Source organism: Streptomyces sp. NPDC002055, from assembly GCF_040296705.1.
Lineage (GTDB): Bacteria > Actinomycetota > Actinomycetes > Streptomycetales > Streptomycetaceae > Streptomyces.
The window spans coordinates 1-57,671 of record NZ_JBEOXS010000017.1; the positions used below are offsets into that span (position 1 = coordinate 1).

Here is a 57,671-nt window from a genome sequence, read left to right on the forward strand (position 1 = left end):
CCTCGGACCGTGATGGCCCGGAGACGGGGTTATCAACATATCTGGCGTTGACTTTTGGCACGCTGTTGAGTTCTCAAGGAACGGACGCTTCCTTTGTTCCCTTTCGGGCCCTCCGGGCGCTTCCCTTCGTTGTCTCCAACCTTACCAGACTCTTTTTCGTTCCGTTTCCGGTCCGAATTCGATTCCGGCCCCCTGTTGGAGCGGGGTTTTTCGCGCCTTCCGGCGTGTCCACTACTTTAGCGGATTTCCCGGGCGGCTCATAATCGAGCCATTCGGATCTGATTCCGGCATGCCGAAATCGTCCCCGCTGGGAGATCGTGCTGAGTGGTTTGCCGCCGGTGCGGCTCGAGTGGCTACTCCGAAACCGTTACGGCTCCGTGGCAACCCGAGGAACACTACACGACACCCCTGGGCCTCACAAACCTGTGGCAGAGCCCCGTTGACCGCCGTACAGTCGGGCGCATGACGCGTGCGCACACCCAACAGTGGTGGGCCGCCTGACGGCGGCCGACCTGCGCATGCACCGACACACGGCCGCCGCTCCCGGCGGCCGTTCGCGTTTTCCGCACTCTGCGTCACGCACCGGCCCCGGCGGGCGGCGGTCCCAGGACAACGGGAGACGACAGAGATGACACGCACACGGGTCTTCAGCGGGGTCAAGCCCACCGGGCATCTGACACTGGGCAACTATCTGGGGGCCATCCGGCGTTGGGTCGAGGTGGACCAGCACCGGACCGACGCCCTCTTCTGTGTGGTCGACCTGCACGCGCTGACCGTGCACCACGACCCGGCCCGGGTCCGGCGGCTGAGCCGGCAGGCCGCGACGCTCTTCCTCGCCTCGGGGCTGGATCCCGAGCTGTGCACCCTGTTCGTCCAGAGCCATGTCGACGAACACACCCGGCTCGCCTATCTCCTGGAGTGCACCGCCACCGAGGGGGAGCTGCGACGGATGATCCAGTACAAGGAGAAGGCCGCCCGCGAGCGGGCCGGGGAGAGCGGGGTCAGGCTGTCGCTGCTGACCTACCCCGCGCTGATGGCGGCGGACATCCTGGCCCATGGGGCCGAGGAGGTCCCGGTGGGGGACGACCAGGTGCAGCACGTCGAGCTGACGCGGGTGCTGGCCCGGCGGTTCAACGACCGGTACGGGCGGGTGTTCACCGTGCCCCGGGCCACCCGCCCGGCGGTCGCCGCCCGGGTCATGGATCTGCGCGACCCCACCACCAAGATGGGCAAGTCGCACGCCGAGGCGGCGGGCATCGTGTATCTGCTCGACGAGCCCGACACGGTGCGCCGGAAGGTGATGCGCGCGGTGACGGACTCCGGCAGCGAGGTCGTGTACGACCGGGAGACCCGCCCCGGCCTGGCCAATCTGCTGGAGGTGCTGGCCGCCTGCACGGGCGGCCGGCCGGAGGAGCTGGCCGGGGAGTTCGCCTCGTACGGCACGTTGAAGGAGGCCGTCGCGGAGGCTGTGGTGGAGGTGCTGCGTCCCATGCAGGAACGGCACGCGGAGCTCAGCGCCGACCCCGGGTACGTGGACGGGGTGCTGAAGGACGGAGCCGAGCGGGCGCGGGGCCGGTCCCGCACGATCGTGGACGCGGCCTACCGGGCGATGGGGCTGCTGCCCGCGGCCTGAGGATCCCCCTTCCCGCGGGCACCCGGGCTCGGTGACCGGGGGAGGCGGGCGCCCTGCCGTACGGGCACGCGTTCCGGGGCCGCCACGGGCAGTCGCCGGCCCGGTGCCTCCGGTCGGGGGCTGTGTGTCCGGCCGGGGGCACCGTTGTTGCCCTGCCGCTGCCGCCCGTGCCCGTCCGCTCCATGGCCACTGCCCCGTACCCGGCCGGTCGGGTACGGGGCAGTGGTGGGGGCCGGCGGCTGGTTCAGCCGTTGCCGGAGGCGAGTTCGCGGCTCCGGTCGCGGGCCGCCTCCAGGGCGGAGAGCAGCGCGGCGCGGACGCCGTGCCGTTCGAGCTCGCGGATGGCGTTGATGGTGGTGCCCGCCGGCGAGGTCACCGCCTCGCGCAGCTTGACCGGGTGCTCCCCGCTGTCCCGGAGCATCACGGCGGCGCCGATCGCCGCCTGGACGATCAGGTCGTGGGCCTTGTCTCGGGGCAGGCCGAGCAGGATGCCCGCGTCCGTCATGGCCTCGACCAGGAAGTAGAAGTACGCGGGCCCCGATCCGGAGAGGGCGGTGGCCGCGTCCTGCTGGGCCTCGGGGACGCGCAGGGTCTTGCCGACGCCGCCGAAGATCTCCTCGGCGTGGGCGAGGTGTTCGGCGGTGGCGTGGCTGCCCGCCGAGATGACGGACATGGCCTCGTCGACCAGGGCGGGGGTGTTGGTCATGACGCGGACCACGGGTGTGCCGGGGGCGAGCCGCTCCTCGAAGAAGCCGGTGGGGATGCCCGCGGCGCCGCTGATGACCAGCCGGTCGGACGGGACGTGCGGCACGAGCTCGGCGAGCAGCACCCCCATGTCCTGGGGCTTCACGGTGAGGATGAGGGTGTCGGCCTGCTTCGCCGCCTCGGGGTTCGAGACGGACTCCACGCCGTAGCGGCTGCGGAGCTCTTCGGCGCGTTCCGGACGGCGTGCGGTCACCAGCAGGTCGGAGGGGGACCAGCCGCCGCGGATCATTCCGCTGAGCAGGGCCTCGCCGATCTTTCCGGTGCCGAGGACGGCGACCTTCTGCGTCATGGGGGCGTTCACCTCATCGGGGATACGGGTTGCCGCGCGCCCTCGGGCACGGTGCGGACGCGCGGGTGGTGCGGGCTCCATCCTGGCACCGGTCGTGGGCCGGTGCCGGGTCGTACCAGCTTGTGGGAAGGGCGGGGTGGGCTGTGGGCGGGCACGGCCGGTGGGGCTGCTGAGCCGGGGCCGTCCGCATGGGGCGGAGCAGACGGATCGGGTGGGGCAGACGGATCGGGGCGACGGGAGGATCAGACCGTGCGCCGGCGGAGCGTGGCCGCGCCCAGGGCGAGCACCAGCAGAGCGCTGCCGGCCACGACCGCCGCATCGCGGACGAAGTCACCGGTCACCGAGGAGTGGCGGAGCACCTCGTTCATCCCGTCCACGGCGTAGGACATGGGCAGCACGTCGGAGACCGCCTCCAGCGCCGGCTGCATGGTGTCCCGGGGTGCGAAGAGTCCGCACAGCAGGAGCTGCGGGAAGATCACCGCGGGCATGAACTGCACCGCCTGGAACTCACTGGCCGCGAAGGCGCTGACGAACAGCCCCAGTGCGGTGCCGAGCAGGGCGTCCAGCAGGGCGACGAGGAGCAGGAGCCAGGGCGAGCCCGCGATGTCGAGGTCGAGGGCCCAGACGGCGAGGGCCGTGGCGAGGGACGCCTGCACCACGGCCAGCAGTCCGAAGGCGAGCGCGTAGCCGACGATGAGATCGCCCTTGCCCAGCGGCATGGAGAGCAGGCGCTCCAGGGTGCCGGAGGTGCGTTCGCGCAGGGTGGCGATCGAGGTGACCAGGAACATCGTCACCAGCGGGAAGATCCCGAGCAGCGAGGCGCCGATGCCGTCGAAGGACCGCGGGTCGGCGTCGAACACGTAGCGCAGGAGCCCCAGCAGCAGGCAGGGGACGAGCAGCAGCAGGGCGATGGTGCGCCGGTCGTGGCCGAGTTGCCGCAGGACGCGGCGGGCGGTGGCGAGTGTGCGGGCGAGGTTCACCGCTGTTCCCTTCCGGTGGTCGTGGGGCCGGCTCCGGTGGTCGTGGGGCCGGCTCCGGTGGTCGTGGGGCCGGCGGACGAAGCGCTGCCGGCGGCTGCCGTGGCGGCGAGGGCCGGGCCGGTGTCCGTGGCCGCAGACTCGTCGCGCTGCCGCGCGGCGTCGACCAGGCGCAGGAAGGCGTCCTCGACGGTCGCGGTGCCCGTCCGGGCGCGCAGCGCCTCCGGGGTGTCGTCGGCGAGGATCCGGCCGGCCCGCATCAGCAGGAGCCGGCCGCAGCGCTCGGCCTCGTCCATGACGTGGGAGGAGATCAACAGGCTCGTGCCGCGCTCCTCGGCGAGCCGGTGGAAGAGGTTCCAGAGGTCGCGGCGGAGGACGGGGTCCAGGCCGACGGTCGGCTCGTCGAGCACCAGGAGTTCGGGACGGCCGAGCAGCGCCACGGCGAGGGAGACGCGGGAGCGCTGTCCGCCGGAGAGGGTGCCGGCCAGTGCGTCGGCGTGGTCGCCGAGATCGACCTCGGCGAGCGCCCGGTCGACCTCGGCGCGCCGCTCGGTACGGCCCTGGCGGGGGTCGAGAACGGCCGCGTAGTAGTCGAGGTTCTGACGGGCGGTGAGGTCGGCGTAGACGGACGGGGCCTGCGTGACGTAGCCGACGCGGGAGCGCAGCGGGGCGGCGCCGGCCGGGTGGCCGAGGACGTCGAGGACGCCGGTGACCTTGGCCTGGGTGCCGGCGACGGCGCGCATCAGGGTCGACTTTCCGCAGCCGCTGGGGCCGAGCAGGCCGGTGACCCCGCCGCGGGGGATGTCGAAGTCGAGGGTGTCGAGGACGGTGCGGCCGCCGCGGACGACGCTGAGGCCGCGGGCCCGGATGGCGGGCTCCCCGGATTTATTCATCATGCGATGAATAATGCTGCCGGGGGTGGCGCGCGTCAAGGGGCCGGGACGGCGCGGAACCGTTTGCTCCGGAGCTGCTTCGTGGGGCTGTCGGCCTCGGCCGGCCCGCTGGTCCCGGTGTGACCGGCCCGCACGTCCCGCCGCAAGCGGTGGGGTGCGGCGCGGAACGGCACGGCGCGGAACGGTGCCGTGCGGCACGGCACGGAACGGCGCCGTGCGGCACGGCACGGCACGGTGCGGTGCGGTGCGGAAACGGCAGGGCACGGAACGGCAGGGCTCAGTCAGACCCGGTCCACCCGGGGCGACGGCCGTCACCCGTCCGGTGCCGTTCCGTCTTCCCGTGCCGTTCGGATCGCGCCTTCCCGTGCTGCCCGGCACCGGGGCCGTAGGGTCGGCACCGGCGCATCCCGCGCATCCGCGTCCCCGGGGATCGAGAGATCCGGTGACGAGAGACGGTGATCCGTGGAAGGTCCCTCGCCGGCCCGTTCGCCGGCCGCCGCCCGCCGGGGCGCGGCCCCGCTCGGCGCGCTCCTGGCGCTGCTCTCCTGCCTGGCACTGTCCGCATGCGCCTCCGGATCGGGGCGGACCACCGCCACCGGCGCGGACGGCGTCGGGGATCCGATCTTCCCCCGGCTGGGGAACCGCGGTTACGACGTCGGGCACTACGCGCTCCGGCTGGACTACGACGTGGAGCGCCGCAGGCTCGACGGGACGGCCGGCATCACCGCCACGGCCACGGCCGAGCTGCGCAGCTTCAGCCTGGACCTGGCCGGACTGACCGTCCGCGAGGTGACCGTCGACGGCCGGCGGGCCACGGCGCGGCGCACCACGGACAAGCTGGTCGTCCGGCCGCAGAGCCCGGTGCGCAAGGGCGCGGTCTTCCGCACGACGGTCGACTACGACGGCACGCCGCGGGCGCTCGTCGACCCCGACGGCTCGACCGAGGGCTGGGTGCCGACCGACGACGGGGCCCTGGTGGTGGGCGAGCCCACCGGCTCCATGACCTGGTTCCCGGGCAACAACCACCCCAGCGACAAGGCCGCCTACGACTTCGCGATCACCGTCCCCGAGGGCTGGACCGCCCTGGCCAACGGAGAGCTCCGGGACAGCCGGACCCGCGCCGGCCGCACCACGTTCCGCTGGCACAGCGGCGAGCCGATGGCCGGCTACCTCGCCACCGCAACCATCGGAAAGTTCGAGGTCACCCGGTCGACGACGAGGAGCGGGCTGCCGCTGCTGGTCGCCGTGGACCCGCGGGTGGCGAAGCGGAGCGCCGGGCCGCTGAGCGGGATGGCGGAGATGCTGGAGTGGGAGAGCGGGCTGTTCGGCCCGTACCCCTTCTCCTCCGCGGGCGCGATCGTGGACCACGAGCCAGGGGACGTGGACTACGCGCTGGAGGTCCAGACCAAGCCCGTCTATCCGGACGCCCCGGACCGCCTGACGGTCCTCCACGAGCTGGCGCACCAGTGGTTCGGCAATTCGGTGACCCCGAAGACCTGGCGCGACATGTGGCTCAACGAGGGCTTCGCCACCTACGCGGAGTGGCTGTGGACCGAGCAGCACGGCGGGGACTCTGCGCAGCGGACCTTCGACAGGACGTACGCCAAGGGGGAGGACGACCCGGTGTGGGAGTTCCCTCCCGGCGATCCGGGCACCGCGGAGAACATCTCGGACGACCCGGTCTACGAGCGCGGCGCGATGGTGCTCCACGAGCTGCGGAGGACGGTCGGCGACCGGACGTTCTTCCGCATCCTGAAGGGCTGGGCGACGACGTACCGGCACCGGAACGCCGACTCCCGCGACTTCATCGCGTACTGCGAGAAGGAGGCGGGCAGGGATCTGGGCGGGCTGTTCGCGGCCTGGCTGTACGGGGAGGGTCGGCCGGCGCGGGCCTCGTCACCCTGAGGGAAAGCCCTCCTCGCCTGGGGCCGTCCTCGGGGAGTCCTGAGGGACCCCGCCCTGAGGGACCGGGCGCGCGCAGGCGCCGGCCCGCGGGCGGAACGGCGCTCCCGGGCCGCCCGCCAGGTCAGCCGCGCTTGCGCCGCTTCGCCGAGCCGCGGGCGGCCGGGTTTCCCGCCCGGGACGCGCGTCGGCGCTCGTACAGCTCGCACTCCCGCTCGTACTCGGCGCGGTGCAGCTTCTCCCCCGGGGCCTCGACGAAGGCGCGGCAGAACCAGGCGAGCAGCACGCCGATGAAGCCGATCATGCGGACGCTCTGCAGGGAGCGTTCCACGGAGGCGTCGGTGGCCGGGTCCGGGCGGCGGGTGAAGCCCTCCCAGGCACGGCGGAAGGCGAGCGCGTTGCACGCCGCGAACATCACGACCACCAGCATGCTGACGAAGCCGCCGACCGCGGCGATGCTCAGCCCCTCGTAGCCGAGGCGCAGCACGAAGGCACCGGCCGCGGCCGCCACCAGCGCGCCGACGGCGACGCCGACGCGCCGCAGCCCGTAGGCCCCGTCGTGGTGCACCCAGGTCGTGCCGAAGAACCGGATCGGCTCGGGCCGGGGAACGGCGGGCTGCTGCGTCTCACTCATGCCGTCGATTATGGCCCGGCCCGGCCGGAGCCCGGCGGTACGGGGCCCGGCGCTACGGGCCCCGAAGCCCGGCGGTACGGCCCCCGGAGCCCGGCGCTACGGGCCCGGTGCCCGGGAGCCCCGGGCGACCCGCCCGTCAGCCGAGCTTGCTCACGTCCCGCACCGCGCCCTTGTCCGCGCTGGTCGCCATCGCCGCGTAGGCGCGCAGGGCCTGGGAGACCTTGCGCTCACGGTTGACCGGGCGGTAGCCGCCGACCTTCTCCAGCAGGGCGGCGCGGCGGGCGGCCAGCTCCTCCTCGGAGACCTCGAGCTCGATGGCGCGGCCCGGGATGTCGATCCGGATCAGGTCGCCGTCCTCGACGAGCGCGATCGTGCCGCCGGACGCCGCCTCGGGGGAGGCGTGGCCGATCGACAGGCCGGATGTGCCGCCGGAGAACCGGCCGTCGGTGATGAGTGCGCACTTCTTGCCCAGGCCGCGGCCCTTGAGGAAGGAGGTGGGGTAGAGCATCTCCTGCATGCCCGGCCCGCCCTGCGGTCCCTCGTAGCGGATGACGACGACGTCGCCCTCCTTCACCCGCTTGTTCAGGATCGCGTCGACGGCCTCGTCCTGGGACTCGCACACCACGGCCGGGCCCTCGAAGGTCCAGATGGACTCGTCGACGCCGGCGGTCTTCACGACGCAGCCGTCCTCGGCGAGGTTGCCGTGCAGGATGGCGAGGCCGCCCTCGGTGGAGTAGGCGTGCTCGATGTCGCGGATGCAGCCATTGGCGGCGTCGGTATCCAGCGTGTCCCACCGCTCGGACTGCGAGAAGGCGGTGGCGGAACGGACGCATCCGGGCGCCGCGTGGAACATCTCGACGGCCTCGGCGGACGGCGAACCGCCGCGGATGTCCCAGGTCTTCAGCCAGGCGTCGAGGGAGCTGCTGTGCACGGTGTGCACGGCGTCGTTGAGCAGGCCCGCCCGGTAGAGCTCGCCGAGGATCGCGGGGATGCCGCCGGCCCGGTGGACGTCCTCCATGTAGTAGGCGCCGTTCGGCGCCACCTTGGACAGGCACGGCATGCGGCGCGACAGGCCGTCGATGTCGGGCATGGTGAAGTCCAGCCCGGCTTCCTGGGCGGCCGCGAGCAGGTGGAGGATCGTGTTGGTGGAGCCGCCCATGGCGATGTCCAGCGCCATGGCGTTCTCGAACGCGGCGCGGGAGCCGACGGTGCGCGGCAGCACCGTCTCGTCGTCCTGCTCGTAGTAGCGCCGGGTGATGTCGACGACCGTGCGGCCCGCGGCCTGGTACAGCGCCTTGCGGGCGGTGTGGGTGGCCAGCACGGAGCCGTTGCCGGGGAGCGACAGGCCGATCGCCTCGGTGAGGCAGTTCATCGAGTTCGCGGTGAACATGCCGGAGCACGAACCGCAGGTGGGGCAGGCGTTCTCCTCGATGAGGGCCATGTCCTCGTCCGAGACCGCGTCGTTCGCCGAGTCGGCGATGGCGGAGATCAGGTCCAGCTTGCGCACGGTGCCGTCGACCAGCGTCGCCGTGCCGGACTCCATCGGGCCGCCGGAGACGAAGACCGTCGGGATGTTGAGGCGCATGGCGGCCATCAGCATGCCCGGAGTGATCTTGTCGCAGTTGGAGATGCAGATCAGCGCGTCGGCGCAGTGCGCCTCCGTCATGTACTCGACGGAGTCCGCGATCAGGTCCCGGGAGGGCAGGGAGTAGAGCATCCCGGCGTGGCCCATGGCGATGCCGTCGTCCACCGCGATGGTGTTGAACTCCCGCGGCACCCCGCCGGCCTCCTGGATCGCCTCGGAGACGATCCGGCCGACCGGCTGGAGGTGGGTGTGGCCCGGCACGAACTCGGTGAAGCTGTTGGCCACCGCGATGATGGGCTTGCCGAAGTCCTCGCGCGCTACGCCGGCGGCGCGAAGAAGGGCACGGGCGCCCGCCATGTTGCGTCCGTGGGTGACGGTGCGGGACCTCAGCTCTGGCACGGGTGGTCACTCCCTCTGGGGGTTCTCCGGTCTGCGGCGCTCACGCGCTACGGCGTCCGGCCGCCCGGCTACGCCGCCGGGACCCTACGAGCCTACGCCCCGGGGCCAGGATCCGGACAGCTTGTCCGCAATGCGGGACGCCTGTCTCACCCTCCCGGGGACTTCCGGCCACGGGATCCGGCGCCCGACGGCCACGGACGGCACGCCAACCGCTACGGCATCCGGCGCGCGCCCGAGGGCCGTGCGCCCGGGACCGGGGTCCGCCGCCCCGGCCGGTCCGCCGCCCGGCGGGTCAGTCCTCGGTGAGGTAGCGCTGGAGCGTCGGGGCGACCTTGGCGATGATCTCCTCGATGTCCGCGGAGGCGAGCGGTTCGACCCGGAGCACGTACCGCAGGATCGCGATCCCGACCATCTGCGACGCCGCCAGCTCGGCGCGGAACTCCGGGTCCGGAACGGCGAGCTCCCCCGCGACCCGCCCCAGCAGCCGGCGCAGCACGAACCCGCGCAGCACGCTCGCCGCCGCGTCGTGGGTGAGCGCGGAGCGGATGACCGCCAGCAGCGGGGCCCGGGTCGCCGGGTTCTCCCAGATCCCGAAGAAGTAGCGGGCGAGCCGCTCGCCGATGTCCTCGGTCCCCTCGGCCAGCACGTCGGGCACGCTCAGCGCGGGCTCGAAGGACAGCTCGATGGCGGCGGCGAAGATCTGCTGCTTGGTGCCGAAGTAGTGGTGGACGAGGGCCGAGTCGACCCCGGCGGCCTTGGCGATGCTCCGGACGGAGGTCTTGTCGTACCCGCTCGCCGCGAACTCGGTCCGGGCCGCGGTCAGGATCCGGTCCCTGGTTCCGGGGCCGTCGCCGGTGTCCGTCCGGCTCGGCCTGCCGCGCCTGCGGGGCTTCGGCGCGTCCGCCGCGCCCTCGGCCGGCGGACCGCCCGGCCCGGCGCCGTTCCCGTTCCCCGCGCCCTTCCCGTCGCCGGTCACCGCACTCCCCCGCCGGTCCGTGCCCCCGTGCCGCCGTTCACGTCCTGCCGTTCACTTCCGGCCGGCCCGCGCCGACGAGGCCAGGTGCAGCCGGGTGAAGGCCAGCGCCTCCGCCAGGTCCGCCTCCCGCTCGGCGGCCGACATCGCCCGCCGGGTGTTGACCTCGACGACGACATGGCCGGTGAATCCGCTCCCGGCCAATCGTTCCAGCAGCGCGGCACAGGGCTGGCTGCCGCGCCCCGGCACCAGGTGCTCGTCCTTGTTGGAGCCGTTGCCGTCCGCGAGATGGATGTGGGCGAGCCGGTCGCCCATCCGGTCGACCATGTCCAGCGCGTCGTTGCGTGCCGTCGCCGTGTGCGACAGGTCGACCGTGAAGTGCCGGTAGTCGTCCTTGGTGACGTCCCAGTCCGGGGCGTAGGCGAGCATTTCGCGGTCCCGGTAGCGCCAGGGATACATGTTCTCGACCGCGAACCGGACGTCCGTCTCGTCCGCCATCCGCCAGATTCCGTTCACGAAGTCCCGGGCGTAGTTGCGCTGCCACCGGAACGGCGGGTGCACCACGACCGTGGACGCGCCCAGCTGCTCCGCGGCCGACCTGGCCCGCTGGAGCTTCACCCACGGGTCGGTGGACCACACCCGCTGGGTGATCAGCAGACACGGCGCGTGGACGGCCAGAATCGGCACCCCGTGGTAGTCGGAGAGCCGGCGCAGCGCGCCGATGTCCTGACTGACCGGATCGGTCCAGACCATGATCTCGACACCGTCGTAGCCCAGGCGCCCGGCGATCTCGAAAGCGGTCGCCGTGGACTCCGGGTACACGGACGCGGTCGACAGGGCGACCTTCGCTTCCGGGATGCGCACCGCTGGTTGAGCCACGGGAGACAGCGTACGGCGTGTGCGGGACGGATTACCGGGCCACCCCGCGATCGGCGGGGAGACCCGGGTCACCCCGGGGGCAGGTGGTCCAGCCGCCGGAGGATGACTCCCTCGCGCAGCGCCCAGGGGCAGATCTCCAGCTCCTCCACGCCGAACAGGTCCATCGCGGCCTCCGCCACGAGCGCTCCGGCGAGCAGCTGGGAGGCCCGGCCCTCGGACACCCCGGGCAGCTCGGAGCGCTCCTCCACGGTCATGGCCGAGAGCCGCGGAACCCACTCCTCCAGCGCCTTCCGGGGCAGCACCCGCTCGACGTAGAGCCCCTCGGCGGAGCGGGCCGCGCCGGCGATCCGCGCCAGCTGCTTGAAGGTCTTGGAGGTGGCGACGACGTGGTCCGGCGGGCCGAACCGGGTGAACTCGTGCACGATCCTGGCGATCTCGGCCCGGATGTGCCGCCGGAGCGCCTTGACGTCGGCCGGCTCCGGCGGGTCGCCCGGCAGCCAGGAGCCGGTGAGCCGGCCGGCGCCCAGTGGCAGCGACACCTCGCGGTCCGGCTCCTCGTCCAGCCCGTAGGCGATCTCCAGCGAGCCGCCGCCGATGTCCAGGACCAGCAGCCGCCCGGCCGACCAGCCGAACCAGCGCCGCGCGGCCAGGAAGGTGAGCCGGGCCTCCTCGTCCCCTGTCAGCACGGCCAGGTCGACCCCGGTCTCCTCGGTGACCCGGGCGATGACGGCCTCGGCGTTGGTCGCCTCACGGACGGCGGAGGTGGCGAACGGCAGCACCGCTTCGACGCCCTTGTCCTCGGCCGCCTGGAGCGCGTCGGAGATCGTGGCGATCAGCCGGTCGACGCCCTGCTCGCCGATCGCGCCGTCCTCGTCGAGGAGTTCGGCGAGCCGCAGCTCCGCCTTGTGGGAGTGGGCGGGGAGCGGGCGGGCGCCCGGGTGCGCGTCCACCACGAGCAGATGAACCGTATTCGAACCCACGTCGAGGACACCGAGTCTCATACGGTGCACGCTACTGCGGCGCGTGACGGGTCATGAACGCGCCTCCGCACGCTTACGCTGGTGACGTGGGTAAGACGAAAAAGGCCAAGCCGGACGAAATGGCCGATGCCACCGGCTCCACCCCTCCGGACGACGAGGTGGGGCTGGACTTCACGCGCGCCTGGGTCGAGTTCCCGGACCCGGACGACGACGAGCAGCTCTTCCGCTGCGATCTGACCTGGCTGACCTCCCGCTGGAACTGCATCTTCGGCCAGGGCTGCCAGGGCATCCAGGCGGGGCGGGCGTCCGACGGCTGCTGCACGCTGGGCGCGCACTTCTCCGACGAGGAGGACGAGCAGCGGGTGGCCGGGCACGCGGCCCGCCTGACGCCGGACATCTGGCAGTTCCATGACATCGGCACGGCCTCCGGCTGGGTCGAGGAGGACGAGGACGGGGAGCGCCAGACCCGCCGCTGGAAGGGCTCCTGCATCTTCCAGAACCGGCCGGGTTTCCCGGGCGGCGCGGGCTGCTCGCTGCACATCCTGGCGCTGCGCGAGGGCCGCGAACCGCTGGAGACCAAGCCGGACGTCTGCTGGCAGCTGCCGGTCCGGCGGACGTACGAGTGGGTCGACCGGCCCGACGACACCCAGGTGCTGGTGATCTCGATCGGCGAGTACGACCGGCGCGGCTGGGGCAGCGGTGGCCACGATCTGCACTGGTGGTGCACGTCGGCCACCTCGGCGCACGGCGCGGGCGACCCGGTGTACGTCTCCTACCGGCCGGAACTCACCGAGCTGATGGGCGAGGGCGCCTACGACCGGCTGGTCGAGCTCTGCGAGCAGCGGCTCGCCGCCCAGCTCCCGATGGCCCCGCACCCGGCGGACCCGGCCTGACACCGTACGGCTCCCGGTCGGGCCGGGCGGCTCGGGCGGCTCGGGCGGCTCGGGCGGCTCGGGCGGCTCGGGCGGAGTGACGGTAACGGGTCCTGGCCGGGGCAGACGGTGGGGAGCCGCACTCGGGTCCCGGAGATGTGACGACGGGAGTCCGCGCCGGTCCGGACGACGTGACGACCGGAGTCCGCGCCGGTCCGGACGACGTGACGACCGGAGTCCGCGCCCGCCCCGGCGACGCGACGGCGGGGGTCCGCAGCGGTCCGGACGACCGTCACTCCGACGGGACCGCGGTGGCGCTGCCGCTCGGTGACGGGGTGCCGCTACTCCCCGACGGCTCCTCGGGCGCCGACGGCCCCGGTGGGGTCGGTGTCGGGGACGGCTCGGACGGCGTCGGGGTGCTCGTCGGCCCGGGAGTCGCCCCGCGGCCCTCGATGGCCACCACCGCTCCGGCGGGAGCCACCGACACCCGCGCGGTCCACGGCCCGGCCGGCTCCCGGTCGTGGTCCACCACCGCGGTGATCGTCACCGACTCCCCGGGGTGCAGCAGGCCCGCCGTCAGGCTCAGGCGCAGCCAGAGGGCGTCCGTCGAGGCGGACCAGCGCACCGGCGAGCCGCCCGACGCGGTCAGCGTGATCAGCGTCGTACCGCCGCTCGGCTGCGCGGCGACCGTCAGCCGGCCCGGCCCCTTCGCCGCCGGCCCGCCCGGGGGCGCCAGGGCCCCGCTGCCCGTCCGGGTGGTCCCGGACGGCAGGGACGACCAGGAGGAACGGGCCGTCGGCGTGCCCCGGCGGCGGTGCCCGGCGGAGTGCCGTTCGCCGTTCTTGTCCACCACCTCCACCGACACGTCCGGGGACCGGCCGCCCGTACGGAACCCGGACTCCGGCCCCGCCTCGGCGTTGCCCGCCTCCTCGTACGGGTGGCCGGAGAGCCCGCCGGGGCCCGCGTCGGCCGCGGTCACCGAGCCCGTCTCCCGGCCCTCGCCGGTGACCGGCGCCTGCTGGTAGGCCGCCCACAGCGCGAGCACCGGCGCGGCGACCACGGTCGCGACCACGGCCGTCGTCACGGCCCGGCTGCGCATCCGGCGCCGCCGGGCGACCCGGTCCTTGGGGTCCATCGGGAACCCGCTGCGGTGGTAGCGCGGCCCGGTCCGCCCGATGGCCCGGCCGCCGCGACGGGTGCGCGCCATCGCGGCGTAGGCGGCGGCCCGCGGCGCCTCGAGCACCGGCAGGGTTCCGGGCTCGGCGGTGCTGCCGGGCCAGGGGCCGCGCGCGGTCGCGCGCTCGGCGGTGCGCCGGCAGTCGGGGCAGTCGTCGACGTGCCGTACGAGCTCCCGGCGGAGCGCGGCCCCGAGCAGCACCTGGCTGTCCCCGGTGAGGCGGGCCACGACGGGACAGCTTCCGCGCTCCACGACGACGAGCGCGGCACGGGTCCGCTCCACTTCGCAGGCGGCGCTCGACAGCAGCGCGCGGGCGGCGTCGGGCTCCAGCCCGAGGACGGCGGCGACCTCGTCCGGCGGCAGCTGGTGCCGGACCGCGAGTTCGAGCGCCTCCCGCTGCTCGGGCGTGGTGCCCGCGGCCTCCGGCCAGGCGAGAGCGGCGAGTTCCCGGCGGTGCCGGGAGACGGCGGCCTCGGACGGCTCGACGGCACCGGACGGCTCGGGAGCACCGAGTGGTTCGGGACCACCGGACGGCTCGGGAGCACCGGACGGCTCGGGCGAACCGGATGGCTCGGGCGAACCGGATGGATCAGGGGTGCCGGATAGTTCAGGAGTGCCGGGCGGCGCCTGGGCCCCGGGCCCGGAGGGCGCGGGCCTCCGCGCAGGCGGTGCGGGGGACTTCGGCGCGGCCCCTTTCGAGGCGGGCACTTTCGGGGCCTGCTCTTTCGAGGCCTGCTCTTTCGAGGCCGGCGCTGTCGAGGCCGACGCTTTCGGGGCCGACTGCCGCGAACCGGATGCCTTCGGTGCGGAGGGACCTGGGGCGGAGGGTCCCGGCGCCGAGGGGTTCGCGGCGGGCGGCTTCGCGACAGCGGGAGCAGAGGGCTTCGGGGCAGCGGGCTTCGGGGCAGCGGGCTTCGCAGCGGACTGCGGGGCGGAGGCACCCCGCCCTGAGCCACCGGACCGCGGAGCGCCCGGCCGCGCGCCGCCCGGCTGCCGGGGGCCCGATTGCGGGGTGCCCGATGGCCGGGCGCCCGGCCGCGGGGCTTCCGGGAGGGGCGCCGGGGCCGGTGTGCCGCCCGTCCGGCGCTGCTCGGCGAGGCGTTGCAGACAGGCCCAGCGGGCGAGGGCGTAGAGCCAGGGCCGGTACTGCGTGCCGTCGGCCGGCCGGCGCCCGTCCTGCACCTGGGCGAGCGCCATGACGTCGCCGAGTACGGTCGTCGCCGCCTCGTGTTCGCAGAGCACGGACAGGCAGTAGGTGAACAGGCCGTCCAGATGGGGCTCGTAGCGGGCGGTGAGCCGCCGCGGGTGCCGCTCGGGCGCGGCCCCCGGGGCGGGGTGCTCCGCCTCCGGAGCGGAGACGGACCCCGAACTGCCCGTGGATCCACCACCCGAGGCGCCACCACCCGAGGCGCCGCCGCCCGGGGTGCCACCACCCGAGGCGCCGCCGCCGGTGGAGCCGCCCGAGGAGCCGCCCGAGCTGCCCTGCGCGGAGCTCTGCGCACGGCGTTGCGCCCGGTGTGCGCCGGTGGTGTGCGTGGGCCTTCCGCGCCTGCTGCTCATCATCCGGCGACGGTAGGCGGATGATGGCGGGCCGCTCGGACCACTTGGGCAGATTTAACCCCATCGGGTGACCATGTCACTCAAAGGGGGACACGCACTCCTCTTGCACGGCCGCGACTCTGCTATAAGCCATCGCGCACGGAGGATTCCGTGCACGCGACCGCCCGGCCCGGCCCGTTCGCCCGCCCCGCTCCGGCCTCCCCGCTCCGGCCTCCCCGCCGGCCTCACGCGGGACGCCACCGCTCCCTGCGCCCGGGCACAGAGCCACCCCGCGCGCCGTACTCCGCCGCCCCGCACCCCCGTGTCGTACCCCACCGCTACGGTGAACCGCATGGCTGCCCGCACCTCCCGTTCGTCCGCCAAGGACCGTCCCTCCTACCGCTGCACCGAATGCGGCTGGACCACCGCCAAATGGCTCGGCCGCTGCCCGGAGTGCCAGGCGTGGGGCACGGTCGAGGAGTTCGGCGGCGCGCCCGCGGTCCGCACCACCGCGCCCGGCCGCGTCACCTCGGCCGCGCTGCCGATCGGCCAGGTCGACGGCCGCCAGGCCACCGCCCGCAGCACCGGGGTGGCCGAACTGGACCGGGTGCTGGGCGGCGGGCTCGTCCCCGGCGCCGTCGTGCTGCTCGCGGGAGAGCCGGGCGTCGGCAAGTCCACGCTGCTCCTGGACGTCGCCGCGAAGGCCGCCTCCGACGAGCGGCGCACCCTCTACGTGACCGGTGAGGAGTCGGCGAGCCAGGTCCGGCTGCGCGCCGACCGGATCGGGGCGCTCAACGACCACCTCTACCTCGCCGCCGAGACCGACCTCTCCGCCGTCCTCGGCCATCTCGACACCGTCAAGCCGTCCCTGCTCGTCCTGGACTCGGTGCAGACCGTCGCCTCCCCCGAGATCGACGGGGCGCCCGGCGGCATGGCCCAGGTCCGGGAGGTCGCCGGTGCGCTGATCCGCGCCTCCAAGGAGCGCGGCATGTCCACCCTCCTGGTCGGCCATGTGACCAAGGACGGCGCCATCGCCGGCCCGCGGCTGCTGGAGCATCTGGTGGATGTGGTGCTGCACTTCGAGGGCGACCGGCACGCCCGGCTGCGCCTGGTCCGGGGCGTGAAGAACCGCTACGGCGCGACCGACGAGGTCGGCTGCTTCGAGCTGCACGACGAGGGCATCACCGGCCTCGCCGACCCGTCGGGCCTCTTCTTGACCCGCCGGGCCGAGCCGGTGCCCGGGACCTGTCTCACCGTCACCCTGGAGGGCCGCCGCCCGCTCGTCGCCGAGGTGCAGGCGCTCACCGTCGACTCGCAGATCCCCTCGCCGCGCCGGACCACCTCGGGTCTGGAGACCTCCCGGGTCTCGATGATGCTGGCCGTCCTGGAGCAGCGGGGCAAGATCTCCCAGCTCGGCAAGCGGGACATCTACAGCGCCACGGTCGGCGGGGTGAAGCTCTCCGAACCGGCCGCCGACCTCGCCGTGGCGCTCGCCCTGGCCAGCGCCGCGAGCGACACACCGCTGCCGAAGAACCTCGTCGCGATCGGCGAGGTCGGCCTGGCGGGAGAGGTACGCCGGGTCACCGGGGTGCAGCGGCGGCTGGCCGAGGCGGCCCGGCTCGGCTTCACCCACGCGCTGGTCCCCGCCGACCCGGGAAAGGTCCCGGCCGGGATGCGGGTGACGGAGGTGGCGGACATGGGTGACGCGCTGCGCGTTCTGCCCCGGCGCACGCGCCGGGAAGCCCCGAAGGAGGAGGCACCACATAAGTAGTCCGGCCGCCGGTAGACTTTGCCCTGGTCTCGCCCGTACGTACGCACCCGGGCCCCCCAATCCTGCGACCGGAGGAGTGCAGTGGCAGCCAGCGACCGGACGGCAGCTCCCGGGAAGTCCGGCGGGAGCTCCGGCGCCGATGGCCTGATGCGAGCCTCGCTGAGCGCGGTCGCGCCCGGCACGGCGCTGCGTGACGGGCTCGAACGCGTCCTGCGGGGCAACACCGGCGGCCTCATCGTCCTCGGCATGGACAAGTCGGTCGAGTCGATGTGCACCGGCGGCTTCGTGCTCGACGTCGAATTCAGCGCGACCCGGCTGCGCGAGCTGTGCAAGCTGGACGGCGCACTGATCCTCGACAAGGACATCACCAAGATCGTCCGAGCGGGTGTTCAGCTGGTCCCGGACGCCTCGATCGCCACCGAGGAGACGGGCACCCGGCACCGCACCGCGCAGCGCGTCTCCATCCAGGCGGGCTTCCCGGTGGTCTCCGTCAGCCAGTCGATGCGGCTGATCGCGCTGTACGTCGGCGGGCAGCGCCGCGTCCTGGAGGACTCCGCGGCGATCCTCTCCCGCGCCAACCAGGCCCTGGCCACCCTGGAGCGCTACAAGCTCCGGCTCGACGAGGTGGCGGGCACGCTCTCGGCGCTGGAGATCGAGGACCTGGTGACGGTCCGGGACGTCTCGGCGGTGGCCCAGCGCCTGGAGATGGTGCGGCGCATCGCCACGGAGATCGCCGAGTACGTCGTGGAGCTGGGCACCGACGGCCGGCTCCTCTCCCTCCAGCTGGACGAGTTGATCGCGGGGGTGGAGCCGGAGCGCGAGCTGGTGGCCCGCGACTACGTGCCCGAGCCGACGGCCCGGCGCTCCCGCACGGTGCCCGAGGCGATGACCGAGCTGGACTCGCTCAGCCACGCGGAGCTGCTGGAGCTGCCCACGGTGGCGCGGGCGCTGGGGTACAGCGGTTCCCCGGAGGCCCTGGACTCCGCGGTCTCCCCGCGGGGCTACCGGCTGCTGGCCAAGGTGCCCCGGCTGCCGAACACCGTCATCGAGCGGCTGGTCGAGTACTTCGGCGGCCTGCAGAAGCTGTTGGCGGCCAGCGTCGACGACCTGCAGACGGTGGAGGGCGTGGGCGAGGCCCGGGCCCGCTCCGTCCGCGAGGGCCTGTCCCGGCTGGCCGAGTCCTCGATCCTCGAGCGGTACGTCTAGCGCCTGTCCACCGGCCGGCCCGTCCACCGGCCCCCGTCGTCCCTGGGACGGCGGGGCCGCGGCGCGGGAGCTGCGGTCAGTCCTTGGCGAGGGAGAAGGAGACCTGGGCGGCCGGCAGCCCGGCGCCCTTCACCTCCACCAGGTAGGTGCCCGGCTTCGCCGAACCCGCCGACGGCGTGGCGCACTTGGGCTCACTGGGCCGGCGGTCCCACTCGACGTCGCGCGTGGCCTCCCCCTCGGCCGGGACCGCCAGCTGCATCCGGCGGCTCTTCTTCGCGCAGTCGTCCGAGGCCCAGAGCGGATCGTCGTCGTCCGCGTAGGTGATGGTCATGACCGCGTCCTTCTCACCGAACGTCACCTTGCAGGACTGTTCGGAGGAGTTCTTCGCGACGATCTCGAACTCGGGCTTCTCGTCCGGGGCGTAGGAGTTCCTGACGCTGCGCACGCTCAACTTCACCGCGTCGCGCGTGCAGTCGGGGAGGCCCGTACCGGCCGGGACGCCGGCTGCGCCGCTTCCGCCCGCACCCGTCGCCGCGCCGCCCTGCCCCTGGCCGTCGTCGCCGGGGCCCGCCGTCGCGGAACCGCCGGCTCCGCCGCCCGGCCCGCCGCTGGTGCCCGCGGAGCCGCCGCTGCCGCCGCCCGTCGACTCGTCGCGGCCGCCCGGCCGTTCGGTGACGGCCGGACCGGACGAGGAGGGGCCGGGACCGATGGACGACGCGGGACCGCCGCCGTCGCGGCCCTGCCCCCGGTCGTCCTGGCCTCCCGAGCCGCCGGAGCCGACGGCCCACAGCACCAGAAGGCCGAGCAGCGCGACCACGCACGCCGCAACTGCCCTCCGTCGCCAGTAGATGGAGGAGGGAAGCGGCCCGACCGGATTGCGCAGAGATCCCACGCGCAAACTGTACGAGAGATCGCCCCGTTGACCGGCCAGTACCCGCCGCCATTCCGTCGTCTTTTCCGGATCATCATCACGGATTCCGGCCGCGGGTCCCGGACCGCCGTGCGGCCGGCGCGACGGTCGTCACCCACCGCGACCGAACGGGCGGCCCGGGCACCGTCCGTGACCATCCGGGAAGGAGAACGCCGTCGGCGTGCGCACCGGCTCCCCACCACCACCGGCCCGCCACGACCGGGCCGCCGGGATTGGGCCGGCTGCCCGCCGGGCGGACAACACGCCGACGGGGCGGGACCGGCCCCGCGGCCTCCGCAGCGCGCTGACGCGCGGCGCCACCCTCCCGAGGCGGCCGCCGCCCGGCGCGGAACGTCCCGCGCCGGGCGGAGCCATGTCAGGATCGGAACTGCCATGACTACGACCACGCCCCGCACCGATGCTCCCGCCGCCTTGCACACCCCGGTCATCGACTGGTTCGAGACGCACGCCCGCGACCTCCCCTGGCGCCGTCCCGAAGCCGGCCCCTGGGGCGTCATGGTCAGCGAGTTCATGCTCCAGCAGACCCCCGTCAGCCGGGTCCTCCCCGTGTACGAGCAGTGGCTCGCCCGCTGGCCGCGGCCCGCGGACCTGGCCGCCGAGCCGCCGGGCGAGGCCGTCCGCGCCTGGGGCCGGCTCGGCTACCCGCGCCGTGCCCTGCGGCTGCACGCGGCGGCCGCCGCGATAACGGAACGGCACGGCGGCGACGTACCGCGCGACCACGCGAAGCTCCTCGCGCTGCCCGGTGTCGGCGAGTACACCGCGGCGGCGGTGGCCTCCTTCGCGTACGGGCAGCGGCACGCCGTCCTGGACACCAATGTCCGCCGGGTGTTCGCCCGCGCCGTGAGCGGCGCCCAGTACCCGCCGACCGCCACCACGGCCGCCGAGCGCCATCTCGCCCGTGCCCTGCTCCCCGACGACGAGCCGACCGCCGCCGCGTGGGCCGCCGCCACCATGGAGCTCGGCGCGCTGGTCTGCACCGCCCGCACCCCCGACTGCCACCGCTGCCCGATCGCCGCGCACTGCGCCTGGCGGCTCGCCGGCTCGCCCGCGCACGACGGACCGCCGCGCCGGGGCCAGACCTACGCGGGCACCGACCGCCAGGTGCGGGGCAAGCTCCTGGCCGTGCTGCGGGAAGCCGTCGGCCCGGTGCCGCAGTCGGCGCTCGACGCCGTCTGGGACGAGCCGGTGCAGCGCGCCCGCGCCCTGGACGGGCTGGTCGCCGACGGGCTCGTGGAGCCGCTCGACGGCGGGGAGTACCGCCTCCCGCACGCCTGACCCGGCTCCTCTCGCCCATACTCAGCGTCCCTTTCCTCCCCGCCGTTACACAACCGACGGGTAGCCGTGCGTATCCCGAGGGCCGGAGCGCACGGCTCCGTTACAGCGCCTCCGTAATTTTCTGGCTGTGCCGGGAAGTCCGGCGCGACGGGGGCGGGAAACCGGGGAACGGAGGCGGTCGGAGATGGCAAGCAGTGAGGTCGGCGAGGTCCTGGGATTCGAGGAGTACGTCAGGACCCGGCAGGAGGCACTGCTGCGGAGCGCCCGGCGTCTCGTACCGGACCCGGTCGACGCCCAGGACCTGCTCCAGACCGCCCTGGCCCGCACCTTCGGCCGCTGGGACGGCATAGCCGACAAGTCCCTGGCCGACGCCTACCTCCGGCGCGTCATGATCAACACCCGGACCGAGTGGTGGCGGGCGCGGAAGCTGGACGAGGTGCCCACCGAGCAGCTCCCCGAGCCGAGCGTCGACGACGGCACCGAGCAGCGCGCCGACCGCGCTCTGCTGATGGACGTGCTGAAGGTGCTCGCCCCGAAGCAGCGCAGCGTCGTGGTGCTGCGACACTGGGAGCAGATGAGCACGGAGGAGACGGCGGCGGCCCTGGGCATGTCGACCGGAACCGTGAAGAGCACGCTGCACCGGGCGCTGGCCCGGCTGCGCCAGGAGCTGGAGAGCCGGGAGCTGGACGCACAGGAGCTGGAACGCACCGAGCGGGGGCGCGAGCGGTGCGCCGCTTGACCAGGGCTGACAACACCCACAGCACGACGGCCTGTTTCCTCAGGACCGGTGCGGCGGTCGCGGGCGCGGCCGCCGCCGGCCTGTTGCTGGCCGGCTGTGGCACGGGCGGCGAGGGCGTCCGTACCGAGGGCCCGGCACAGGCGGGCTCGACCAAGGTGGTCCCGGCCACCCCCTCCCCGTCCCCCAGCGCGCCGTCGCGGGTCGACGCCGTGAAGATGCTCAAGAACGACCCGAAGGTCAGCGACCAGATCCGCAAGGGCCTCAAGCCGTGCGCCGGGGAGTACCCGGTGGACGTGAGCTACGGGGACATCACCCGCAACAGCGCACCCGATGTGGTCATCAACGTCCTGACCTGCGGCGACGCGATCGGCATCGGGTCGTATGTGTACCGCGAGAACGTGGCGCGCAAGAAGTACGAGAACGTTTTCGCCAACGAGCAGCCGCCGGTCTACGCGGTGATCTCCCAGGGGAATCTGGAGGTCACCCAGCAGACGTACGCGCCCGGTGACTCGGTGTCGGAGCCGTCGGGCGAGAACATCACCACCTACCGCTGGGACGACGGCAGGTTCACCCAGATCCGGGGGACCCGCAGCGAGTTCAGCAAGTCCGTGAAGGGCTCCGACCCGACCAAGGATCCGGAGGGCTGAGAGCAGACGATGGCCGATACCCATGTGCTCTTCGTCGAGGACGACGACGTCATCCGTGAGGCGACCCAGCTCGCGCTGGAGCGCGACGGGTTCCACGTCACCGCCGTACCGGACGGACTGACGGGGCTGGAGAAGTTCCGTGCCGACCGGCCGGACATCGCGCTGCTGGACGTGATGGTGCCCGGCCTGGACGGGGTGAGCCTGTGCCGCCGGATCCGGGACGAGTCGGCCGTCCCCGTGATCATGCTGTCGGCGCGGGCGGACTCGATCGATGTGGTCCTCGGCCTGGAGGCCGGCGCCGACGACTACGTGACCAAGCCGTTCGACGGGGCGGTGCTGGTGGCCCGGATCCGGGCGGTCATGCGCCGCTTCGGCCATGCGGGCGGGCCCGGCGCGGGCGACGACGGGCAGCCCGAGGGCGGTCTGCGGACCTTCGGCGACCTGGAGGTCGACACCGAGGGCATGGCGGTGTTCAAGCGGGGCGAGCCGGTCGGCCTGACCCCGACGGAGATGCGGCTGCTGCTGGAGTTCTCCGGCGCGCCGGGGACCGTCCTCTCCCGCGACAAGCTGCTGGAACGGGTCTGGGACTACGGGTGGGGCGGCGACACCCGGGTGGTGGACGTCCATGTGCAGCGGCTGCGGGCCAAGATCGGCCAGGACCGGATCGAGACGGTCCGCGGCTTCGGCTACAAGCTCAAGGGCTGACCGCGCGTGCGACGTTTCGCCCTGCGGACCGGTCTCCGCTGGAAACTCATCATCGCCATCGCCGCCGTCAGCTCGCTGGGGGCCATCGCGCTCAGCCTGGTGGTGCACAACGCGGCCCGTGTCTCGATGCTCGACAGCAGCCGCGACATGCAGGACGAGCGCATCAAGTGGGTGCAGAGCGTCTACAAGACGAAGGGGCTCCCGCCGTTCGCGAAGATCGACGACCCGGCGCTGCCCCCGGCGCTGCGGGCCGTCGTGCTCACCGGCAAGCGGGCCACCTATCTCGACGACGACCAGGGCGACGCCCCCGAGGTCTGGGCGGCGGTGCCGCTGGCAGGCGGCCGGGTGCTGTCCATCCACACCCGCTTCGAGGACCGGTACGCCGTCCTCACCGACCTCGACCAGGCGCTGGTCGTCGGCTCGGCCTCGGTGGTGCTCGGCGGCTGCGCGCTGGGCGTGCTCATCGGCGGGCAGCTCTCGCGGCGGCTGCGGAAGGCGGCCACCGCGGCCGGGAAGATCACCGAGGGGGACACGGGCGTCCGGATCCGGGACGCGATCGGCGGCCGGGTGCGGGACGAGACGGACGACCTGGCGCGGGCGGTGGACGCCATGGCCGACGCCCTCCAGCAGCGGCTGGACGCCGAGCGGCGCGTCACCGCGGACATCGCGCACGAGCTGCGCACCCCGGTGACGGGGCTGCTCACCGCGGCGGAGCTGCTGCCCCCGGGCCGGCCCACCGAACTCGTCCGGGACCGGGCGCAGGCGATGCGCACTCTGGTCGAGGACGTGCTGGAGGTGGCCCGGCTGGAGACCGCCGCCGAGCGGGCCGAGCTGCAGGAGATCGCGCTCGGCGAGTTCGTCGAGCGCCGGGTGCGGGTGCTGGCCCCGGACGCCACGGTGCGGGTCGACCGGAACGCGTATGTGCACACCGACCCGCGGCGGCTGGAACGCATCCTCGGCAACCTCCTCGCCAACGCCGCCAAGCACGGGAGGACGCCGGTGGAGGTCACGGTGGACGGGCGGGTGCTCAAGGTCCGCGACCACGGACCGGGGTTCCCGGCCGCACTGCTGGCGGAGGGACCGAGCCGGTTCCGCACCGGCAGCACCGACCGGTCCGGCAACGGCCACGGCCTGGGGCTGACCATCGCCACGGGTCAGGCGCGGGTGCTGGGCGCCCGGCTGACGTTCCGCAACGCGATTCCGCAGGACGGCGGGGTGCCGCCGGAGGGCCGGGAAGCGGACGGCGGGGTGTCCTCGGAGAGCCGGGAAGCGGACGGCGGGGCGGTGGCCGTGCTGTGGCTGCCGGAGTCCGCGCCCACCGAGACCGGCAGCATCCCGGTGATCACGCTGCCGGAGTAGGGCCCGGTCACCGGGGCCTGGGCGGGGCGGGCCGAGCCGGTCCGGTCCGGTCCGGTCCGGTCCGGTCCGGTCCGGGCTGAACGCACTGCGGTCCGGCAAGGTTCGGCCGGTCCGGTCGGGACCTGAGTGAGCCCCGGCACCCGGCACCCGGCACCCGGCACCCGGCACCCGGCACCCGGCACCCGGCACCACGAACGCCCGCGGCACCCGGCACGATGCCGGGTGCCGCGGGCGTTGTGTCCGTGCGCTGAGGCCTGCGCTGAGGGCCGTGCGCCTGGGGCCGTCGGTGCGGACCGCTCAGACGGTTTCGCCGACGGCCACCTGCGGCGCCGGCGCGTCCTCGCTCACGCTCCGCTCCACCGGCCCGGCGGCCCCGCGCAGCGGGACCTCCTTGACGAACCAGGCGGCCACGAAGGAGACGAGGCTGATCGCCGCGCCCCAGAGGAAGATGTGGTGGGTGCCCGAGGCGACCCCGTGCAGATAGGCGTCCTTGATCCCCGCGGGCAGCTGGGCCAGGCTCTTCGGGTCGAGCTGCGCCGAGGACGAGGTCACCGCGGCGCCCCGCGCGCCGACCCGTGCGGCCATGGTCTCCGACACCTGGTGGGTGAAGAGGGCACCGAAGATCGCGACGCCGAACGAGCCGCCGAGCGTCCGGAACAGCGTCGCGGACGAGGAGCCCACGCCGATGTCCTTCATCGCGACGCTGTTCTGCGCGACCAGCATGGTGATCTGCATCAGGAAGCCCAGGCCCGCGCCGAGCACCGCCATGTAGACGGCCGAGGTGGACCGGCTGGTCCCGGTGTCCATCAGGGACAGCAGGAACAGCCCGGTGGTCACCAGCGCGCCGCCCACGATCGGGAAGATCTTGTACTTGCCGGTCGAGGTGGTGACCCGGCCCGCGATCAGCGAGACGGCCGTCATCGAGAGCAGCAGCGGCAGGAGCAGCAGTCCCGAGCTGGTCGCGGAGGCGCCCTGCACCGTCTGCTGGTAGAGCGGCAGGAAGACCACCGCGCCGAACATCACGAAGCCCACGAAGAAGCCGATCAGCGTGATCAGCGTGAAGTTGGCGTTGCGGAAGATGTGCAGCGGCAGGACCGGCTGCGCCACGCGCCGCTCGACGACGAGGAAGGCCGCGATGGCGGCGACGCCGGTCACGCCGAGCCCGACGATCTGTGCCGAGCCCCAGGCGTACTCGGTGCCGCCCCAGGTGGTGATCAGCACGAGCGCGCTGATGCCGACGGTGAGCAGCACCGCGCCCGCGTAGTCGATGCGCCCCTGCGCCTTCTTCTTCGGCAGGTGCAGCACCGCCGTGACCATGGCCAGGGCCACCGCGCCGAGCGGCAGGTTGATGTAGAAGCTCCAGCGCCAGCCGAGGTGGTCGGTGATGGTGCCGCCGATCAGGGGGCCGCCGATGGTGGCGAGGGCCATCACGCCGGCCATCATGCCCTGGTACTTGCCGCGCTCCCGCGGGGGTATCAGCTCGCCGATGATCGCCATCACGCCGACGATCAGACCGCCGGCGCCCAGGCCCTGGAGCGCGCGGAAGCCGATCAGCTGCCCCATGGTCTGGGCCATCCCGGAGAGGGCCGAACCGGCGAGGAAGGTGACGATCGACGCGAGGAACATGCCCTTGCGCCCGTACATGTCGCCGAGCTTTCCCCAGATGGGAGTCGAGGCGGCGGTGGCCAGGGTGTAGGCCGTCACCACCCAGGAGAGATGGCTCAGCCCGCCGAGCTCGCCCACGATCGTGGGCATCGCGGTGCCGACGATCATGTTGTCGAGCATCGCCAGTAGCATCGCGATCATCAGCGCCAGCAGGACGACCCGCACATTGCGCGGTGCGGCCGCCTGCGGCGGCGCCGCTCCCGGTGCCTGAACCTGGGCCATGGGTACCACTCCCCCTGAGGTGCACTTACTTGCCGCCCGGCAAGTTGACTACACTCGGAAGGTAACCCGCTACTTGCCGGGCGTCAAGTAAGTTTCTCCGGGCCCGCGGCCCGGGCGAGCGCAGGAGAAGAGATGGGCAGCACAGGCCGGCCGCGCCGGGGCGACACCCGGCAGCGCATCCAGGACGTCGCCCTGGAGCTCTTCGCCGAGCAGGGATACGAGAAGACGTCCCTGCGGGAGATCGCCGAGCAGCTCGACGTCACCAAGGCAGCGCTCTACTACCACTTCAAGACGAAGGAGGACATCGTCCTCGGCATCTTCGAGGACCTGAGCAGGCCGCTGGACGAGCTGATCGAGTGGGCCCGCCGGCAGCCCCGCACCCTGGAGACCAAGCAGCAGATCGTCCACCGCTACAGCGCGGCCCTGCACGAGGCGGCCCCGCTCTTCCGCTTCATCCAGGAGAACCAGGCCACCGTGCGGGAGCTGAGCATCGGGGAGGGCTTCAAGGAGCGGCTGGTCTCGATGTTCGACCTGGTCAAGGACGCGGACGCGCCCCTGACCGACCAGGTCCGCTGCATCAGCGCGCTCTTCACGATCCACGCCGGGATGTTCGCGATGAAGGAGCTCGAGGGCGACCCCGACGAGAAGCGCGACGCCGTCCTGGAGGTCGCCCTGGAACTGGTGACCGCCGCCCACCACGCCGAGGAGCCGGGGCGGTAGCTCTCCGCCCGGCCGGGTCGGCGGCTCCACCGCCCGCCCGGGTCGGTCCGGCGGGTCCCGACGCAGCGGTGCCGCCGCCCGTCGCGGGCGGCGGCACCGTGGGTCACCGGCCCGCGGCGGGGCCGGTACCGGGAGCGTCAGGCGTGGACGCCGTGGCTCTTCAGGAACTTGATCGGCTCGACGGCGAAGCCGTAGACCGGGGCGGTCCGGGTCTCGAAGTGCAGGTGCGGGCCGGTCGAGTTACCGGTGCTGCCGGACTTGCCGATCTCCTGGCCGGTCTTCACGGTCTGGCCGGCGCTCACACCGAGCGTCGAGAGGTGGCCGTACTGGGTGTACGTCTTGTCGCCGTGCTTGATCACGATGTTGTTGCCGTACGAGCCGCCCCAGCCGGCCTCGACCACGGTGCCGCTGTGCGTGGCCTTCACCGAGGTGCCGGTGGGCACGACGAAGTCCTGGCCGGAGTGCTTGTTGGACCAGTGGCTGCCGCCGAGACCGAAGGTCGAACCCTTGGTGTAGTGGTCCACCGGCTTCACCCAGGTGGCCGGGTTGGCGAGCTTGGCGGCGCGCTTCTTGCGGTCCGCCGCGGCCTTCTCGGCGGCACGCTTCTTGGCCTCGGCCTTGGCGGCGGCCTTGGCCTTGGCCTTGGCCGCGTCCTTCTCGGCGGCCTTGTGCTGGCCGTCGGCCTGGGCCTGCACGGCCTGCGAGAGGGAACCGGCGGTCTTGGTCGCGAAGACGTCGTGCTGCGGGGCGGAGGCGTCCGCAGAGGCGAGCGCCACCCCGGAGCCCAGCGCGACCGAGGCCCCCATGCCCGCGGCCAGAACAGCGGCGCGACGACGCAGGACGGACTTGTTCGCGGTGGTGGTCTGGGTGTGCTTACGCATACGGCTTTCCTCCAAGAAGTGAATGAATCCCGGGGGCTTTCCGGAAATCGCTCATCCTTGGTAACCCGCCTTTCCGAGGGCGACAAGCGCCCTTTCTACTACCGTCGGCCGTATGGCCTCACACCCCCGCTCGACCCCCTCCATCTCCGCCCTGACCAGCACCTGAGGCCTTCCGACCCGCACAGACCACGGCGCCTGGCGGAAAATCCCTGGAACTCACCCACTCTCCGCTGCGATGACCTTGCAATATGAAGGAGAAGGGCCATTCTGCCCTCCGGAGGCATGAGTCCCGGGACCTTGGTCCCGATCTCCCCCAAAGCCATTCTCCTATTGTTTCTAGTAAGTGAGCCGGACCACGTGCGACACGTCACCCGCATATAAGATCCAAAGGCATTTCCGCGGGTCTTTCGCAGGTCCGTTTCGGGACCAAAGCCCCCGTCGGCCGCCGCGCCTTAGGCTGTCCCTCCAGCAGCCCGTGCGCGCGAACGACCCGCGCACGCCACACCACCGCCGGGGGGCCTGGGACGTGGATCCCGCAGCCATCGGCGCCCGACTCGCGTCGAGCGCCGTCGCACCGCTGATCAAGAAGCTGTTCGTGACCGAGGGGGCGGGCGGGGGCCTGGTCGACCGGCCGGTCCGGGTCTCCGGCCTGGTCTCCTTCCGGGGCGAGAAGCGCGCCCTGACCGAGCGCGACCTGCTGCGGCTGGCCTCGGAGCTGGTCGAGCGGGGGCAGCGGTCCGCGGGACCGCACGAGCGGGCGGCGGACGGGGACCGGGAGGCCGTCGTCCACACCCTCGCCCGGACGCTGCACGGCCTCGGCGACCTCGCCATGGACGACGTCCAGGCGGTGCGCCTCGGGCCCGCCGCCCTGGCGGGGACGCTCCGGCGGGCGAACGCCCGCGGCATCGCCGACCTCTCGTCCGACGCCACAGCCCTGCACGACGCCCTGCTCGACACCGCCTGCCTGCACATCCTGCACTTCTTCACCCAGCGGTCGGCCTTCGTCGCCCGCACCCTGGTGGAACAGAGCCAGGAGCTGCGCACGGTCCTCGCCCGGGTCGACGAGCTGATCGCCCGCACCCCGCGCCGCGGCGGCGAGGACGCGGCCTTCGAGGCCCGCTATCGGGCCCATCTGGCGCAGAAGCACGGCCGGCTCACGATCTACGGCATCGACCTGTCCGACTCCCCGGACCGCTGGCCCCTGGACGCGGCCTACCTCGGCCTGGAGGCGGCCGCGACGACCGCCGGTGCCACGACGATGGCGGGCAGCGGTGGCGACTGCCCGCAGGCCGCCCCGAACGGCCTGCACGACGTCCTGGCGCCCGTCTCCCGGCTCCCGGCCGACCATGCCTTCTCCGGGCACGACCGGGTCTTCCTGCGCGGCGTCGCGGGCTCCGGCAAGACCACCCTGGTCCAGTGGCTGGCGGTCTCCGCGGCCCGGCAGGACGACGCGGCTATGCCGTCCCGGCTCCGCGACCGCATCCCGTTCGTCCTCCCGCTGCGCTCCCTGATCCGCGACGGCGCCGGCCTGCCCACCCCCGACCGGCTGCTCGCCGCCGTGAACTGCCCGGTCGCCGGTACCCAGCCGGCCGGCTGGGCCGACCGGGTCCTGGCCGAGGGCCGGGGGCTGCTGCTGGTCGACGGCCTGGACGAGATCCCCGAGCGGCACCGGGCGCGCACCCGCGACTGGCTGCGGGACCTGCTCAGCGCCTTCCCGGGCAATCTGTGGCTGATCACCTCCCGCCCGTCCGCCGTCCGTGAGGGCTGGCTCGCCGACGAGGACTTCACCGAGCTGACCCTGGCGCCGATGAGCCGCGGGGACGTCTCGGCCTTCATCCGGCGCTGGCACGCCGCCGCCCGCCTCGACACCGATGACACCGAGCGCCTGGACGGCTACGAACAGGCGCTGCTGGCCGCCGTGGAGACCAAGCAGGACCTGGCCCGGCTGGCCACGAACCCCCTGATGTGCGGGCTGCTGTGCGCCCTGCACCGGGACCGGCGCGGCCACCTCCCCCGCGGGCGCAAGGAGCTCTACGACGCCGCCCTCTCCATGCTGCTGTCCCGCCGCGACCGCGAACGGGACATGCACGGCCCGGACAGCGTCGAGCTGAGCGAGGAGCCGCAGATCCAGCTCCTCCAGCGGCTCGCCTACTGGCTCATCCGCAACGGCCGCACCGAGCTGGAGCGCGACCACGCCCGGCGCGTCATCGCCGACGCCCTGCCCGCGGTACCGGCCGCGGCCGCCCAGGGCGACACCGACCGGATCTTCGGCCACCTCCTGGTCCGGAGCGGGCTGCTGCGCGAGCCGGCCACCGGAACCGTGGACTTCGTCCACCGCACGTTCCAGGACTACCTGGGGGCCCGGGCCGCCGTGGAGGCCTGGGACATCGGCCTGCTGATCAACAACGCCACGGACGCCCAGTGGGAGGACGTCATCCGGATGTCCGTGGCCCACGCCCGGCCCCGCGAACGGGCGGACCTCCTGACCCAGCTCCTCGCCCGCGGCGACCGGGCGACGGACGCCGCCGAGAGGTCCCGAATCCACCTCCTCGCCATGGCCTGCCTGGAACACGCCAGCGAGCTGGATCCCGCCGTGCGCACGGAGGTGGAGAGCCGGGCCGCGAGGCTCATCCCGCCCCGCAGCACCGAGGAGGCCCGCGCCCTCGCCGCGGCGGGACCGGTCGTACTGGAACTGCTCCCCGGCCCGGACAGGCTGCCGGAGGACGAGGCGGTGCACGTGGTCAGCGCGGCTTCACAGCTCGGCACGGACGCCGCGATCCCGCTCCTGAAGCGCTTCCGGCACCACCCGTCCCTCGGCGTACGCTCCCAGCTCGCGTGGACCTGGCAGCGCTTCGACACCGAGCGGTACGCGGAGGAGGTCCTGCGGCACCTGGACCCGGACGGTCTGGACTTCGTGGCCACCTCACGGGAGGAGCTCCGCATCCTGAAGTCGCTGGACCGCTGCTCCCGGCTGATGGTCAGAGGCGACTTCGAAGCCGGTGAGCTGCTGGACGTGGTCGACCCGGCCCGGCTCACTCACCTGCGGATCGAGTCCAACGCGGTGATCACAGACCTCGCACCGCTGCGGGAGTGCACGGCGCTAAGCAGCCTGTGGCTGCGGTCCTGCCCAGGGATCTCCGACCTGTCCCCGCTCGCGGACACACCGGTGCACTCCTTGCTGCTGGACGACGTCCCGGCCTCCCACGCACTCACCGGGCTCTCCGAGCTGTCCGCCCTCACCTCGCTGTTCCTCTACGATCCGCTGCCGCAGGACTGGCTCGCCATGCTCCCGGCCGATGCACCACTCGAGGCTCTCTACCTGCGCGAGCCCGTCGATGACGCCGTCCTCGGGATCTCTGCCTGGCCGGACCTCCGTTTCCTGCACCTGAACATGTCACGGCACCTCGGCCCGGCTCACTGGGAGGAACTCTCCCGACTCCCCTCATTGAGTTCCCTGGGATTCGGTCTGACCGCCACCGCGGCACCGCTCCGCGTCCCTGACGGCTTCGCCCTGCCCGGCCTGCGGGACCTGCACCTGCTGAACATTCAGGTTGCGGACGATGTTCTCGCCACAGTGCTGTCAGCGCTCCCCAGCGTCGTCCCGGGGCTGCACAACCTCAGCTTGGGCAGCCCCCGGGATCCGATGCCGACAGCCGATCTGTCGTGCCTGGCCGGGCTGGACGAGCTCCGCAGCGTCAGCCTGTACAACGTCCGCCCGGCCGACGGCACGCGAGACCTCCCCGGCGTGCGCCTCACCCTCACCCCCCGCCCCCGGGACTGACCCTCCGGAACAGGGCCGGCACACCCGCCCCTGGCACAGCAAAAGGCCGGCCCCGAACCGTGATGCACGGTTCGGGGCCGGCCCTCGTCGTCCAGCAGCCGCCGGAGCGGCCGTCGGCAGGACCTACGCGTCCTTGCTCAGGTTCGGACCCGAGCCACCCGCCGCCGACTCGATCGGAGGAACGTCCGGCAGAGCCGACTTCTCCTCGCCGCGGAAGGTGAACTTCTTGTCGTCACCCTCGCCCTCGATGTCGACGACCACGATGTGACCGGGGCGCAGCTCGCCGAAGAGGATCTTCTCCGACAGCACGTCCTCGATCTCCCGCTGGATCGTCCGGCGCAGCGGCCGGGCGCCCAGGATCGGGTCGTAGCCCCGCTTGGCCAGGAGCGACTTGGCGGCGCCGCTGAGCTCGATGCCCATGTCGCGGTCCTTGAGCCGCTCGTCCACCTTGGCGAGCATGAGGTCGACGATCTGGATGATGTCTTCCTCGGTGAGCTGGTGGAACACGACCGTGTCGTCGACACGGTTGAGGAACTCGGGCCGGAAGTGCTGCTTGAGCTCTTCGTTGACCTTGTTCTTCATCCGCTCGTAGCCGGTCTTGACGTCACCCGTGGCGGCGAAGCCCAGGTTGAAGCCCTTGGAGATGTCCCGGGTGCCGAGGTTGGTCGTCATGATGATGACCGTGTTCTTGAAGTCCACGACCCGGCCCTGGGAGTCGGTCAGACGACCGTCCTCCAGGATCTGCAGCAGCGAGTTGAAGATGTCCGGGTGGGCCTTCTCGACCTCGTCGAACAGCACGACCGAGAACGGCTTGCGGCGCACCTTCTCGGTGAGCTGGCCGCCCTCCTCGTAGCCGACGTAGCCGGGAGGCGAGCCGAAGAGCCGCGAGACGGTGTGCTTCTCGCTGAACTCCGACATGTCGAGCTGGATCAGCGCGTCCTCGTCGCCGAAGAGGAACTCCGCCAGCGTCTTGGACAGCTCGGTCTTACCCACACCGGACGGACCGGCGAAGATGAACGAGCCGCCCGGGCGCTTCGGGTCCTTCAGACCGGCGCGGGTACGGCGGATCGCCTGCGACAGGGCCTTGATGGCGTCCTTCTGGCCGATGACGCGCTTGTGGAGCTCGTCCTCCATGCGCAGCAGCCGCGAGGACTCCTCCTCGGTGAGCTTGAAGACCGGGATGCCGGTGGCCGTCGCCAGGACCTCGGCGATCAGCTCCTCGTCCACCTCGGCGACGACGTCCATGTCGCCGGCCTTCCACTCCTTCTCCCGCTTGGCCTTCGCCGAGAGCAGCTGCTTCTCCTTGTCGCGGAGAGAGGCCGCCTTCTCGAAGTCCTGGGAGTCGATGGCCGACTCCTTGTCCCGGCGCACGTCGGCGATCTTCTCGTCGAACTCGCGCAGGTCCGGCGGAGCGGTCATCCGGCGGATGCGCATCCGGGAGCCTGCCTCGTCGATCAGATCGATCGCCTTGTCCGGCAGGAAGCGGTCGGAGATGTAGCGGTCGGCCAGGGTGGCGGCCGCCACGAGGGCCGAGTCCGTGATCGAGACGCGGTGGTGCGCCTCGTAGCGGTCCCGGAGGCCCTTCAGGATCTCGATGGTGTGCGGCAGCGACGGCTCCGCGACCTGGATCGGCTGGAAACGGCGCTCCAGCGCCGCGTCCTTCTCCAGGTGCTTGCGGTACTCGTCGAGCGTGGTCGCACCGATGGTCTGCAGCTCACCGCGGGCCAGCATCGGCTTGAGGATGCTGGCGGCGTCGATCGCGCCCTCGGCGGCACCCGCACCCACCAGGGTGTGGAGCTCGTCGATGAACAGGATGATGTCGCCGCGGGTGCGGATCTCCTTGAGCACCTTCTTCAGGCGCTCCTCGAAGTCACCGCGGTAGCGGGAGCCGGCGACCAGGGCGCCCAGGTCGAGGGTGTAGAGGTGCTTGTCCTTGAGGGTCTCGGGCACCTCGCCCTTGACGATGGCCTGGGCCAGGCCCTCGACGACCGCCGTCTTGCCGACGCCGGGCTCGCCGATGAGCACCGGGTTGTTCTTGGTACGGCGGGAGAGTACCTGCATGACCCGCTCGATCTCCTTCTCGCGCCCGATGACCGGGTCGAGCTTGGATTCGCGGGCGGCCTGCGTCAGGTTGCGGCCGAACTGATCCAGCACGAGGGAGGTCGAGGGGGTGCCCTCGGCCGGGCCGCCGGCGGTGGCGGCCTCCTTGCCCTGGTACCCGGAGAGCAGCTGGATGACCTGCTGCCGCACCCGGTTCAGATCGGCGCCCAGCTTCACGAGGACCTGGGCGGCGACGCCCTCGCCCTCGCGGATCAGGCCGAGCAGGATGTGCTCCGTGCCGATGTAGTTGTGGCCGAGCTGGAGGGCCTCGCGGAGCGACAGCTCCAGGACCTTCTTGGCACGGGGGGTGAAGGGGATGTGCCCGGACGGAGCCTGCTGGCCCTGCCCGATGATCTCCTCCACCTGCTGCCGGACCGCCTCGAGCGAAATCCCGAGGCTCTCCAGGGCCTTAGCGGCGACACCCTCACCCTCGTGGATCAGGCCCAGGAGGATGTGCTCGGTGCCGATGTAGTTGTGGTTGAGCATCCGGGCTTCTTCCTGAGCCAGGACGACAACCCGCCGCGCACGGTCGGTGAACCTCTCGAACATCGTTAATCGCTCCTCAGAGCGGTCAGAAAGATCGGGGACGATCCCCTCCCTGTCCTTCCGCATGCTAGTCCCGCTACGGGGGACAGCTCATTCCAACTGCCGACACCGTCCTTGGCCTCCTGCCCCGAACAGCCGACAACAGCTCCAACCCGATGGTGCGAGACGATGTTCCCGCAGGCCAGGCGGATATCCACCATGACGCTACGCCGATGGCGAACGCCATCCCGGCCGGACCTGCGCGTCGCCCCTCCCACTAGGAAAGTTCTTACCCGCACGCACTGACACTCCATGCGGCGTGGGCCGGTTCCATCCGCTACGGGCGAACATCCTTGCGCGCCCGTACACCTCCACACGCCCCCGCCTCTACCACGGTGAGTACCCGGTCGCCAACTGTGCGTAACCCCGCGGGACTCGGCCGGTTGCTCCGGGCATGGCCCGCTTCGCGCGCCGTCCCCGCCGGCCGTCCGCGGTCGATACCGACGCTGTCCGCACCGACGCCGGGCGGCGTCGCCGTAGCACCGGGACCGGCTCGGCCGGGAGACCACTGGCGGCGCCTCGCGGGGAGCTGCCGCCCGGGGAGCGGTTCGACGCCCTCGGACTGCCCGCGGACGCCGGTGCCGCGGTGCCGCGACGGATGCCGCGCACCGGACCGGTCGCCCGGCAGGGGCTCAGGATGCGCGTACCGATCGCCGCGGGCGGCGCGGACCGGCTGCCGGAGCCGCTCGACCGGCCGGAGTGGGGCGGCGTGCGCCTGGACCCGGTCGCCCTCGGCGGCCGCATCCCGGGCCCCGCTCCCGACGGACTGGCGGGAGGCCGCCGACGGCCGGAGCGTTCCGGTGTGGCTGCGGCCTCCCGAGCCGGGGAGTGCGGTGGAGCAAACGCCCACCGCGGCCCTGGGCAGCGGGGGCGGCGGCCCGGGCGCTCCCGACCTCGTACAGCTGGTGGGCGCTGCGGCGGCGGAAGTCCACCGGGCCCGGTTGCTGCGCGCTGCGAGCGCTCAGCCGTTCGCCTTCTCGTACGCCTCGCGCACGGTGGCGGGGACGCGACCGCGGTCGTTGACCTCGTAGCCGTTCTCCTTCGCCCAGGCGCGGATCTTCGCGGTGTCCTGGCTGCCACCGGAGGAGGAGCGGGTCTTGCTCCGGCCGGCGGCGGCACGGCCACCGGTGCGACGGCCGCTCTTGGCGTAGGGCTCCAGCAGCCCGCGGAGCTTGTCCGCGTTGGCGGTGGTGAGGTCGATCTCGTAGGTCTTGCCGTCCAGCGCGAACGTCACGGTCTCGTCCGCCTCGCCACCGTCGAGGTCGTCGACAAGAAGGACCTGAACCTTCTGTGCCACTGGATTTCCTTTCATCGAAAAAGCAGTACGCGGAAAGGAAACCGCCTTTTCCGGAAAAACACAAACCCCCGGGTGAGGTTCAGCTGCCTTCACGACGGGAAACGTACGCGTTTCGGACATAGAGCGCCGTCGTTCACAGATGCAGAAGCATCCGGCTGTTGCCGAGGGTGTTCGGCTTCACCCGTTCGAGACCGAGGAACTCGGCCACACCCTCGTCATAGGAACGCAGCAGCTCGCTGTACACATCGCCGTCCACCGGCGTCTCCCCGATCTCGACGAACCCATGCTTCCCGAAGAAGTCCACTTCGAAGGTGAGGCAGAAAATGCGCCGCACCCCGAGCCAGCGCGCGGTCTGCAGCAGCTTGGCGAGCAGGTGGTGCCCCACTCCGGTGCCCTTCAGGGCCCGGTCGACGGCCAGCGTGCGTACCTCCGCGAGGTCTTCCCACATCACGTGGAGCGCGCCGCAGCCGATGACTTCGGCGTCCTCGTCGCGCTCGGCCACCCAGAACTCCTGGATGTCCTCGTAAAGGGTCACCATCGCTTTGTCGAGCAGGATCCCATCGCGCACGTAGCCGTCGAGGAGGCGGCGCAGCGCGGGTACATCGCTCGTTCTGGCCCGGCGGACAGTGACCTCTTTTGATACTGGGGACATGTGCGGACGCTATCGCTCCGCGTCTCCCGGGGTGCCATCGGGATCGTCGAGTTGTACGACGCGCATGGCATCGCGCAGCGCTTCCCGCTGTTCCGCGGACATCATGCCGAAGAACGCGACGAGAGCGGCCGCGGGGTTGTCACTCGTGGACCAGGCCTCGTTCATGAGTGCGGCCGAGTAGGCGGCGCGGGTGGAGACCGCCTCATATCGATAGGCGCGGCCTTCTGCTTCCCGCCGCACCCAGCCCTTCTGATACAGGTTGTCCATTACGGTCATGACCGTCGTGTAGGCGATCGAGCGTTCCTGCTGAAGGTCTTCAAGGACTTCCCGAACGGTGACCGGGCGGTTCCACTGCCACACCCGCGTCATCACCGCGTCTTCCAGGTCACCCAATCGTCGAGGCACATTGGAATAATAGTGGCAGATGTCCTGAATGCCGGTTGATTTCCTCAGCAAAAAGGCGTACGACCGGGACGGGTGTTCCCGGTCGTACGCCTGTTGTCGCTGCGGTCCGCCTGCTGGTCGCCGCGGAGGGTCAGGCCCGCGCCTCGCCGGTGCGCCGAGCCGGCGTCGCGTTCGTCTCGCGGGAGAGCGCCGCGTCGACCGCCGCGTCCTCCTTGGACTTGTTCGCACCGCCCTGACTCTTCACCATCGTGACGACGAGTGCGATGAAGGCAATGGCCATCACCACGGAGGGCAGAAGCGCGGAGATGTATTCCATGCCTCCAGAGTAGCCAGTCAGCCCGCGGCCAATTGCCGGAGCCCCTCGGAGGGCGGCCCCTGCCGCCGGCGGCGCGGCGGGAACACCTCGGCCGGGGTGGGCACCGGGCGGCCCCGGCGCTCCTCCGTATCCGGTTCACGTGGGCTTTTCTCCGGCTTGGCCCCGGGCTCCGCCTTCGGGTCGGCCTGGGGTTCCGCCTTGGGTCCGGGCCGCGGCTCGGGCTTCGGCTCGGACGGTTCGTCGGCGGCGCGCCCGCCGGGCAGCACCACCGGCCGGGCCGGGGGCGGGGCGGGCGCGGCCTGCGCCTGCCGGACCAGCCGGGAGCGGAGCGCGCGTTCGGCCAGCGCTTCGCACCGGTGCAACAGCACACGCCGGCGTTCCGTCTCGGCCTCCCCGGCCGGTTCCGCGCAGAGTCCGCGGAGGGCGGCGAGATCCTCGGCGCCCGGGAGGTAGCCGTCGGCCAGTACCTCGCGGAGCTGCGTCAGGTACGCGGTGGCGGCACCGGGGAGGGCGGCGCGGGAGCGGGCCAGGTCGGCGAGGAGGAAGGCGCGCAGCCTGCCGCCCTCGCGGACCGCCTCGTCCACGGCCCCGGCGAGACGGAACAGCTTCTGCACCTCCTCCTCCCGGTCGGGCCCGAAGGAGTCGGAGGCGGGCTGCAGGGCGAGGGCGAGGGCGCGGCGCACGACGCACAACTCTGCTGCGCTGAACGCCATGGCACCGCGGGAACCGTAGGGCGTGGGCATGAGCCGACTTTAAGTGCTAAGCGGACAAATTTCCCATAGCGCACCCCACCGGGGGTGTCGGCCCGGCGGCCGGTCCGGAGCCCGGTGACGGGCGGCCGGGGGAGGCGCCGGGCGGGAAACCGCCGGGGCCCGGGACCGCCTCCGGATGCGGGGGCGGTCCCGGGCCCGTCGGGCTCAGGTGCGGGCCGTGCGCTCAAGTACGGGCCGCGCGTACCGGACTCGGGTGCGGCCGGAGCGAACCGGACGCGGGGGCGTCCGGTACGCGCCGGACGCGGGTGCGGCTAATGCGTCCCGGAGCCGTTGCCGCGGCGCCGGGCGAAGAGCAGCGCCCCGACGCCGGCGCCGAGCGCCACCAGCGAGCCGACGGCCGCCAGGGTGACGCCGCGCGCACCGGTGCTGGCCAGCGACCCGCCCGACGTCGTGGTGCCGGAGCCGCCGGTCGTCGTGCTCCCCGTCTCCGAGGTGCCGCCGTGGGTGCGGGGTCCGGAGCTGTCGCCGCCGCCCTCGCCGCGGCCGCCCGTCGCGCCCCCGGTGCCCGTACCGCCGGTGTCCTTGCCGCCGGTGATCTTCACCGGGACGGCGGCGGTGTCGTTCTCCGGGCGGGGGTCGCGCGTCGGGTGGTCGTCACGGTCCCGGACGACGACCTTGCCCTCGGCCCCCTTCACCTTCTTGTCGATGCGGATGTTGAAGACGAGCGACTCCTGCTCCCCCGTGCCGAAGGTGTCGTCGAGGTTGCAGACGTACGTCCGGCTGCCCGCGCTCCGGCGCGAGCAGGCCCAGTCGTCGTCCTCGCCGGGGAAGGGGATCGAGGTGATCGTGGTGCCCCGCGGCGGGGTGACCTCGTAGGTGCCCGCGCCGTGGCCGCTCGCGTCGGAGAGGTCCATGGAGCCGGGGCCGGCGTTCCGGGCGCCCAGGGTGACCGGCACGGTCTGCCCGACCTTGCCCTTCACCGTGCCGGTGACCGCCTGGTAGTCGGCGTGCTGGGTGGTGGTGACGTCGGCGTGGCCGCCGTAGCCCTGGAAGCCGGTGTCCTCGGCCTTCTTCAGGGTGAGCGGGGCGCCGTCGCCCGTCCGGTCGTACTCACCGGGCTGCTCGTTCTCCCAGGGGTCGTCGGCGCCGTTCACCCACGCGTGGTAGCCGACGCTGCCGTACATCAGGTCCTCGGCGGCGGTGTAGCGCAGCGGCTTGCTGAACTCGAGGGCCGCGCCGGGCTCCAGCGGGGTGTCGAACACGCAGTACGCGGAGGTGTCCGCCCAGGACTTGTAGTGGCAGTTGCTGTGCTCCCGGGCGATCCTGACGCCGTCGGACCCGTACAGCTTGAAGCCGACGCCCTTCTCGGCGGGCAGCCGGCCGTGGTTGGCGACGGCCGGGGTCAGCTCGACGGTCGAGCCGGGGGCGACGTCGTTCAGCGGCGCGTGCTTGCGCTCGACGAGGTCCGGGCGGTCGACGAAGACCTTCGTCTCGGCCTTCACGGCCGGGGCGTTGGAGGCGGTCGCGGAGTACCGCACCGTGCCGCCGAAGCCCGGCTTCACGTCCTTCGCGCCCCGGAGGTAGAAGGGCTGGACGCTGGTCTTGCCGTCGATCGAGCTGTAGGTGCAGGTGAAGACCAAGTCCTTGGCCGTACAGTCGCCGTTGGCCGGCCGGACGTCCGCCTTGCCCAACAGGTCGGAGGCGTCGATGGTCAGCTTCACGTCCTTGGCGAGCGGCTCCTCGCCCTCCACCCGCTCCAGGTTGAGGTGGAGCAGGAAGAGGGAACCGCCCTGCGGGCCCTGGTCCGCCGCGAAGGTGTAGTACCGGGCGGGCGCCTGGATCAGCAGCGTGGGATCGACGGCCAGCGCCGGCCCCGTGCCGAGACCGGTCGCCAGCGCGAGCACGGCTCCGGCCGTCACCACCCGTGCCGTCGTTCCTCGGTGCCCCATATTCCCCACCCATCCCGTTCTGCTCATCTGTGGTCCCAGGCAAGACCGGTGAGGGGGGCGGATGGTTGCGTCCGGCCGGAAAGAGACCCCGGAACGGCCGGTACCGTACGGAGATCGGCGCCATCGTGACGGAGGGTGCCATCGTGACGGCGGCGCCGGGGTGGGTGCGGCCGGCGCCGGGCGGTGGGGCCCAGCGGCGCCGGCGCGGGACGGTGTGCCTCCGCGCCGGAGGCCGGGTCAGCCGCGGGACACGTTCCGCTGGTAGACCAGGCGCAGGCCGATCAGCGTCAGCCAGGGCTCGTGCTCGTCGATGACCGAGGACTCCCCGAGGACCATCGGCGCGAGCCCGCCGGTGGCGATCACGGTCACCTCGTCCGGGTCGTCGGCCAGTTCCCGGGCCATGCGCTCCACCACGCCGTCGACCTGGCCGGCGAACCCGTAGAGGATGCCGGACTGCATCGCCTCGACGGTGTTCTTGCCGATCACGCTGCGCGGCCGGGCCAGTTCGATCTTGCGGAGCTGGGCGCCGCGCATGCCCAGGGCGTCGACGGAGATCTCGATGCCGGGCGAGATCACACCGCCCACGTACTCGCCGCGCGCCGAGACCGCGTCGAACGTCGTGGCCGTTCCGAAGTCGACGACCACGCACGGGCCGCCGTAGAGCTCGACGGCCGCCAGGGCGTTGATGATCCGGTCGGCGCCGACCTCCTTCGGGTTGTCCATCAGGATCGGGACACCGGTCTTGACGCCCGGCTCCACCAGGACGGCGGGGACGTCGCCGTAGTAGCGGCGGGTGACCTCGCGCAGCTCGTGCAGGACGGAGGGGACGGTCGAGCAGATGGCGATGCCGTCGATGCCGTCGCCCAGTTCCTCGCCGAGCAGCGGGTGCATGCCCATCAGGCCCTGGAGCAGCACGGCGTGTTCGTCGGCGGTGCGGCGGGCCTCGGTGGAGACCCGCCAGTGCTCGACGATCTCCTCACCGTCGAACAGGCCGAGGACGGTGTGGGTGTTGCCGACGTCGATGGTGAGCAGCATCAGCCCTGTTCCTCACGGAGGTCCAGGCCGATGTCGAGGATCGGCGAGGAGTGGGTGAGCGAGCCGACGGCCAGGTAGTCGACGCCGGTCTCGGCGTAGCCGCGGGCGGTGGCGAGGGTGAGCCGGCCCGAGGACTCCAGGCGGGCCCGGCCGGCCACCAGGGCGACGGCCTCCCGGGTCTGCTCCGGGGAGAAGTTGTCGAGCAGGATGAGGTCCGCGCCCTCGCGGAGGACGGGCTCGATCTGGTCCAGGCGGTCCACCTCGACCTCGATCGGCACGCCGGGGAACTCACTGCGCACCGCGGTGAAGGCCGCCGCGACACCGCCCGCGGCGACCACGTGGTTGTCCTTGATCAGCGCGGCGTCGGAGAGCGACATCCGGTGGTTGACGCCGCCGCCGCAGCGCACCGCGTACTTCTCCAGGGCCCGCAGGCCGGGGGTGGTCTTCCGGGTGTCGCGGACCGCCGCGCCGGTGCCCTGAAGCAGGTCGGCCCACTCCCGGGTGGCGGTGGCGATGCCGGAGAGCCGGCACATCAGGTTGAGGGCGCTGCGCTCACCGGTGAGGAGGTCACGGGTGCGGGTGCGGACGGAGAGCAGCTTCTGGCCGGCCGCCACCCGGTCGCCGTCCTCGACGTGCCGCTCCACCTCGAACTCGTCGGTGCAGACGACCGAGAGCACCGCCTCGGCGATCCGCAGGCCGGCGACCGTGCCGGCTTCGCGCGCGGTGAAGTCGCCGACGGCGACGGCGTCCTCGGGGATGGTGGCGACGGTCGTCACGTCCACGCCCTGGTCGAGGTCCTCGTCGATCGCCAGGTGGGCGATGTCCTCCACCTGGACGGGGTCCAGGCCCGCGTCGGCGAGCAGTTTCGCCAGCCCCGGGTCGAGGCCGCACTCCAGCGGGTCCAGCTCGTAGTCGTCACCGCCGCAGCCGCATCCGTCGCCGCAGCCGCCCCCTCCGCCGGAACCGGCGGCCGGCCCCCCGACCTGGAGCAGGGGCAGCTCCGCGGGCTGTGAACGGTCGTCGGCGGTGCTCACGATGAGGACTCCCTCGAGGAGTGGGTGGATCGGTCCGGTGCGGCGGCGGGGGCCGCGGGGGCGGTGTCTGCCGCGGGGGCGGTGTCTGCCGCGGGAGTTCGGCCGGGCAGGGTCACCGGCGGGAAGTCTGCCGTCCCGGTGGCAGTGATCACCAGCTCGGCGGACGGGGTGAGACGGGCGGCGAGGTGACGGCGCCAGTGCGCGTCGTCCCGGCCGGGGTGGTCCTCGCGCCAGTGGCAGCCCCGGGTCTCCTCGCGGGTCCGGGCCATGGCGACCAGGACCCGGGAGACCAGCAGGAGGTTGGTGGCCTCCCAGGTCTCGACACAGGGCTCGGCGGTCTTGCCGTTCCGGGCCAGGTCCGCCACGGCCTCGGTGTGCAGGGCCTCCAGGGCGACGGCGGCCGCGGCGAGGCTCTCGGCGCTGCGGAGGACCCCCGCGCCGGTGGTCATGATCCGCTGGATCGTGAACCGGGACTCGGGGGCGAGGAGGGGGGCGGCGGCCTCGCCGGCGGGCGCGGCCTCGTACGAGCCGTCGGGGGAGGCGGAGGCGGGCTCCGGGGAGCCGGACGCGGTGACGGCGGGCTCGGTGGAGGCGGACTCGGTGGAGGCGGACGCGGTGGAGGCGGACGCGGTGGAGGCGGGCCCGGTGGAGGCAGGCTCGGTGGAGGCGGACGCGGTGGAGGCGGACGCGGTGGAGGCGGGCCCGGTGGAGGCAGGCTCGGTGGAGGCGGACCCGGTGAAGGCGGACGCGGTGAAGGCGGGCCCGGTGGAGGCAGGCTCGGTGGAGGCGGGCTGTGCGGAGACCGGCTCTGCGGCGACGGCGCCGCCGGAGACGATGTCGGCGGCGATGCGCTCGGCGAACACCAGGCCTTCGAGGAGGGAGTTGGACGCCAGCCGGTTCGCCCCGTGCACCCCGGTGCAGGCGACCTCGCCGCACGCGTAGAGGCCGGGAACCGTCGTCCGCCCGCGCAGATCGGTGCGGACCCCGCCGGACGCGTAGTGCGCGGCGGGCGCCACCGGGATCGGGGCGGTCACCGGGTCGATGCCGTGCGCCCGGCAGGCGGCCAGGATCGTCGGGAAGCGGTTCTCCCACATCGTGGCGCCGAAGTGGCGAGCGTCGAGGTACATGTGCTCGGCGCCCTGCTCCTGCATGCGTCGCGTGATGCCCTTGGCGACGATGTCGCGCGGGGCCAGCTCGGCCAGTTCGTGCTGCCCCTGCATGAAGCGGACGCCGTCCGCGTCGACGAGGTGCGCACCCTCGCCGCGGACGGCCTCGGAGACCAGCGGCTGCTGTCCCTCGGCATCCGCGCCCAGGTAGAGGACGGTGGGGTGGAACTGCACGAACTCCAGGTCGCTGATCTCGGCTCCGGCGCGCAGCGCCAGGGCGACGCCGTCGCCGGTGGAGACACCGGGGTTGGTGGTGGCGGAGAAGACCTGGCCCATGCCGCCGGTGGCGAGCACGACGGCGGGGGCGTGGACGGCGCCGACACCGTCGCGCTGCCCCTCCCCCATGACGTGCAGGCTGACCCCGGCGGTGCGGCCCTCGGCGTCCGTGAGCAGGTCCAGGACCAGGGCGTTCTCGACGGTCTCGATCGTTCCCGGGCCTGTGCCGTCGGCTCCGGCCTCCCGCACCGCGGCGACCAGGGCCCGGGAGATCTCCGCGCCGGTCGCGTCCCCGCCGGCGTGCGCGATCCGGCGGCGGTGGTGGCCGCCCTCCCGGGTGAGTTCGATCCGTCCGGTCTCGGCGGAGGTGTCGAAGTGGGCGCCGGTGGCGATCAACCGGCGTACGGCGTCGGGGCCTTCGGTGACCAGGGTGCGTACGGCGCCCTCGTCGCAGAGCCCCGCGCCCGCCACGAGCGTGTCGTCGAGGTGCTGCTCGGGGGTGTCCCCTTCGCCGAGCGCGGCGGCGATGCCGCCCTGGGCCCAGCGGGTGGAACCGTCGTCCAGCCGGGCCTTGGTGACGACGACGGTCCGCCGGCCGGCGGCGGCGCAGCGCAGCGCGGCGGTGAGCCCGGCGACACCGGAGCCGACGACGACCACATCGGCCTCGACGGCCCAGCCCGGTGCGGGGGCGTGCAGCGTGCGCGGGTGCCCTCCCGCGGCGGGGCCACCGCCGGGCGCGCCGGACGCCGGGGCGCTCCCGGACGCGGTGTCCGGGGTGCCGGGTGCGGTGTCCGGGGTGCCGGACGCGCCGGGCAGCGGGCCTATGTGATCAGCGGTCATCGGTCGCTCCCGGACTCGCGGTCTCTGCGGACGGGGCTCTCCTCGAACCACAGCCGGACGTTGTCGATCAGCCGGGTCGTGCCGACCCTGGCGGCCACCGCCAGCACCGCCTCCCCCCGGAAGTCCGGCGGGACCTCGGTGAAGTCGGCGGCGTCGAGCAGTGCCAGGTAGTCGAGTTCGAGCGGGGGGCTGAGCCGAGCAGCCTCCGCCAGCACGGCGGCTCCCGCGGCGCGCACCGCCTCCGGGCCGGCCACGACGGCCGGGGTGCCCGGGGCTTCGGTGCCGTGCCCGGTGGCTCGGGCCCGTCCGGAACCCTCCTCCGGGCGGCCGTGGCCGGAGTGGTCCGCCCCCGAACGGCCCGGGCCGGAGCCGTCCGATGCGGAGCCGTCCGATGCGGAGCCGCCAGGCCCGAAACCGTCGAGGCCGGAGCCGTCCGGTCCGGAACCGTCGGGGCCCGGTCCGCCGTCGGAGCCCGGTCCGCTGTCGGCGCCGCCCGCGGCGCGTAGGCCGACGGCCCGCGCGGCGAACAGCGCCCGGGACAGCGCGAGCGCCGTCCCGCGCTCCTCCGCCGAGAGGTAGCGGTTGCGGCTGGAGAGCGCGAGGCCGTCCTCCTCGCGCACGGTGGGAACGGCGACGATCTCCACGTCCTGGTCCAGCTCCAGGTCGAGCACCATGCGCCGGATCAGGGCCAGTTGCTGGGCGTCCTTCTCCCCGAACATCGCGTGGTCGGCGGCGGTGATGCTGAGCAGCCGGTGCACCACGGTCAGCATGCCGTCGAAGTGACCGGGGCGCGTGGCGCCCTCCCAGCGCTCCCCCATGGGGCCCGCGGTGATCCCGATCTGCGGCCGCCCGTGCGGATAGACGGCGTCGACGGTCGGTGCGAACACCACGTCCGCACCGGCCTCCCGGCACACCTCCAGATCGGCGTCGAGGGTGCGCGGATAGCGGTCGAAGTCCTCGTTCGGGCCGAACTGCAGGGGGTTGACGAAGACGGTGACGACCACCATCCCGGCCTGCCCGGCCCGGCGCCGCGCCTCCCGGATCAGCGTGGCGTGCCCCTCGTGCAGGGCGCCCATCGTCATCACCACGACGGTGCGGGTGTTGTCCTCGAAGTGGTCGTCCTCGACGTCCTCGAGTTCGCGGCGGGTCCGCACCAGATGGACCTGGCGCTCCTTCACCGCGGTGCGCTTGCCGAACATCGTCAGCGGCCTCCGTCCGAGAGGACACCCAGCAGGTCCTCCGCCAGCTCCGGCTTCAGCAGACCGTGCGCGAGCGCCCGGTCCGCGGTCGTACGGGCCATCGCCAGATACCCGGCGACGGCCTGGGGCGCGTGCCGGCGCAGCTCCTCGACGTGCGCCGCGACCGTGCCCGCGTCGCCGCGGGCCACCGGCCCGGTGAGGGCGGCGTCCCCGGAGCGCAGGGCGTTGTCGAGGGCGGCGCCGAGGAGCGGGCCCAGCATCCGGTCGGGGGCGCTCACCCCCGCGGTCCGCAGCAGCTCCATGGCCTGGGCGACCAGGGTGACCAGGTGGTTCGCGCCGAGGGCGAGCGCCGCGTGGTAGAGCGGACGGGCCGCCTCCGCGATCCACTCGGGCTCGCCGCCCATCTCGATGACCAGGGCCTCGGCGGCCAGCCGCAGTTCCTCCGGGGCGGTGACCCCGAAGGAGCAGCCGGCGAGCCGCTGCACGTCGACCGCGGTGCCGGTGAAGGTCATGGCCGGGTGCAGGGCGAGCGGCAGGGCTCCGGCCCGCAGGGCCGGCTCCAGCACGGCGGTGCCGTACCGGCCGGAGGTGTGCACCAGCAACTGGCCGGGCCGCACCGCACCGGTCTCCGCGAGGCCCTCGACGAGGCCGGGGAGGGCGTCGTCGGGCACGGTGAGGAGGACCAGCTCGGCGTTCCGCAGCACCTCCGCGGGCTCCACGACCGGGACGTCCGGGAGGAGCGCCCCGGCCCGGCGCACCGAGGCGTCGGAGACGGCGGAGACGGCCACCGGGCGGTGCCCGGCGAGCTGCAGGGCCGCGGCGAGCGCGGGCCCCACGCGACCCGCCCCGACAACGCCGACGGTCAGTCGCGCGGGGCGGTCCTTGGGCTCTGGATGATGGGGTGCGTTCACGCGGGGACGGCCTTCCGTTCCAGTCCGCCAGGGGTACCGGACGTGTCCTGGCCATGCTACGCGAGTGCCTCCGCCGCCCTCCGCGCCGTCCACGGCCTGTGGACAACCGGCGGGCGGGGGTGTGGGACCGGTCGTGCAGCGCGGCGGGACGGGTCGTCCGACCGGCACCGGTCGGTGCGAGCCGGGCCGGGCAGCCGGGAATTCCGGCGCTCGCGGGACCGGGGTGCGCCATCATCGGCCGTATGACGGACGAGACCGGGGACCTCGCCCCCACGACGGACCATGGCCCGGGCATGCCGCACGGAGCGGCAGCGGCGGAGGCGTCGGCCACGGACCACGAGCGCACCGCCGGGGAGCCCGCCCACAAGGAGCCCGCCCACGAGCAGCCCGCCCACGAGGAACCCGCCCTCGGGAACCACTCCGACGCGGCGCTCCGGCGCAGGCTGACGGCCTGGCACCGCGCGGAGCGGACGCTCACGCACGGCGTGGCCGCGGAGACCATCGCCGAGCGGCTGGCGCGGCTGGCCACCGAGGCCCCCACCGCGTACGTCCTGGACGACTGGACCGATGTCTACGGGGACGGCGTCACCGCCGCCCTGGAGCGCCGGGTCGCCGAACTGCTGGGCACCGAGGACGCGGCGTTCTTCCCGACCGGCACCATGGCGCAGCAGGTCGCCCTCCGCTGCTGGGCCGGGCGCACCGGCAACGCCACCGTGGCGCTCCATCCGCTCGCGCACCCCGAGCGGTGGGAGCGGGGCGCGCTGTCCGCGGTCGCCGGGCTGCGCACGGTCCATCCGACCACCCGGCCCCGGCTGCCGACCGCCGACGAGGTGCGGGATCTGGACGAGCCGTTCGGCGCCCTGATGCTGGAGCTGCCGCTGCGCGACGCGGGTTTCGTGCTGCCCACCTGGGAGGAGCTGACGGAGGTGGTGGAGGCCGCCCGGGAACGCGATGCAGTGGTGCACCTCGACGGCGCGCGGCTCTGGGAGTGCACCCCGCACTTCGGGCGCACGCTCCCGGAGATCACCGCGCTCGCCGACAGCGTGTACGTCTCCTTCTACAAGTCCCTGGGCGGCCTCTCCGGCGCCGCACTGGCCGGCCCGGCGACCCTGGTCGACGAGGCCAGGGCCTGGCGCCACCGGTACGGCGGAGTGCCGTTCCAGCAGTGGCCGGCCGCGCTCGCGGCGCTCGTCGGGCTGGACCGGGAACTGCCGCGGCTGCCCGAGTACGTGGCGCACGCCCAAGTCGTCGCCCGGGCTCTGGCGGACGCGCTGGCCGGCGCGGGGGTGCCCTGGTTCCGGCTGCGTCCGGACCCCCCGCACACCCACCAGTTCCAGGTGTGGCTCCCGCACCCGGCCGATGTGCTGACCGAGGCCGCGGTGCGGCAGGCGGAGGAGACCGGCACGGCCCTCTTCCGGACCTGGGAGGAGGCACCGGTGCCGGGCACGGCGATGACGGAGGTGACCGTCACCGCTCCCGGTCTGGCGTGGCGGCCGTCGGACGTGGCGACGGCGGTCGCGGAGTTCCTGGCGCGGATCCCGTCCGGTGAGCCGGAGCGGATCCCGTCCGGCGCGGGGGAACCGCCGCGGTCACCGTGAGGACTGCGGCCGGGCGCTGCCGACGCTGCCGCTCCTGCCGTCCGGGCCGGTCCGCCCCGCGGCATCCCCCGTGCCTCCGCCCGTACGCTCCGCGGCGCGACCGTGCTCCGGGCCCGTCGGATCCGTCGGATCCGTCCGGCCCAGGGTCCGTTCGACGGCCGCCCGGAAGCGCCGGACCTCGCGGAAGGCATGGAGCACGCGCGCCTCGGCGGCGCCGGGTGCGGGCGGTGCCGGATCGCCCCGCCGGGCGGCCCGGTGGAGGTCGAGTGCGTACTGCTGGGTGATGCTCACGGGAATCCTCCGCGTCGACGGGTGACCCCGTCCTGACGGGACGGGGAGAACGGCCCGGCCGTACGCCGGAGTCGGCGGGCCGGGGGTGTTCCACCAGCCTGGGCGCGCCCCGTGCCGTCCCGCACGCCGATTGACGCGCATCGTCAATCGATGCCGCCGGTGCCCGCCCGCCGGGCACGATGAGGGCATGAGCCTGATCATCGGCATAGCGGGGCTGCCTCCCGAGCGGATCGTGTTCGCGCCGTCCCCGCTGGCCGAACTGGCCGCGATCCTGCACGCCCTCGCCGAGCCCGCACACCATGCCGACCGCCACGGCCGGCTCACCGCGATCGCCGCCGCGCTGCCCCCGGACCTCGCCGACCGGCTGATCGAAGCGGAGTTCCTGTGGCGCTCCACCCGGGCGGACATCCTGCTGCCGAACGCGCCGGGCGACACCCTGACCGAGGACCTCGACACGCTGGACCGGCTGGACGACGAGACCTTCGTGCACGCCGCGTTGGAGATCACCTGCTCGCGCGAGTACAGCCGGCGCCGTCCGGAGCCGCTGAGCGACAGCGCCGACCGGGACCGGGTACGGGCCCTGGCCTCCGCCCGCGGCCCGCTCCAGTCGGCCTTCGCCGACCGGCTGCTGGCCGATCCGCCGGCCGTACGGGCCTGGCTGCGCAGGCTGTTGGAGGACTGCGAGCAGGCGTTCTTCGCCGACGTCTGGCAGCAGGTACGGGTCCGGCTCGCCGCGGACGCCCGGCACAAGACCCAGTTGCTGGCCCGGCACGGCCTCGCCGAGGCCCTGACGGCCGTCTCGCCCGCGGTCACCCTGGACGCCGCACGCTCCCGCATCGTGGTCGACAAGCTCCAGGACGCGGCGACGTCCACCACGGACGGCCTCACCTTCCTGCCGACCGTCTTCGGCCGGCCCCACCTCATCGTGGTGCACGCCCCGGGGTGGCGGCCCGTCGTCCACTACCCGGTCGCCACGCGCGGCGACGAGGAACCGCGGGCGCTCTCCCCGGAGACGGTCGGCCGGCGGCTGGACGCCGTGGCGCACCCGGTCCGGATGCGCCTGTGCCGCACCCTGGCCCGCGGCCCCCACACGACGGGCGAACTCGCCTTCGCCTACGACCTCTCCGCGCCCGAGGTCTCCCGGCACCTGGCGGTCCTGAAGAAGGCCGGGCTGCTGGCCACGCGCCGCCGCGGCCGGTACGTCCTCTACGAGCTGGATCTGCCCGTGGTGGCCCGGCTGGGCACGGACTTCCTGGAGAGCATGCTGCGCTGACCGGAGAGCATGCTGCGCTGACCGGCGCGGGCGGACCCGGCCGGGGGACTGCCGGCCGCGGGACTGCCGGCCGGTCCGGCCGAGCGGCGTACCCGCGGAAGCCGCGCCCGGTGCCCTACTGCCCGCCCCCGCCGCCCGCGCGGACCAGCCCCGTCTCGTAGGCCAGCACCACCGCCTGCACCCGGTCCCGCAGCCCCAGCTTCGCCAGGATGCGTCCCACATGCGTCTTGACGGTGGCCTCCGAGAGGACGAGCCGGCCGGCGATCTCGCCGTTCGACAGCCCCTGCGCCACGAGCAGCAGGACCTCGCGCTCCCGGTCGGTGAGCCGCTGGAGTTCGGCCGCGGCCGGCTCGGCGGCGGCGCTCGGCAGCATCGGGCTGAACCGGTCCAGCAGCCTGCGGGTGGTGCTCGGCGCGACGACCGCGTCACCGCTGTGCACCGCGCGGATCGCGGCCAGCAGCTCGTCCGGCGGTACGTCCTTGAGCATGAAGCCGCTCGCCCCGACCTTCAGCGCGGAGAAGGCGTACTCGTCGAGGTCGAACGTGGTCAGAATCAGCACCCGGGGCGTGGACGAGCCGCCCTGGCCGGCCCCCTCGCAGATGCGCCGGGTCGACTCCACCCCGTCCATCCGCGGCATGCGGACGTCCATCAGCACGACGTCCACCGGCTGGGCGCGCAGCACCTCCAGGGCCTCGGCGCCGTCCCCGGCCTCGGCGACGACCTCCATGTCGGGCTGCGCCTGCAGCACCATGCGGAACCCGGTGCGCAGCAGCACCTGGTCGTCGACGAGCATCACGCGGATCGACATCTGCGGTGTCCCTTTCGTGGCGGGGCGGGTGGCACGGCTCCCGGTTCGGTGGCCGCGCGGGTAGGAGTTCGGGTCCGGGTCCCGGACGGGCGGTGCGGGCGGTACGGGCGGTACGGGCAGGGATACGGGTGCGGGCCGATCGGCGATCAGTGCGCGTCCCGATCGTCCCGTGGCGGGTCAGTGGGCAGGTTTCATCGGCAGCACCGCGCTGATCCGGAAACCCCCGCCGGGCCGCGGTCCGGCGTCGAGCCGACCGCCGACCATACCGACCCGCTCCCGCATACCGATCAGCCCGTGGCCGAGTCCGTCGGCACCGCCCTCGGTGTACAGCTCCTGCTGGGCGCCCCGCCCGTCGTCCTCGACGAGCAGGTCCAGCTCGGCGTCCCCGTAGGTGAGGCGGACGGTGGCGCCCGCCTCGGGGCCGCCGTGCTTGCGGGTGTTGGTGAGCGCCTCCTGCACGATCCGGTACGCGGTCAGCTCGACACCGCTGGGCAGCGGCCGCGGGCTGCCCTCGACCGTGAAGTCCACGGCGAGCCCGGCCCCCCGGACCTGCTCGATGAGGTCGTCGAGCTGGCCCACGTCGGGCTGCGGCACGTAGTCGCGCCCCTCGCCGGGCTCGCCGGTGCGCAGCACGCCCAACAGCCGGCGCATCTCCGCCAGCGCCTGGCGGCCGGTGCCGGAGATCGTGGCCAACGCCTGTTTCGCCTGGTCGGGGGCGGCGTCCAGGACATAGGCGGCGCCGTCGGCCTGGACGACCATCACCGAGACGTTGTGCGCCACCACGTCGTGCAGCTCGCGGGCGATCCGGGCCCGCTCGGCGGCGACGGCCATCTTCGACTGCGCCTCGCGCTCCTTCTCCAGCCGGGCGGCACGCTCCTCCAGCTGCGCGTAGTACGCCCGCCGGGTCCGGATGGAGTCCCCGAGCACCCAGGCCAGCGCGAACGGCACCGTGAGGAAGACGATGCCGACGATCCGCGACGCGCCGGGGAAGTCGTCCGGCGAGCGCGTCAGCGAGAGGGTGGGTGCGAGCAGGCCGCCGACCAGCGCGAAGCGGGACGCCCAGCCGGCGCCGTTGGCGGCCGCGGTGTAGATGATGACCAGCATCCCGAAGTTGCTCGGGTTCTCCTCGATCCCGAAGATCAGCTGCGCCACGCCCGTCGCGGCGGCCAGCAGCAGCATCTTCTCCGGGGCACGGCGGCGCAGCGCGATCACCGTGCCGAGGGCGAACACCGTCAGGACCGCGACGAAGCGCGAGTTCGCTTCGAACGTGCCCTCCGCCAGCCACAGACCGCTGAGCCCGACCACGGGGAGGGCCCAGAAGGTGTCGACCCCGGTCGGGTGTCTGCGGAGGAAGTCATAGAGGCGCTGCACGTCACCCAGCGTAGGCACGCCGGGTACGTGCCGGGGTCAACCGGAGGGCCGATTACTGAGCGGACGCATACTCCTGAAGGTGGAGAGGTCCGGCGTACGCCCCGGGGCACAGGGCGGTGCCCGCCCCGTGCGGTGGCCTGCGCGGACACCTCTACGGTGGGGGCGTGGTGAACGACACGCGGCAGTGGCGGGGATGGCGGGAGGCGGCCGGTACGGCGCTGTACGGGCCGGAGGGTTTCTTCGTCCGGGAGCGCCCCGACGCGCACTTCCGCACCTCGGTGCACGCCTCCCCGCTCTTCGCCTCGGCCGTGGCCGAGCTGCTGCGACGGACCGACGAGGCGCTCGGCGGGCCGGAGGCGCTGGCGCTGGTGGACGTCGGGGCAGGCCGCGGCGAGCTTCTGGAGGGCGTGCTGGCGCAGGTGTCCCCGGAGCTCGGCGCACGGCTGCGGCCGTACGCCGTGGAACGCGCGGCCCGGCCGGAAGGGCTCGACCCCCGCATCGCCTGGCACGACGAGCTGCCGGAGCCGGGCTCCGTGACCGGTCTGGTGTTCGCCAACGAGTGGCTGGACAACGTGCCGCTGGAGGTGGCCGAGGCCGGACCGGACGGAGTGCTGCGCCGGGTCCTCGTCGCGGCCGACGGGGAGGAGTCCCCGGGCGAGGCCGTCTCCGGTGCGGACGCCGCCTGGCTGACGCGCTGGTGGCCGCCGGCCGCGAAAGCGGAACCGGACACGGCGCACCGAACGGCCGGCGGCACGGGGACGGAAGCGGAACCGGCTGCGGGTGGCCGGGCGGGGGGCGTACCCGGGCCGTGGGCGGGGACGGAGAACGGGGCGGGCGCGGAGCCGGCGGGCGCGGAGAACGGGGCAGAGACGGAGCCGACGGGCGCGGAGCCGGGGGTCGGTCCAGGGTCTCCGGACACACCCGCGCTCCGGGCCGAACCGGGGCTGCGGGCCGAACCGGGGCTGCGGGCGGAGATCGGCGCGCCCCGGGACGAGGCCTGGGCGCGGGCGGTCGCCTGTCTGCGGCACGGAGTGGCCGTCGCCGTCGACTACGCCCACACCCGCGAGGACCGGCCGCTCTTCGGCACCCTGACCGGCTTCCGCGACGGCCGCGAGGTCCGCCCGGTCCCGGACGGCTCCTGCGACATCACGGCCCATGTGGCCCTCGACGCCTGCGCGGAGGCGGGGGCCGCGGTGACGGGCACCGCGGCGGTCGACTCCACGGCAGCGCGCGCCGCGATGACGGGCGCCGCGGTGAGGGACGCCGACCCGGTGACGGAGGCCGACCTGACGGCGGAGGCCCGCCCGGTGGCGGAGGCCGGTCCGGTGGCGGAGGCCGGTCCGGTGGCGGAGGCCGGTCCGGTGGCAGAGGCCCGCCCGGCGGCGGAGGCCGATCCGACGACGAAGGCGGGCCCGACGACGGGAGCGGGCGCACTCGACGGCGCCGCGCTGCTCAGCGGCGGCCCGTCCCTGCTCACCCAGCGGGACGCGCTGCACGCCCTCGGGGTGGACGGCCGCCGGCCGCCGCTGGCGCTCGCGTCCACGGACCCCGGCGCGTACGTCAGGGCGCTGAGCTCGGCGGGCGAGGCGGCCGAGCTCACCGACCCCTCCGGGCTGGGTGCGTTCGGCTGGCTGATCCAGCCGGTCGCCCGCTGACACCTCCGGCGCGCAGCCCGCGCCGACGCACGGCTCTCCTCTGCGGGCCCGCCCGGCTCTCCTCGACGGGCCATCGACCGCCGCGGCGCCCTCCGGACCGGTCCGCGGCCCCCGGAACGGCCCCGGAGCCGACGGCCGGCACCCCGGTGAGCGCCCCGCTACGCCGCGCCGCCCGTCATCCAGCGGTCGGGCAGCGCCTCGCGACGGCCGGTGCGGGAGCGGTCCGCCTGGGCGGACAGGATCCGGGTGGCCTCGTCGGCGTCGCGGAGCCGGGCCGTCACCGACTTGTCGGCGCCGGTGTCCACCACCACGTCCGCGAGCCCGCGCCGCCGCTCCCACGGCCCCTGGGTGCGCCGGACGCTCTGCACCTTCGCGTGCGGGACCAGGGCGAGCGAGCGGCCGAGCAGCCCGTGCCGGGCGGCGAAGACCGTCGCGTCGACGGTGAAGCCGTAGCCCCGCCACCACGCCGGGACGCACCACCGGGCCCGTGACGGCGCCGGCTCCAGTGCCGCCGTCACCGCCTCCACGTCGACGCCCGGCAGCACCCGGCCGACGATCCGGGCGGCGACCGCCCGGTCGGCGACCGGCAGCAGAACGCCGTTCTTGGAACCGGCCACGTCCAGTTCGACCCGGACCCAGCCGCGGCGCCGCCACAGCAGAGGCTCGACGATCCGCACGGTCTGCACCCGGCCCGGCGGCACCGTCTCGTGCTCGCGGTCGAGCAGCCCGTGGTCGAGCCGCAGCCCGTCCGGCGACTCGCCGACCGTCCAGTCGTACTCGGCGATGTACCGTCCGGCGCTGCTCGCCCACACCCCGCCCAGGAAGGGCAGCCCGGTCGCCAGGGCCACCCAGATGCTGCCGCTCAGCAGCCACACCAGCGGCGGCCCGGCGACCGCGACGACGAGCGCTCCCCAGGTGCTCACCATCAGCAGCAGCGACACGGCGAGGTCCTTGGGATCGACCCGGACCAGCTGCCGCACCGGGGCCTCACCGGCCGCGTGGACCGCCTCCGGGGCGATACCGGCGGCGCGCGCCAGCAGTTCGGCGCGGAGCGCCCGGGCGTCCCGCTCGCTGAGGAACGCCAGCTCGTCCTTGTCCTCGGTGCCGATCACGTCGAGCTTGAGCTTGGCCACGCCCAGGAAGCGGGCGAACAGCGGCTGGGTGACGTCGACCGCCTGGAGCCGGTCCAGCCGGATGTGCGCCACCCGCCGGAAGACCAGCCCGGTACGGATCCGCAGCTCGGTGTCGGTGACCGAGAAGTGGGTGAACCACCAGGACAGGAAGCCGTACGCGCCGGCCACCGGGACCAGCACGGCGAGCCCCAGCAGCGTCAGCTCGACGGAGAGCCCGGTGATCCACCGCCGGGCCTGGTCCAGGTCGTGGACGGCCACACCGGCCGCGACCGCGAACGGCGCCCAGGCGCGGCGCAGCGGGGTGACGGGGTGCAGCCGCCGCTCCACCCCGCCCGCCGCCGGAGGGGCGGCCTCCGGCGGAGAGGCGGCCTCCGGTAGACGGGCGGTTTCCGGTAGGCGGGCGGTTTCCGGCGGAGGGGCTGCCTCCGGCGGTACCGCCTCCGTCCCGCTCACAGCCCCGCCGATCGGGCCTGGCCGAGCTCCGTGAGGCGCTCCCGCAGCCGCGAGGCCTCCTCGGGGAGCACCCCCGGGATCCGGGCGTCGCTCGCGGCGGCCGCGGTGTGCAGCTGCACGCTCGCCAGCCCGAAGCGCCGTGCCAGCGGCCCCGACATGACCTCGACGAGCTGCATCCGCCCGTACGGGACGACCGTGGTCTCCCGCCACAGCACCCCGCGGCTGATCAGCAGGTCGTCGGCGCGCTCCGCATAGCGCCAGGAGCGCCAGTTGCGCTCCAGCAGCCACCAGCCCCAGGCCGTGAGGGCCAGCGGCGGCAGCGCGGCGAGCGCGGCCCAGCCGGGGCCGGCCAGCGGCAGCAGCACCGCCGCGGCGGCGACCGCGAGCGGCACCAGCGTTACCACCAGCACCAGCCGCCGCAACGTCAGCAGGGCCCGCGGCAGGCCGGTCCATCCCGCTCCGGTGCCGGACTCGATGTCCCCGACGGCGTCCCCGCGGGCGCCCCCGGCCGCATCTCCATCGGCCGCGTCTCCGCCGGCCGCTCCGACGCCGGTCTCCCCCACGCCGGTGTCCGCGGCGCCGCCCTCCGAGATGCCGGGGTCCCCGATCCCGCTCTCCCCGACGCTGCTCTCCCCAGCACCGGTCTCCCCGCCGACGTCCCCGCCGAGGTCCCCGACGGTGGTCCCGCCGCCGTCCCCCGCGGTGTTTCTTCCGCTGTCCCCGCCCATGTCCGCTCCGTCCCCGGTTCCGGTACGGGCCCCGTCCCCGTATCCATGGCCACCAGCGTAGGCGGCCGGGGGAGCTGCGAGACTGTTCCCATGACGGAGACGACAGTCGGGATCGGCGGTGCGGCGGAGAGCACGGACATGGTGCTCAACATCGGGCCGCAGCACCCGTCCACGCACGGGGTGCTGCGCCTGCGGCTGGTGCTCGACGGCGAACGGATCCAGCACGCGGAACCGGTGATCGGCTACATGCACCGCGGTGCGGAGAAGCTGTTCGAGGCGCGCGACTACCGCCAGATCATCATGCTCGCCAACCGTCACGACTGGCTGTCGGCCTTCTCCAACGAGCTGGGCGTCGTCCTCGCCGTCGAGCGGATGCTGGGCATGGAGGTGCCGGAGCGCGCCGTCTGGACCCGTACGCTGCTCGCCGAGCTGAACCGGGTGCTCAACCACCTGATGTTCCTCGGCTCATATCCGCTCGAACTGGGCGGAATCACCCCGATCTTCCACGCGTTCAGCGAGCGCGAGGAGCTGCAGCACGTCATGGAGGAGATCTCCGGCGGGCGCATGCACTACATGTTCAACCGGGTCGGCGGGCTCAAGGAGGACCTCCCGGCCGGCTGGCTGGGCCGGGCGCGGCACGCGGTCGCCGCCTGCCGTTCGCGGATGGACGTCTTCGACCGGCTGGTCCTCGGCAACGAGATCTTCCGGGGCCGGACCCGCGGGGTCGGCGTGCTGACCCCGCAGACGGTGCACGCCTACGGGGTGAGCGGACCGATCGCCCGCGGCTCCGGCGTCGACTTCGACCTGCGGCGCGACGAGCCGTACCTCGCCTACGGGGAGCTGCGGGACGTCCTGCGGGTCCCCACCCGCACCGAGGGCGACTGCCTGGCGCGCTTCGAGTGCCTGCTGGACCAGACGCACAACTCGCTGGAGCTCGCCGAGGCCTGCCTCGACCGGATCGAGGAGCTGCCGCAGGGGCCGATCAACCAGCGGCTGCCGAAGGTGCTGAAGGCCCCGGAGGGCCACACCTACGCGTGGACCGAGAACCCGCTGGGGATCAACGGCTACTACCTGGTGTCGAAGGGCGAGAAGACGCCGTACCGGCTGAAGCTGCGCTCGGCGTCGTACAACAACATCCAGGCGCTGACCGAGCTGCTGCCGGGGACTCTGGTGGCCGACATGGTCGCGATCCTCGGCTCGCTGTTCTTCGTCGTCGGCGACATCGACAAGTGATGCCCGGCATGTGATGCCCGGCATGTGATGCCCGGCATGTGACGCCCGGCGGATGACGTCCGGCAGGTGATGTCCGGCAGATGCGTCGGCGCCGGTGTCCTCCACCCCCCATGGGGACGGGACACCGGCGCCGACGTCACTTCCGAGGAATCAGGACGTACGGACCCGCCGCAGCCGCCGGAGGTCGATCTGCTCGGTCTCGTCGTACTCGGTGAGGTCGATGACCTCACCCGACTCACCCGTGGCACCGGACGTGTTCCCCGCTCCGTCCGTGCCCTCGGCCGACTCCCCGACGGTGTCCGCGGCGGCTCCCGGCCGGGCGCCGTCCGCACCGGCACCGTCCGCACCGGCCCTGTCCGTACCGGCCCCGTCCACGTCCTCGGCGCGCGCAGCGGCCGGCAACGCCCCCGGCGCTTCGGTCTCCTCCGCGTCGGCCGCCGTCGCCTCCTCCGCCCGGTTCGCCTCGTGTTCGGCGAACGCCTCGGCGCCGACGACGTCGGCCAGGTCCTCGTCGGGGGCCGGTGCGGCGGCCGGTCCCGGGCGCCGGTCCTCGGCCGGGACGGCCTGGTCCAGCCCCTGGGTCCCGAAGAAGTCGAAGCCGCCGACACCGGGCGCGGCCGGGCGGCGGAGCGGTGCGGGCGGGGCGACCGCGGAGGCCGTGGCCACCTTGTGCCGACGGCCCTTCTCCACCGCGGTGTCGTCGGTGGCGGCCGTACGGGAGGAGGTCCCGGCGGCCGCCGCGTGCTTCCCCGTGGGCTCCTCCGCCTCCCGTCGCTCGGCGAGATCACGCCGGCGGGCGGCCGCGACGGTGCGCTGCGCCTGCTGCCGGGCCCCGTTGCGGAGGAGTTCGGACAGGGCGCGGTCGGCCTTCAGATAAGTGCTGGGCGTGGGGGCGCCGTTCGCGTCCAGGTCGGAGGAGTCGGCGGACAGCGCCTTTGCGGGCTCCCCGGACTCCAGGGCGAGCTGCCGGCGGCCCTCCAGGGCGCTGGCCCGCTCGGTCTCGGCCGTGGCGTAGCGGCGCAGGAGTTCGGCGTGCTCGTTGCGCAGCCGGGCGAGTTCGGCCCGCTTGGACCGGAGCTTGCCCTCGAGGCCGCTGCGCAGCTCGCGCGACTCCTCGAGGTCAATTTCCAGCTCGGCGATCCGCTCGTCGGTGCGCCACTCGTCACGGACCCGTGCCGCGGTGAGTTCGGCGACCCGCTTGCCGGCGACCCGGTCCCACTGCCGTGTCAGGGCCGCGCAGCCGATGCCGAGGGCGGCCGTGCCCGCCACCAGCACACGGAGCGCGACAGCGTCGCCTATCAGCCAGGCGCC

46 protein-coding genes and 2 pseudogenes (1 of these 48 running past the window's edge) are annotated in these 57,671 nt (G+C 73.5%); 16 read left to right on the top strand and 32 right to left on the bottom strand.

The annotated features are described in order from the left end of the window. Positions 1-628 precede the first annotated feature (628 nt). Complete coding sequence (trpS, locus tag ABT112_RS12915) at positions 629-1,633, top strand: tryptophan--tRNA ligase (protein WP_351508699.1); 1,005 nt, start codon at positions 629-631, stop codon at positions 1,631-1,633. Positions 1,634-1,877: 244 nt separating this feature from the next. Here trpS and proC read toward each other — a convergent pair whose 3' ends face one another. From proC to ABT112_RS12930, 3 genes are all read right to left on the bottom strand, one after another. Beyond that, positions 1,878-2,687 (bottom strand): pyrroline-5-carboxylate reductase, encoded by an 810-nt coding sequence (gene proC / locus ABT112_RS12920; protein ID WP_351508701.1) that lies wholly within the window; start codon positions 2,685-2,687, stop codon positions 1,878-1,880. Positions 2,688-2,929: 242 nt separating this feature from the next. After that, on the bottom strand, positions 2,930-3,667 hold the full coding sequence (locus ABT112_RS12925; RefSeq protein ID WP_351508703.1) for an ABC transporter permease: 738 nt from the start codon (positions 3,665-3,667) through the stop codon (positions 2,930-2,932). Then, positions 3,664-4,560 carry an ABC transporter ATP-binding protein gene (locus tag ABT112_RS12930; RefSeq protein WP_351508705.1) on the bottom strand — a complete coding sequence of 299 codons (897 nt, stop codon included), beginning with the start codon at positions 4,558-4,560 and terminating at the stop codon, positions 3,664-3,666. Before ABT112_RS12930 ends, ABT112_RS12925 begins: the two co-directional genes overlap by 4 nt. 459 nt (positions 4,561-5,019) lie before the next feature. On the opposite strand from ABT112_RS12930, the gene ABT112_RS12935 reads away from it, so the two are divergent. Continuing rightward, positions 5,020-6,462: a M1 family metallopeptidase gene (locus ABT112_RS12935; protein WP_351508707.1), complete on the top strand. Its 1,443-nt coding sequence runs from the start codon at positions 5,020-5,022 to the stop codon at positions 6,460-6,462. Between the two features lie 121 nt (positions 6,463-6,583). Here ABT112_RS12935 and ABT112_RS12940 read toward each other — a convergent pair whose 3' ends face one another. The 5 genes from ABT112_RS12940 to ABT112_RS12960 form a co-directional block, all read right to left on the bottom strand. Next, the gene (locus tag ABT112_RS12940; RefSeq protein ID WP_351508709.1) at positions 6,584-7,093 is read right to left on the bottom strand and encodes a hypothetical protein; all 510 of its coding nucleotides are present in this window, start codon (positions 7,091-7,093) and stop codon (positions 6,584-6,586) included. A 136-nt stretch (positions 7,094-7,229) separates the two neighbouring features. Then, complete coding sequence (gene ilvD / locus ABT112_RS12945; protein ID WP_351508711.1) at positions 7,230-9,077, bottom strand: dihydroxy-acid dehydratase; 1,848 nt, start codon at positions 9,075-9,077, stop codon at positions 7,230-7,232. Between the two features lie 292 nt (positions 9,078-9,369). Further along, on the bottom strand, positions 9,370-10,053 hold the full coding sequence (locus ABT112_RS12950) for a TetR/AcrR family transcriptional regulator (protein ID WP_351508714.1): 684 nt from the start codon (positions 10,051-10,053) through the stop codon (positions 9,370-9,372). A 51-nt stretch (positions 10,054-10,104) separates the two neighbouring features. Further along, entirely contained in the window at positions 10,105-10,929 is an 825-nt protein-coding gene (locus tag ABT112_RS12955; protein ID WP_351508716.1) for a sugar phosphate isomerase/epimerase family protein, read from the bottom strand. Positions 10,930-10,997: 68 nt separating this feature from the next. Continuing rightward, positions 10,998-11,930, bottom strand: a complete 933-nt coding sequence (locus ABT112_RS12960) for a Ppx/GppA family phosphatase (protein ID WP_351508718.1) — start codon at positions 11,928-11,930, stop codon at positions 10,998-11,000. Positions 11,931-11,995: 65 nt separating this feature from the next. Here ABT112_RS12960 and ABT112_RS12965 point away from each other — a divergent pair, with 65 nt between their 5' ends. Next, positions 11,996-12,802, top strand: coding sequence for a DUF3109 family protein (locus tag ABT112_RS12965; RefSeq protein ID WP_502975325.1), 807 nt, complete (start codon positions 11,996-11,998; stop codon positions 12,800-12,802). 271 nt (positions 12,803-13,073) lie between these two features. Here the strand turns inward: ABT112_RS12965 and ABT112_RS12970 are convergent, their stop codons facing one another. Next, a complete protein-coding gene (locus ABT112_RS12970) occupies positions 13,074-15,521 on the bottom strand; it encodes a sigma-70 family RNA polymerase sigma factor (RefSeq protein ID WP_351508719.1) in 2,448 nt (815 codons plus the stop codon). 328 nt (positions 15,522-15,849) lie between these two features. Here ABT112_RS12970 and radA point away from each other — a divergent pair, with 328 nt between their 5' ends. Both radA and disA read left to right on the top strand, forming a co-directional pair. Then, positions 15,850-17,268 (top strand): DNA repair protein RadA, encoded by a 1,419-nt coding sequence (gene radA, locus ABT112_RS12975; protein WP_351508722.1) that lies wholly within the window; start codon positions 15,850-15,852, stop codon positions 17,266-17,268. Between the two features lie 81 nt (positions 17,269-17,349). Further along, positions 17,350-18,474: a DNA integrity scanning diadenylate cyclase DisA gene (gene disA, locus ABT112_RS12980; RefSeq protein ID WP_351508724.1), complete on the top strand. Its 1,125-nt coding sequence runs from the start codon at positions 17,350-17,352 to the stop codon at positions 18,472-18,474. A gap of 76 nt (positions 18,475-18,550) precedes the next feature. Here the strand turns inward: disA and ABT112_RS12985 are convergent, their stop codons facing one another. Beyond that, a complete protein-coding gene (locus ABT112_RS12985) occupies positions 18,551-19,366 on the bottom strand; it encodes a hypothetical protein (RefSeq protein WP_351508726.1) in 816 nt (271 codons plus the stop codon). Positions 19,367-19,777: 411 nt separating this feature from the next. On the opposite strand from ABT112_RS12985, the gene ABT112_RS12990 reads away from it, so the two are divergent. The 5 genes from ABT112_RS12990 to cseC all read left to right on the top strand — a co-directional run bounded on the left by ABT112_RS12990 (position 19,778) and on the right by cseC (position 24,130). Beyond that, the gene (locus ABT112_RS12990) at positions 19,778-20,680 is read left to right on the top strand and encodes an iron-sulfur binding domain-containing protein (RefSeq protein ID WP_351508728.1); all 903 of its coding nucleotides are present in this window, start codon (positions 19,778-19,780) and stop codon (positions 20,678-20,680) included. Between the two features lie 184 nt (positions 20,681-20,864). After that, positions 20,865-21,419: a SigE family RNA polymerase sigma factor gene (locus ABT112_RS12995; RefSeq protein ID WP_351508729.1), complete on the top strand. Its 555-nt coding sequence runs from the start codon at positions 20,865-20,867 to the stop codon at positions 21,417-21,419. Beyond that, positions 21,416-22,066, top strand: a complete 651-nt coding sequence (locus ABT112_RS13000; protein WP_502975326.1) for a hypothetical protein — start codon at positions 21,416-21,418, stop codon at positions 22,064-22,066. The genes ABT112_RS12995 and ABT112_RS13000 overlap by 4 nt, the downstream gene beginning before the upstream one ends. 9 nt (positions 22,067-22,075) lie before the next feature. Beyond that, on the top strand, positions 22,076-22,771 hold the full coding sequence (gene cseB / locus ABT112_RS13005) for a two-component system response regulator CseB (RefSeq protein WP_351508733.1): 696 nt from the start codon (positions 22,076-22,078) through the stop codon (positions 22,769-22,771). 6 nt (positions 22,772-22,777) lie between these two features. Then, the gene (gene cseC / locus ABT112_RS13010; protein WP_351508735.1) at positions 22,778-24,130 is read left to right on the top strand and encodes a two-component system sensor histidine kinase CseC; all 1,353 of its coding nucleotides are present in this window, start codon (positions 22,778-22,780) and stop codon (positions 24,128-24,130) included. 297 nt (positions 24,131-24,427) lie between these two features. Here the strand turns inward: cseC and ABT112_RS13015 are convergent, their stop codons facing one another. Next, positions 24,428-26,017 carry an MDR family MFS transporter gene (locus tag ABT112_RS13015; protein WP_351508737.1) on the bottom strand — a complete coding sequence of 530 codons (1,590 nt, stop codon included), beginning with the start codon at positions 26,015-26,017 and terminating at the stop codon, positions 24,428-24,430. A gap of 132 nt (positions 26,018-26,149) precedes the next feature. Between ABT112_RS13015 and ABT112_RS13020 the strand changes: the two genes are divergently transcribed. Continuing rightward, positions 26,150-26,737, top strand: a complete 588-nt coding sequence (locus ABT112_RS13020) for a TetR/AcrR family transcriptional regulator (RefSeq protein ID WP_351508739.1) — start codon at positions 26,150-26,152, stop codon at positions 26,735-26,737. 137 nt (positions 26,738-26,874) lie between these two features. On the opposite strand, the gene ABT112_RS13025 is transcribed toward ABT112_RS13020, so the two are convergent. Then, positions 26,875-27,618: a M23 family metallopeptidase gene (locus ABT112_RS13025; protein WP_351508742.1), complete on the bottom strand. Its 744-nt coding sequence runs from the start codon at positions 27,616-27,618 to the stop codon at positions 26,875-26,877. 526 nt (positions 27,619-28,144) lie between these two features. Between ABT112_RS13025 and ABT112_RS13030 the strand changes: the two genes are divergently transcribed. Further along, entirely contained in the window at positions 28,145-31,399 is a 3,255-nt protein-coding gene (locus ABT112_RS13030; RefSeq protein ID WP_351508744.1) for an NACHT domain-containing protein, read from the top strand. A gap of 123 nt (positions 31,400-31,522) precedes the next feature. Here ABT112_RS13030 and ABT112_RS13035 read toward each other — a convergent pair whose 3' ends face one another. The 14 genes and pseudogenes from ABT112_RS13035 to ABT112_RS13100 all read right to left on the bottom strand — a co-directional run bounded on the left by ABT112_RS13035 (position 31,523) and on the right by ABT112_RS13100 (position 45,817). Next, positions 31,523-34,048, bottom strand: coding sequence for an ATP-dependent Clp protease ATP-binding subunit (locus ABT112_RS13035; RefSeq protein WP_351508746.1), 2,526 nt, complete (start codon positions 34,046-34,048; stop codon positions 31,523-31,525). Between the two features lie 997 nt (positions 34,049-35,045). Beyond that, a complete protein-coding gene (locus ABT112_RS13040; RefSeq protein WP_351508747.1) occupies positions 35,046-35,381 on the bottom strand; it encodes a histone-like nucleoid-structuring protein Lsr2 in 336 nt (111 codons plus the stop codon). A gap of 133 nt (positions 35,382-35,514) precedes the next feature. Continuing rightward, positions 35,515-36,033 carry an amino-acid N-acetyltransferase gene (locus ABT112_RS13045; RefSeq protein WP_351508749.1) on the bottom strand — a complete coding sequence of 173 codons (519 nt, stop codon included), beginning with the start codon at positions 36,031-36,033 and terminating at the stop codon, positions 35,515-35,517. A gap of 9 nt (positions 36,034-36,042) precedes the next feature. Beyond that, positions 36,043-36,438 carry a BlaI/MecI/CopY family transcriptional regulator gene (locus ABT112_RS13050; protein WP_351508751.1) on the bottom strand — a complete coding sequence of 132 codons (396 nt, stop codon included), beginning with the start codon at positions 36,436-36,438 and terminating at the stop codon, positions 36,043-36,045. Between the two features lie 130 nt (positions 36,439-36,568). After that, entirely contained in the window at positions 36,569-36,754 is a 186-nt protein-coding gene (locus ABT112_RS13055) for a hypothetical protein (protein ID WP_351508753.1), read from the bottom strand. A 17-nt stretch (positions 36,755-36,771) separates the two neighbouring features. Then, entirely contained in the window at positions 36,772-37,497 is a 726-nt protein-coding gene (locus ABT112_RS13060) for a hypothetical protein (protein ID WP_351508756.1), read from the bottom strand. A gap of 281 nt (positions 37,498-37,778) precedes the next feature. Then, positions 37,779-39,416, bottom strand: coding sequence for a hypothetical protein (locus ABT112_RS13065; RefSeq protein WP_351508757.1), 1,638 nt, complete (start codon positions 39,414-39,416; stop codon positions 37,779-37,781). A gap of 237 nt (positions 39,417-39,653) precedes the next feature. Further along, the gene (locus tag ABT112_RS13070) at positions 39,654-40,451 is read right to left on the bottom strand and encodes a type III pantothenate kinase (protein ID WP_351508759.1); all 798 of its coding nucleotides are present in this window, start codon (positions 40,449-40,451) and stop codon (positions 39,654-39,656) included. Next, complete coding sequence (nadC, locus tag ABT112_RS13075) at positions 40,451-41,488, bottom strand: carboxylating nicotinate-nucleotide diphosphorylase (RefSeq protein ID WP_502975330.1); 1,038 nt, start codon at positions 41,486-41,488, stop codon at positions 40,451-40,453. The genes ABT112_RS13070 and nadC overlap by 1 nt, the downstream gene beginning before the upstream one ends. Then, positions 41,482-41,946 carry a hypothetical protein gene (locus ABT112_RS13080; protein ID WP_351508915.1) on the bottom strand — a complete coding sequence of 155 codons (465 nt, stop codon included), beginning with the start codon at positions 41,944-41,946 and terminating at the stop codon, positions 41,482-41,484. The genes nadC and ABT112_RS13080 overlap by 7 nt, the downstream gene beginning before the upstream one ends. A gap of 220 nt (positions 41,947-42,166) precedes the next feature. Beyond that, positions 42,167-42,229 (bottom strand): annotated as a pseudogene (locus ABT112_RS35355) (hypothetical protein); the annotation flags it as partial. Positions 42,230-42,249: 20 nt separating this feature from the next. Continuing rightward, positions 42,250-43,707: pseudogene (locus ABT112_RS13090) on the bottom strand (L-aspartate oxidase); the annotation flags it as partial. Further along, positions 43,704-44,906, bottom strand: coding sequence for a pantoate--beta-alanine ligase (gene panC, locus ABT112_RS13095; protein WP_351508762.1), 1,203 nt, complete (start codon positions 44,904-44,906; stop codon positions 43,704-43,706). The pseudogene ABT112_RS13090 and the gene panC, both read right to left, overlap by 4 nt. Positions 44,907-44,908: 2 nt before the next feature. Next, positions 44,909-45,817 (bottom strand): Rossmann-like and DUF2520 domain-containing protein, encoded by a 909-nt coding sequence (locus ABT112_RS13100; RefSeq protein WP_351508764.1) that lies wholly within the window; start codon positions 45,815-45,817, stop codon positions 44,909-44,911. A gap of 293 nt (positions 45,818-46,110) precedes the next feature. On the opposite strand from ABT112_RS13100, the gene ABT112_RS13105 reads away from it, so the two are divergent. Beyond that, positions 46,111-47,415, top strand: a complete 1,305-nt coding sequence (locus tag ABT112_RS13105) for a threonine aldolase family protein (protein WP_502975331.1) — start codon at positions 46,111-46,113, stop codon at positions 47,413-47,415. Here ABT112_RS13105 and ABT112_RS13110 read toward each other — a convergent pair. Next, positions 47,407-47,706, bottom strand: coding sequence for a hypothetical protein (locus ABT112_RS13110; RefSeq protein WP_351508768.1), 300 nt, complete (start codon positions 47,704-47,706; stop codon positions 47,407-47,409). The genes ABT112_RS13105 and ABT112_RS13110 overlap by 9 nt on opposite strands. A 187-nt stretch (positions 47,707-47,893) precedes the next feature. On the opposite strand from ABT112_RS13110, the gene ABT112_RS13115 reads away from it, so the two are divergent. Then, on the top strand, positions 47,894-48,979 hold the full coding sequence (locus tag ABT112_RS13115; RefSeq protein ID WP_351508770.1) for a DUF5937 family protein: 1,086 nt from the start codon (positions 47,894-47,896) through the stop codon (positions 48,977-48,979). A gap of 115 nt (positions 48,980-49,094) precedes the next feature. Here ABT112_RS13115 and ABT112_RS13120 read toward each other — a convergent pair whose 3' ends face one another. Both ABT112_RS13120 and ABT112_RS13125 read right to left on the bottom strand, forming a co-directional pair. Next, positions 49,095-49,787: a response regulator gene (locus ABT112_RS13120; RefSeq protein WP_351508772.1), complete on the bottom strand. Its 693-nt coding sequence runs from the start codon at positions 49,785-49,787 to the stop codon at positions 49,095-49,097. 177 nt (positions 49,788-49,964) lie between these two features. Continuing rightward, positions 49,965-51,158, bottom strand: a complete 1,194-nt coding sequence (locus ABT112_RS13125; RefSeq protein ID WP_351508774.1) for a sensor histidine kinase — start codon at positions 51,156-51,158, stop codon at positions 49,965-49,967. 164 nt (positions 51,159-51,322) lie between these two features. On the opposite strand from ABT112_RS13125, the gene ABT112_RS13130 reads away from it, so the two are divergent. Beyond that, a complete protein-coding gene (locus ABT112_RS13130) occupies positions 51,323-52,813 on the top strand; it encodes an SAM-dependent methyltransferase (protein WP_351508776.1) in 1,491 nt (496 codons plus the stop codon). A 158-nt stretch (positions 52,814-52,971) separates the two neighbouring features. Here the strand turns inward: ABT112_RS13130 and ABT112_RS13135 are convergent, their stop codons facing one another. Next, complete coding sequence (locus ABT112_RS13135) at positions 52,972-54,273, bottom strand: PH domain-containing protein (RefSeq protein WP_351508778.1); 1,302 nt, start codon at positions 54,271-54,273, stop codon at positions 52,972-52,974. A 122-nt stretch (positions 54,274-54,395) separates the two neighbouring features. Then, a complete protein-coding gene (locus tag ABT112_RS13140) occupies positions 54,396-54,962 on the bottom strand; it encodes a PH domain-containing protein (RefSeq protein ID WP_502975332.1) in 567 nt (188 codons plus the stop codon). 255 nt (positions 54,963-55,217) lie between these two features. Here ABT112_RS13140 and ABT112_RS13145 point away from each other — a divergent pair, with 255 nt between their 5' ends. After that, positions 55,218-56,360, top strand: coding sequence for an NADH-quinone oxidoreductase subunit D (locus tag ABT112_RS13145; protein WP_351508780.1), 1,143 nt, complete (start codon positions 55,218-55,220; stop codon positions 56,358-56,360). A gap of 150 nt (positions 56,361-56,510) precedes the next feature. On the opposite strand, the gene ABT112_RS13150 is transcribed toward ABT112_RS13145, so the two are convergent. Next, positions 56,511-57,671: the 3' portion of a hypothetical protein gene (locus ABT112_RS13150; RefSeq protein WP_351508783.1), read on the bottom strand. Its footprint extends 90 nt past the window's final position; only the last 1,161 of its 1,251 coding nucleotides appear in the window; its start codon lies beyond the right edge, outside the window; its stop codon occupies positions 56,511-56,513.

Coding starts and splice junctions, on each gene's coding strand:
- ABT112_RS13020 (WP_351508739.1), top strand. CDS start 26,150: ATGGGCAGCACAGGCCGGCCGCGCCGGGGCGACACCCGGCAGCGCATC.
- ABT112_RS13115 (WP_351508770.1), top strand. CDS start 47,894: ATGAGCCTGATCATCGGCATAGCGGGGCTGCCTCCCGAGCGGATCGTG.
- ABT112_RS13145 (WP_351508780.1), top strand. CDS start 55,218: ATGACGGAGACGACAGTCGGGATCGGCGGTGCGGCGGAGAGCACGGAC.
- cseB (WP_351508733.1), top strand. CDS start 22,076: ATGGCCGATACCCATGTGCTCTTCGTCGAGGACGACGACGTCATCCGT.
- ABT112_RS12960 (WP_351508718.1), bottom strand. CDS start 11,930: ATGAGACTCGGTGTCCTCGACGTGGGTTCGAATACGGTTCATCTGCTC.
- radA (WP_351508722.1), top strand. CDS start 15,850: ATGGCTGCCCGCACCTCCCGTTCGTCCGCCAAGGACCGTCCCTCCTAC.
- ABT112_RS12930 (WP_351508705.1), bottom strand. CDS start 4,560: ATGATGAATAAATCCGGGGAGCCCGCCATCCGGGCCCGCGGCCTCAGC.
- ABT112_RS13045 (WP_351508749.1), bottom strand. CDS start 36,033: ATGTCCCCAGTATCAAAAGAGGTCACTGTCCGCCGGGCCAGAACGAGC.
- proC (WP_351508701.1), bottom strand. CDS start 2,687: ATGACGCAGAAGGTCGCCGTCCTCGGCACCGGAAAGATCGGCGAGGCC.
- ABT112_RS13035 (WP_351508746.1), bottom strand. CDS start 34,048: ATGTTCGAGAGGTTCACCGACCGTGCGCGGCGGGTTGTCGTCCTGGCT.
- ABT112_RS13065 (WP_351508757.1), bottom strand. CDS start 39,416: ATGGGGCACCGAGGAACGACGGCACGGGTGGTGACGGCCGGAGCCGTG.
- ABT112_RS13015 (WP_351508737.1), bottom strand. CDS start 26,017: ATGGCCCAGGTTCAGGCACCGGGAGCGGCGCCGCCGCAGGCGGCCGCA.
- ABT112_RS13105 (WP_502975331.1), top strand. CDS start 46,111: ATGCCGCACGGAGCGGCAGCGGCGGAGGCGTCGGCCACGGACCACGAG.
- ABT112_RS13120 (WP_351508772.1), bottom strand. CDS start 49,787: ATGTCGATCCGCGTGATGCTCGTCGACGACCAGGTGCTGCTGCGCACC.
- panC (WP_351508762.1), bottom strand. CDS start 44,906: ATGTTCGGCAAGCGCACCGCGGTGAAGGAGCGCCAGGTCCATCTGGTG.
- ABT112_RS12990 (WP_351508728.1), top strand. CDS start 19,778: ATGACTACGACCACGCCCCGCACCGATGCTCCCGCCGCCTTGCACACC.
- ABT112_RS12970 (WP_351508719.1), bottom strand. CDS start 15,521: ATGATGAGCAGCAGGCGCGGAAGGCCCACGCACACCACCGGCGCACAC.
- ABT112_RS12995 (WP_351508729.1), top strand. CDS start 20,865: ATGGCAAGCAGTGAGGTCGGCGAGGTCCTGGGATTCGAGGAGTACGTC.
- ABT112_RS12940 (WP_351508709.1), bottom strand. CDS start 7,093: ATGAGTGAGACGCAGCAGCCCGCCGTTCCCCGGCCCGAGCCGATCCGG.
- ABT112_RS13070 (WP_351508759.1), bottom strand. CDS start 40,451: ATGCTGCTCACCATCGACGTCGGCAACACCCACACCGTCCTCGGCCTG.
- trpS (WP_351508699.1), top strand. CDS start 629: ATGACACGCACACGGGTCTTCAGCGGGGTCAAGCCCACCGGGCATCTG.
- ABT112_RS13055 (WP_351508753.1), bottom strand. CDS start 36,754: ATGGAATACATCTCCGCGCTTCTGCCCTCCGTGGTGATGGCCATTGCC.
- ABT112_RS13060 (WP_351508756.1), bottom strand. CDS start 37,497: ATGCCCACGCCCTACGGTTCCCGCGGTGCCATGGCGTTCAGCGCAGCA.
- ABT112_RS13025 (WP_351508742.1), bottom strand. CDS start 27,618: ATGCGTAAGCACACCCAGACCACCACCGCGAACAAGTCCGTCCTGCGT.